48 protein-coding genes and 1 pseudogene are annotated in these 43,242 nt (G+C 28.9%); 2 read left to right on the plus strand and 47 right to left on the minus strand.

Translation table 11 applies throughout. From position 1 onward, the window contains the following. Together K0039_RS19190 and K0039_RS19195 are read right to left on the minus strand one after the other, a co-directional pair. A partial coding sequence (locus tag K0039_RS19190; protein ID WP_265589534.1) for a SulP family inorganic anion transporter occupies positions 1-331 on the minus strand: 331 nt, incomplete at its 3' end. Between the two features lie 114 nt (positions 332-445). Beyond that, on the minus strand, positions 446-1,369 hold the full coding sequence (locus tag K0039_RS19195; RefSeq protein WP_228106658.1) for an exonuclease domain-containing protein: 924 nt from the start codon (positions 1,367-1,369) through the stop codon (positions 446-448). Positions 1,370-1,545: 176 nt separating this feature from the next. On the opposite strand from K0039_RS19195, the gene K0039_RS19200 reads away from it, so the two are divergent. After that, positions 1,546-1,773, plus strand: coding sequence for a hypothetical protein (locus tag K0039_RS19200; RefSeq protein WP_228106659.1), 228 nt, complete (start codon positions 1,546-1,548; stop codon positions 1,771-1,773). 64 nt (positions 1,774-1,837) lie between these two features. Here K0039_RS19200 and K0039_RS19205 read toward each other — a convergent pair whose 3' ends face one another. The 23 genes and pseudogenes from K0039_RS19205 to K0039_RS19310 form a co-directional block, all read right to left on the minus strand. Further along, positions 1,838-3,457: a peptide ABC transporter substrate-binding protein gene (locus K0039_RS19205; RefSeq protein WP_228106660.1), complete on the minus strand. Its 1,620-nt coding sequence runs from the start codon at positions 3,455-3,457 to the stop codon at positions 1,838-1,840. A 60-nt stretch (positions 3,458-3,517) separates the two neighbouring features. Continuing rightward, on the minus strand, positions 3,518-4,486 hold the full coding sequence (locus tag K0039_RS19210) for an ABC transporter ATP-binding protein (RefSeq protein WP_228106661.1): 969 nt from the start codon (positions 4,484-4,486) through the stop codon (positions 3,518-3,520). Between the two features lie 3 nt (positions 4,487-4,489). Beyond that, positions 4,490-5,500, minus strand: a complete 1,011-nt coding sequence (locus K0039_RS19215) for an ABC transporter ATP-binding protein (protein WP_228106662.1) — start codon at positions 5,498-5,500, stop codon at positions 4,490-4,492. 13 nt (positions 5,501-5,513) lie between these two features. Next, positions 5,514-6,524, minus strand: a complete 1,011-nt coding sequence (locus K0039_RS19220; RefSeq protein WP_228106663.1) for an ABC transporter permease — start codon at positions 6,522-6,524, stop codon at positions 5,514-5,516. An 18-nt stretch (positions 6,525-6,542) separates the two neighbouring features. Beyond that, the gene (locus K0039_RS19225; RefSeq protein WP_228106664.1) at positions 6,543-7,469 is read right to left on the minus strand and encodes an ABC transporter permease; all 927 of its coding nucleotides are present in this window, start codon (positions 7,467-7,469) and stop codon (positions 6,543-6,545) included. 413 nt (positions 7,470-7,882) lie between these two features. Continuing rightward, positions 7,883-9,220: an MATE family efflux transporter gene (locus tag K0039_RS19230; RefSeq protein ID WP_228106665.1), complete on the minus strand. Its 1,338-nt coding sequence runs from the start codon at positions 9,218-9,220 to the stop codon at positions 7,883-7,885. Positions 9,221-9,228: 8 nt separating this feature from the next. Then, complete coding sequence (locus K0039_RS19235) at positions 9,229-10,014, minus strand: ABC transporter ATP-binding protein (protein ID WP_228106666.1); 786 nt, start codon at positions 10,012-10,014, stop codon at positions 9,229-9,231. Positions 10,015-10,029: 15 nt separating this feature from the next. Then, a complete protein-coding gene (locus tag K0039_RS19240; RefSeq protein WP_228106667.1) occupies positions 10,030-11,037 on the minus strand; it encodes a FecCD family ABC transporter permease in 1,008 nt (335 codons plus the stop codon). Positions 11,038-11,043: 6 nt separating this feature from the next. After that, positions 11,044-12,054, minus strand: a complete 1,011-nt coding sequence (locus tag K0039_RS19245; protein WP_228106668.1) for a FecCD family ABC transporter permease — start codon at positions 12,052-12,054, stop codon at positions 11,044-11,046. 127 nt (positions 12,055-12,181) lie between these two features. Further along, positions 12,182-13,117, minus strand: a complete 936-nt coding sequence (locus K0039_RS19250) for an iron-hydroxamate ABC transporter substrate-binding protein (protein WP_228106669.1) — start codon at positions 13,115-13,117, stop codon at positions 12,182-12,184. 256 nt (positions 13,118-13,373) lie between these two features. Further along, on the minus strand, positions 13,374-15,356 hold the full coding sequence (locus K0039_RS19255; protein WP_228106670.1) for a sensor histidine kinase: 1,983 nt from the start codon (positions 15,354-15,356) through the stop codon (positions 13,374-13,376). 272 nt (positions 15,357-15,628) lie between these two features. After that, positions 15,629-15,991: an HD-GYP domain-containing protein gene (locus K0039_RS19260; protein ID WP_228106671.1), complete on the minus strand. Its 363-nt coding sequence runs from the start codon at positions 15,989-15,991 to the stop codon at positions 15,629-15,631. Positions 15,992-16,051: 60 nt separating this feature from the next. Continuing rightward, positions 16,052-16,429: pseudogene (locus tag K0039_RS19265) on the minus strand (XdhC family protein). Between the two features lie 9 nt (positions 16,430-16,438). After that, positions 16,439-16,705: a hypothetical protein gene (locus K0039_RS19270; RefSeq protein WP_228106672.1), complete on the minus strand. Its 267-nt coding sequence runs from the start codon at positions 16,703-16,705 to the stop codon at positions 16,439-16,441. 57 nt (positions 16,706-16,762) lie between these two features. After that, complete coding sequence (locus K0039_RS19275) at positions 16,763-17,008, minus strand: XdhC family protein (RefSeq protein ID WP_228106673.1); 246 nt, start codon at positions 17,006-17,008, stop codon at positions 16,763-16,765. Then, a complete protein-coding gene (locus K0039_RS19280; protein WP_265589536.1) occupies positions 16,998-17,156 on the minus strand; it encodes a C-GCAxxG-C-C family protein in 159 nt (52 codons plus the stop codon). The genes K0039_RS19275 and K0039_RS19280 overlap by 11 nt, the downstream gene beginning before the upstream one ends. Before the next feature lie 59 nt (positions 17,157-17,215). After that, positions 17,216-17,848: a DVU_1556 family methyltransferase gene (gene trsM / locus K0039_RS19285; protein ID WP_228106675.1), complete on the minus strand. Its 633-nt coding sequence runs from the start codon at positions 17,846-17,848 to the stop codon at positions 17,216-17,218. Next, entirely contained in the window at positions 17,845-18,066 is a 222-nt protein-coding gene (locus tag K0039_RS19290; RefSeq protein ID WP_228106676.1) for a DVU_1557 family redox protein, read from the minus strand. Before K0039_RS19290 ends, trsM begins: the two co-directional genes overlap by 4 nt. Beyond that, the gene (locus K0039_RS19295; RefSeq protein ID WP_228106677.1) at positions 18,067-18,438 is read right to left on the minus strand and encodes a hypothetical protein; all 372 of its coding nucleotides are present in this window, start codon (positions 18,436-18,438) and stop codon (positions 18,067-18,069) included. 54 nt (positions 18,439-18,492) lie between these two features. Further along, complete coding sequence (locus K0039_RS19300; protein ID WP_228106678.1) at positions 18,493-18,744, minus strand: heterodisulfide reductase-related iron-sulfur binding cluster; 252 nt, start codon at positions 18,742-18,744, stop codon at positions 18,493-18,495. 19 nt (positions 18,745-18,763) lie between these two features. Beyond that, positions 18,764-18,844, minus strand: coding sequence for a hypothetical protein (locus K0039_RS23930; protein WP_369123859.1), 81 nt, complete (start codon positions 18,842-18,844; stop codon positions 18,764-18,766). Beyond that, positions 18,813-19,034, minus strand: coding sequence for a hypothetical protein (locus K0039_RS19305; protein ID WP_228106679.1), 222 nt, complete (start codon positions 19,032-19,034; stop codon positions 18,813-18,815). The genes K0039_RS23930 and K0039_RS19305 overlap by 32 nt, the downstream gene beginning before the upstream one ends. Before the next feature lie 9 nt (positions 19,035-19,043). Then, positions 19,044-19,406, minus strand: a complete 363-nt coding sequence (locus tag K0039_RS19310) for a molybdopterin cofactor-binding domain-containing protein (RefSeq protein WP_331476793.1) — start codon at positions 19,404-19,406, stop codon at positions 19,044-19,046. Between the two features lie 4 nt (positions 19,407-19,410). On the opposite strand from K0039_RS19310, the gene K0039_RS19315 reads away from it, so the two are divergent. Further along, the gene (locus K0039_RS19315; protein ID WP_228106680.1) at positions 19,411-19,689 is read left to right on the plus strand and encodes a hypothetical protein; all 279 of its coding nucleotides are present in this window, start codon (positions 19,411-19,413) and stop codon (positions 19,687-19,689) included. Between the two features lie 323 nt (positions 19,690-20,012). Here the strand turns inward: K0039_RS19315 and K0039_RS19320 are convergent, their stop codons facing one another. The 22 genes from K0039_RS19320 to K0039_RS19425 form a co-directional block, all read right to left on the minus strand. After that, complete coding sequence (locus K0039_RS19320) at positions 20,013-21,527, minus strand: UDP-N-acetylmuramoyl-L-alanyl-D-glutamate--2,6-diaminopimelate ligase (protein ID WP_228106681.1); 1,515 nt, start codon at positions 21,525-21,527, stop codon at positions 20,013-20,015. Between the two features lie 46 nt (positions 21,528-21,573). Beyond that, the gene (gene cuyB / locus K0039_RS19325) at positions 21,574-22,275 is read right to left on the minus strand and encodes a cysteate racemase (protein ID WP_228106682.1); all 702 of its coding nucleotides are present in this window, start codon (positions 22,273-22,275) and stop codon (positions 21,574-21,576) included. A gap of 12 nt (positions 22,276-22,287) precedes the next feature. Beyond that, positions 22,288-23,502, minus strand: coding sequence for a carboxylate--amine ligase (locus tag K0039_RS19330; protein ID WP_228106683.1), 1,215 nt, complete (start codon positions 23,500-23,502; stop codon positions 22,288-22,290). A 323-nt stretch (positions 23,503-23,825) separates the two neighbouring features. After that, complete coding sequence (locus K0039_RS19335; protein ID WP_018589248.1) at positions 23,826-24,179, minus strand: response regulator; 354 nt, start codon at positions 24,177-24,179, stop codon at positions 23,826-23,828. Between the two features lie 75 nt (positions 24,180-24,254). Beyond that, complete coding sequence (locus tag K0039_RS19340) at positions 24,255-25,067, minus strand: CheR family methyltransferase (protein WP_228106684.1); 813 nt, start codon at positions 25,065-25,067, stop codon at positions 24,255-24,257. Further along, positions 25,051-25,533: a chemotaxis protein CheW gene (locus tag K0039_RS19345; protein WP_228106685.1), complete on the minus strand. Its 483-nt coding sequence runs from the start codon at positions 25,531-25,533 to the stop codon at positions 25,051-25,053. The genes K0039_RS19340 and K0039_RS19345 overlap by 17 nt, the downstream gene beginning before the upstream one ends. 21 nt (positions 25,534-25,554) lie before the next feature. Further along, positions 25,555-26,034, minus strand: a complete 480-nt coding sequence (locus tag K0039_RS19350) for a chemotaxis protein CheD (RefSeq protein ID WP_074918538.1) — start codon at positions 26,032-26,034, stop codon at positions 25,555-25,557. 9 nt (positions 26,035-26,043) lie between these two features. Continuing rightward, the gene (locus K0039_RS19355) at positions 26,044-26,658 is read right to left on the minus strand and encodes a chemotaxis protein CheC (protein ID WP_228106686.1); all 615 of its coding nucleotides are present in this window, start codon (positions 26,656-26,658) and stop codon (positions 26,044-26,046) included. A gap of 29 nt (positions 26,659-26,687) precedes the next feature. Continuing rightward, the gene (locus K0039_RS19360) at positions 26,688-27,743 is read right to left on the minus strand and encodes a protein-glutamate methylesterase/protein-glutamine glutaminase (protein WP_228106687.1); all 1,056 of its coding nucleotides are present in this window, start codon (positions 27,741-27,743) and stop codon (positions 26,688-26,690) included. A 30-nt stretch (positions 27,744-27,773) separates the two neighbouring features. Next, a complete protein-coding gene (locus K0039_RS19365; protein WP_228106688.1) occupies positions 27,774-29,921 on the minus strand; it encodes a chemotaxis protein CheA in 2,148 nt (715 codons plus the stop codon). Between the two features lie 216 nt (positions 29,922-30,137). Continuing rightward, positions 30,138-31,910: a methyl-accepting chemotaxis protein gene (locus K0039_RS19370; protein ID WP_228106689.1), complete on the minus strand. Its 1,773-nt coding sequence runs from the start codon at positions 31,908-31,910 to the stop codon at positions 30,138-30,140. A gap of 212 nt (positions 31,911-32,122) precedes the next feature. Continuing rightward, positions 32,123-33,838, minus strand: coding sequence for a methyl-accepting chemotaxis protein (locus tag K0039_RS19375; RefSeq protein ID WP_228106690.1), 1,716 nt, complete (start codon positions 33,836-33,838; stop codon positions 32,123-32,125). A gap of 169 nt (positions 33,839-34,007) precedes the next feature. Beyond that, positions 34,008-35,138, minus strand: coding sequence for a YeeR family protein (locus tag K0039_RS19380; RefSeq protein WP_228106691.1), 1,131 nt, complete (start codon positions 35,136-35,138; stop codon positions 34,008-34,010). A 28-nt stretch (positions 35,139-35,166) separates the two neighbouring features. After that, complete coding sequence (gene fliN, locus K0039_RS19385; protein ID WP_018589238.1) at positions 35,167-35,430, minus strand: flagellar motor switch protein FliN; 264 nt, start codon at positions 35,428-35,430, stop codon at positions 35,167-35,169. A gap of 3 nt (positions 35,431-35,433) precedes the next feature. After that, positions 35,434-36,321 carry a flagellar motor switch protein FliM gene (locus K0039_RS19390; protein ID WP_228106692.1) on the minus strand — a complete coding sequence of 296 codons (888 nt, stop codon included), beginning with the start codon at positions 36,319-36,321 and terminating at the stop codon, positions 35,434-35,436. A gap of 21 nt (positions 36,322-36,342) precedes the next feature. Then, on the minus strand, positions 36,343-37,104 hold the full coding sequence (locus tag K0039_RS19395; protein ID WP_228106693.1) for a flagellar hook-basal body complex protein: 762 nt from the start codon (positions 37,102-37,104) through the stop codon (positions 36,343-36,345). 17 nt (positions 37,105-37,121) lie between these two features. Continuing rightward, positions 37,122-37,892, minus strand: coding sequence for a flagellar hook-basal body complex protein (locus tag K0039_RS19400; RefSeq protein WP_228106694.1), 771 nt, complete (start codon positions 37,890-37,892; stop codon positions 37,122-37,124). Positions 37,893-37,904: 12 nt separating this feature from the next. After that, the gene (locus K0039_RS19405; protein ID WP_228106695.1) at positions 37,905-38,618 is read right to left on the minus strand and encodes a sigma-70 family RNA polymerase sigma factor; all 714 of its coding nucleotides are present in this window, start codon (positions 38,616-38,618) and stop codon (positions 37,905-37,907) included. A gap of 18 nt (positions 38,619-38,636) precedes the next feature. Then, positions 38,637-40,691 carry a flagellar biosynthesis protein FlhA gene (gene flhA / locus K0039_RS19410; RefSeq protein ID WP_228106696.1) on the minus strand — a complete coding sequence of 685 codons (2,055 nt, stop codon included), beginning with the start codon at positions 40,689-40,691 and terminating at the stop codon, positions 38,637-38,639. Between the two features lie 22 nt (positions 40,692-40,713). Beyond that, on the minus strand, positions 40,714-42,546 hold the full coding sequence (locus K0039_RS19415; protein ID WP_228106697.1) for a fused FliR family export protein/FlhB family type III secretion system protein: 1,833 nt from the start codon (positions 42,544-42,546) through the stop codon (positions 40,714-40,716). Positions 42,547-42,549: 3 nt separating this feature from the next. After that, positions 42,550-42,819, minus strand: coding sequence for a flagellar biosynthesis protein FliQ (fliQ, locus tag K0039_RS19420; protein ID WP_228106698.1), 270 nt, complete (start codon positions 42,817-42,819; stop codon positions 42,550-42,552). Between the two features lie 16 nt (positions 42,820-42,835). Continuing rightward, on the minus strand, positions 42,836-43,242 hold a 407-nt coding region (locus K0039_RS19425), incomplete at its 5' end, for a flagellar type III secretion system pore protein FliP (RefSeq protein WP_369123858.1).

Raw genomic sequence — 43,242 nt, forward strand, 5'->3', positions numbered from 1 at the left:
TTCCCATAATGACTAGTATTATTCCAGACATTATTGTTGCAATAATAAGTCCATCAATTCCGTAGGTTTTTACAATTTCATAAACGATTACAACAAAAGCACCTGTGGGTCCTCCTATTTGTACCTTACTACCACCTAAAAAAGATATCATAAATCCAGCAAATATAGCTGTAATAAGGCCTTTCTCTGGTGATACTCCTGATGATATAGCTAAAGCTATAGATAGCGGAAGAGCTATTATTGCTACTATAAAACCAGCTATTATATCATTTTTCATTAGTTCACCACTTATTTCATTATTTCTAAACATTGTGATTAACTTTGGCGACATTCTATTATATTACCTCCTTAAAACTTTGTCCTTTTGTATCATACTCTTAGAATATAATAAAGTCAAAAAAATATATTTAACAATAAATTTTTATTTTTATTGTTAAATATATTTTTACACTTCCAATATCTTTTCAAATTTTTCTTCATTCATTATTATTAAATCTTGTTCTTGATTTATATAGTTAACTGCTGCTCTCAATTTATTACTCATTTGATTCGGACTTAAATCTTCAACATTTTTGACATTAGTAATTAAAATATTAGTTTTTTTAGTAACAGAATTTCTGGTTATACCACCTAAATCATTAATAATCTTTATTGCTTCAGCCCTGCTCATAGAATGTAGTTCTCCTGTAAATACCACTATTTTATCTTTAAAGTAATCAGTTTCTGGTGAGAATATATTATTGTTATACTCATAATCTTCCCACCTTTTTGAAACAACACCTTCTCTTATTTTTTTACATGGTGAATAAGTATTATTACCTACACAACCTAACTTAAATCCTACAGTCTTAGCAATATCATCTATATTATTTAAATTCAATTCTTTAGAAATATTTATAAGAATATTTGCAGCAGCAGTGGCATCTGCACTGGCATGGTGATGATTAAACTTATAACCTAAATGCCTATTTACTGTATTTAACTTATGATTATTTAAATATCCATAAAATAATTTTGAAGCTACTAAAGTACATGCATAATCTAAGTTTGGATATTCTAAATTATAAATATCTAGCGTATTTCTAAGTACAGAAAAATCAAAGGATGCATTATGTGCTATTACCAAATTATTTTCGAAATATGATTTTATCTCAGGCCATAACTCATCAAATTCTTTTTCATTAATTGCATCTTCTTCTCTAATTCCGTGTATAATTATATTTCTTGATTCAAACCTAAATGGTTTTGGCTTAATTAGCCAATATTTTTCTTCTATTATTTTATTATCTTTTACAACAGTAATACCTAAAGAACATGCAGAAGCTCTTTTTTCATTTGCTGTCTCAAAGTCTATAGCGATAAAATTCATACAAACCTCCACAAATTTATATTTTTCCGATACTCATTATATCATAGAGTACTAATTTATAAATAATATGTTTTCAATATAATATTACAATTTCTAATTAATAAAAGGAAACTTATTTACTTTATCGAATAGATTAAATTGTAAAAAGTTGTGTTTTTAATAAAGGAGGTAAACTTATGAAAAAATATGAAGTATCTAGAGAAATCTATAACCCTTGTGCTGGCGTATATATTTTTGATGATAATTTTTTCAAAGAAATAGAAACTGATAATATTGAAAAAACTATTGCGGAGTGGATTGGTGGCAACATGCCAAAATATAAAAAAAATAATTTCCCAGATGGTTCTGTAGAGTACATATTAGATTTACCACGAAAAGTTATATATACGTTTAATATTCTGTAATAAAAAACACTCACTAAGCATTATTTTGCATAGTGAGTGATATTTTTTATTGTTTGTTAAAATGCTATTCAGTCACTTTACAATACATAAAGTATTTAAATCCAAGTGGTGAAGTGTACATGCCTTCTAATTTATCTGATATTAAGTATAAATCAGTGTAGTAATATAGTGGTATTACTGGCATATCCTTAGCTAAGATATCTTCAGCTTCATGCATTTTAGAATATCTTTCTTTTGCATCAGTTGTAGCTTTTATTTCAGATATTAATTTATCATATTTTTTATTAGACCATTGAGCATTATTATTTCCACCACCAGTTACCCACATATCTAAGAAAGATATAGGATCATTGTAGTCACCTAACCAACCATCACGAGCAACTTGGAAGTCTCCTTTTTTTCTTGTTTCTAAGAATACGTTCCAGTCTTGAGATGATATAGTAGCATTTACTCCAAGATTTTCTTTCCACATACTTTGGATTGCTTCCATTATAGCTTCATGTCCTGGATTACACATTAACTCTATACTTGGAAGGCCTTTACCATTCTCATATCCAGCTTCTTTAAGAAGTTTTTTTGCTTTTTCTATATTACCTTTATAATCTTTTACATCATACCATTTTTTAGCATTATCGTGGAATTCTGTTTTTCCATCTGCATCAGTTAGGCCAGTAGCAACAAATGAATCTGCAGGTATTTGACCTCCTTGAACTACTTTCTCAACTATATAATCTCTATCTAATGCTAAAGTTAAAGCTTCTCTTACTTTTACATTATCTAATACTTCTTTTTTAACATTTATAGATACAAAGTAAGTTCCTAATTGTTTTTCTATTACTAGTCCTTTGTCTTTCATTGCATCTATTTCTTCACTTGGTAAATCATCAGTAAATAATATTTCACCATTTTTGAATGCTGATAACATAGTATTTTTATCTTCCATAAGCACAAAGTTTATAGTATCAGGCCCTATTTTATCTAAATCGTAGTAATTTTTATTTTTTACATATGTCATTTTAGATTGATGTTCCCATGATTTTAAAACATAAGGTCCATTTCCTATATAAGTAGATTCCGTTGTAGACCAATCCTCAGGATTTTTCTCAACTATGTCTTTTCTAACTGGGAATGTTGCAGGGAATGCACACACTTCTAAGAAATAAGGTGTAGGAGTTGTTAATGTTACTTCTACAGTTTTTTTGTCTAATGCTTTTATTCCTAATTCTTCTGGTTTTTTCTTTCCTGCCATTATTTCATTAGCATTTTTAACCATATCTATCATGTAGTTATAGTCTGCTCCAGTTTTTGGATTAACTAATCTTTGCCATGCATAAACAAAGTCTTCAGCTTTTACTGGTTCACCATCTGACCATTTTAAACCGTCACGAAGTGTAAAAGTATAAACTGTTTGCTCTTTATTAACTTCATATTTTGCTGCTTGAGCTTCTACTATTTTATTATCCTTATCTTGTTTCATTAAACCTTCAAAAGCATGGTTTATTAATGTAGCTCCATCTACTGCGCTGTTTTTTGCTGGGTCTATAGTTGTTGGCTCTGGTCCAATATTGACACTCAGCTCTGTTCCTCCCGATGATCCACCACTACCTGAGCTACATCCAACTAAAGCTGTAGATACTGCTAAAGCTGATGCTAATAAGACTGCTAATTTCTTCTTAAATTTCATATTGCTCCCCCTTTTTAATTAATTTATATATATACCCTCTGTAATATATATCTTATTTTTTTATATATTATGACATGCTACAAAATGTCCTTTATCGTATTCTTTCAATGCTGGTGCTGAATTTTTACATTCCTCAGTTACATATGGACATCTAGTTCTAAAAGTGCATCCGCTTGGTGGATTTAGAGGACTTGGTATATCACCTTGTAGTACTATACGTTTTCTTTCTCTACTAGATTTAGGGTCTGCGATTGGAATAGCTGATAATAATGTTTTTGTGTAAGGATGCATAGGCTTATTGTATAATTCACTACTTGATGTAAGTTCCACCAAATGTCCCAAATACATAACTCCAATTCTATTGCTTATATGTTTAACTACTGATAAATCATGGGCTATAAATAGATACGTAAATCCTCTTTCTTTTTGTAAATCTTCCAACATGTTTACTATTTGTGCTTGTATAGACACATCTAGCGCTGAAATGGGCTCATCACAAACTATAAATTCTGGTTCCACAGCCAAGGCTCTAGCTATACCTATTCTTTGTCTTTGCCCACCAGAAAACTCATGTGGAAATCTATTTGCATGCTCTTTATTTAATCCAACTGTTTCCAATAAATTATAAATTTTTTCTTGTCTTTCTTGTCTATTTTTATATAATTTATGAATGTCTAGAGGTTCTCCAATTATATCTCCCACTGTCATTCTAGGATCTAGCGAAGCATATGGATCTTGAAATATTATTTGCATTCTTCTTCTGTAAGGATGCATATTTACACCAGTAATATCTTCACCGTCATAAATGATTTTTCCCTCTGTTGGTTCATGAAGTCTAAGTATGGTTCTACCTAGGGTAGTTTTACCACATCCACTTTCTCCAACTAACCCTAAAGTTTCACCCTTTTTTATATGAAGAGTTACATCATCCACAGCTTTTACAAAATTTGTTTTAAGAAATCCTTCTTTAACTGAAAAATATTTTTTTAATCCTGTAATTTCAACTAAATTAACATTTAAATTTTCCACGGTTTACTCCTCCTTTTCCAATTCTTCTTTCACTAATAACCAACAGCTAACTTCATGATTTTCGTCAATTGTGTAAACAGGAGGTACATTTTCCATGCATACTTTCATACAATGCTCACATCTTGGAGCAAAAGAGCATCCCTTAGGTGGATTGATTAAATCTACAGGGTTACCTTCAATAGGTATCAGTCTTTCGTGAGCATCATTATTTATTTTAGGTATAGATTTTAATAACCCATGAGTATAAGGATGTTTTGGATTATAAAAAATATCATCTATACTTCCTCTTTCTATAATATTACCTGCATACATTACAGCAACTTTGTCACATATTTCTGATATAACTCCCAAATCATGAGTTATAAATATAATAGACATATTGATTTTTTCTTTTAATTCTTTTAATAATTCAATTATTTGAGCTTGAATTGTAACATCTAGTGCTGTTGTAGGCTCATCTGCTATTAGTAGTTTGGGATTGCAAGCAAGAGCCATTGCAATCATGGCACGTTGTCTCATTCCTCCAGAAAACTCATAAGGATATTGCTTTAGTCTTTTTTCTGGCTGATTTATACCAACGAGTTCAAACAATTCAATTATTCTTTTTCTTCTACCTTCTTTATCTAACTCTGTATGTTTTTTTAGACTCTCGTCAATTTGACTTCCAACTGTAAATATTGGATTTAAAGATGTCATAGGGTCTTGGAATATCATTCCCACTTCTTTTCCTCTTAGTTTTAACATTTCAGCTTCTGGTAAAGTAGTTACTTCCTTGTCTTGAAAATCAATACTCCCACCAATAATCTTACCTGGGTCTGGAATAATTCCCATAAGAGCATATGATGCTACAGATTTTCCACTTCCACTTTCTCCAACTATTCCCATAGCTTCACCATATTTTAAGTCATAAGATATTTTACGAACTGCTTTTACTTCTCCAGCATGAGTAAAAAAAGATACTTCCAATCCATCAACTTTTAATAATACATCTTTTTTAGTAATTGTATTCTCCATATAACCGTCCCCCCTATTTCTTTAATCTTGGGTCAAGGGCATCTCTTAGACCATCACCAAATAAGTTAAATGCAAGTATAATAATACTTATTGCTATAGCTGGAAACATTAATCTATATGGATAAGATGCTATTCCGTCTAATGCATCTGAAGCCAATGAACCTAGTGATGCAAGAGGCTTACTTACACCTATTCCTAAGAAACTTAAGAAGGCTTCTGTAAATATTGCTGAAGGTATTTGTAACATAGTTGTTACAACTAACTGACCTACACAGTTTGGAAGCAAATGCTTAAATATTAGTCTTTTATTATTAGCACCAAGAGCTCTTGCTGCACTAACATACTCCATTTCTTTAAGTTGCAGAACTTGACCACGAACTATTCTTGCCATACCAACCCAGTAAAGCAAACCATAAACTATAAACATGGCTAAAATACCTGGCCCTAGGGTTTGAAGAGGGCCAAAAACACCACCAGAGTCAAAAGCCTTCGTCAGAGGTTCTTGCAATACTATTCTTAATAAAATAATGATTAGCATATCTGGTAAAGAGTAGATTATCTCAACAATTCTCATCATTACCATATCTACTTTTCCACCAATAAGACCAGAAATAGAACCGTAGATAGATCCTATAACTAATACTATAAGAGCTGAACCTATTCCTATTAATAGTGATATTCTAGCTCCTACCATAGTTCTCACTAATAAATCTCTTCCAAGCTTATCTGTTCCAAAGGGATGCGCAGCACAAGGTGTTAGATTTTCATGCCCCCTTATTTGCTGATCGTATGTATAAGGACTTAAATAAGGTCCTATAAATGCAAATACAATAAATAGTAATATTACTATTAAAGAAATCATTGCTATTTTATTATTCTTTAATCTTCTCCATGCGTCTTTCCAGTAACTTGTATTTTCTCCCATAGTAATTAAGCTTTCTTGATCCTGCTTAGAAACTGGCATAAAGTCTTCTGGAGATAATTTTAATTGACATGTAAAATTCTTACTTTTTTCTAGAATCATAATATTTATCCCCCTTATCTAATCATCCAACTTAATTCTAGGGTCTACCACTTTGTATAAGATATCACAAACCAAGTTCATTATTATAATAAACGCAGCCAAAAACACTGTTGTACCCATTATCAGGTTATAATCCCTTGCATCTATTGCCTTAATAAAATACCTTCCAAGCCCTGGAATATTAAATACTTTTTCTACAACAAATCCTCCTACAAGAGTAAATGCTACTAAAGGTCCTAAATATGTTATAATTGGTATTAATGAGTTTTTAAGAGCATGTTTAAATGTAACTACAAACTCAGACATACCCTTTGCTCTTGCAGTTCTAATATAATCTTGACCTAAAGCATCTAACATGCTTGAACGCATTAACCTAGTTATATAACACATAGGATAAAATCCCAACGTAAAGACAGGCAGTATGTAACTAGAAGGACCACTAATTCCATATGTAGGTAATATTTTTAATTGAATTGAAAACAACAACATTGACGCCGTTGCAATTACGAAGGACGGTACTGCAATGCCTAAAGTTGATATTACACGAATTACACTATCCTCCCATTTTTCTCTTTTTAACGCGGATAAGCATCCTAATGGAATTCCAAATAGTATTGCGAATATAATTGACATTGCACCAATTTTTGCAGATATAGGAAATGATTGCTTGATTATTGTTGTGACTGGTACATTTCTTTGAAGTTTATAACTTACTCCCAAATCTCCATGTATCAATTGTTGAAGATATATCTTGTATTGCTCAAATACTGGTTTATCCAAACCATACTTCTCATTTAGTGCTTGTTGGGCTATTTCATTTGTTTTTTCAGAAGCAAATGGGCTTCCTGGTACTAACTTCATTAAAAAGAATGTAATAGTAGCTGCAACAAAAATAGTAAAAATAGCCATTAAAATACGTTTAAAAATAAACTTTGCTGTGTCCATATTCTCTCCCCTTTCTTTCTTGTTTAATTTATACATTAACAATGTTTTTTTTACATTTGTTTATTTTTTCATATTATTGATATTTTTTATTTACTTAAATATTAATTTAGCCCTAAATCAAAGTCAATATCTGGTGATTTACATTTTTAGATAATTTACTTGCAAAACTTACATAATTCATGTAATTAATATAATATTCATTGTTTTTTTCTGTAAAAAAATGATATATTTTATAATTTCTTGTATTTTTTTGTATGAACATTCTTTTACTAGTTGTTTTTTGTATATATTTTAATGTATACATGATAAAAAATGAATTTCATAATAAGGTTTAAGTTTTCTTTAATTATGAATAAAAAAGACAAAGTTAATATTATTAACTTTGTCTTTTTTTATTCATAATTTAGCTAAATTTACTTTATCTTTTTAAATTCTTTGTATAGGAATATTGTCACCATAAACATAGCTAGAAAATCCGATATTGGCTGAGATGCCCATACTCCTTTTAATCCATACATCTTTGGAACTATTATTATAACTGGTATCAATATAATTACCTGTCTGAGTAAACTTAGAAACATAGACTTTTTAACTTCTCCTATAGATTGAAAATAAACAGAACCAAGTATTGAAATTCCGGCTATAGGTAATGTAGCTAAATTTATATTCATTCCTTCAATTGCCATATTCATTAAACTTTCATCTTTTGTAAATATTCCAACAAAAACTTCTGGAAATAATTTAACTAAAATAAATCCGATGATTAAAATTATTGTTCCATATAAAATGCCCAGCAAAAGAGTTTTTCTAGCTCTACCTAATTGTTTTGCTCCATAATTATAAGCAATTATAGTTTGCATGCCTTGACTTAGTCCAAATATAGGCATTAAAAACATTAGTGAAATCGATGTAACTGCTGTCATAGCACCTATAGATAAATCTCCTCCATATATTTTTAATACTTTATTTGTAACTAAGTGTATAGACCCAGAAGCTAACTCCATAAAAAATGGTGTTACTGCTATAACTAATATTATTTTTATTAATTTTTTATCTAGCCTTATATTCTTAACTCTTAATTTTAAGTTTGATTTCCCAAGAGTAAAGTAATAAGTTGACCAAATGAATATAAATAACTGGCAAATTACTGTACCTATAGCTGCTCCTTTTATCCCCATATCTAATCCAAAAATAAATATAGGGTCCAATATTAAGTTAAGAGCACATGAAGTTATCATCATTCTAGCAGCTAATTTTGGATTTCCTTCACCCCTTATACAACTATTTAACGCAAATCCAGGTAGATTAAACCAAGATCCTGCAAATATTACACTCATATAATCTCTAGCATATTTTATTGTATCATCACTTGCTCCAAAAGCATAAAGTATCTTATCTAAAAAAAAGATTCCTACTAATACTATAATAATTCCCACAGCTAACTCTAAAGCCACAGTACTTCCCATGACTCTTTCTGCTTCTTCTTTATTTCCTTCTCCAAGTTTAATAGATATATTGGTACTTCCTCCTACAGCTATAGCAACACAAAACGATCCAAGTATGGTAAATAGCGGCATTGTAATTCCTAGTCCTGATATAGCTAAGGCACCTACATTTTCCATGGAACCTACAAATGCCCTATCAACTGTGTTATATAATGAAGTAACCATCATAGCAAGGATGGCAGGCACTGAATACTTAATCAGTAGTTTGCTTATATTTTCATGTCTTAATGCTCCTTGATTTTTCATTATTGCTCCTATCCTACCATATCATAAGTTATACAAACAGGCTTTTTAGATCTAGGATCTTCCACGATTTCTGCATCAATATTAAATAGTTCTTTAAGATTTTCCTTTGTCATTACTTCATGAGCACTTCCCTCACAAGCTATTTTTCCTTTTTTGATCCCTATCATATGATGAGCAAATCTTGCTGCATTGTTTAATTCATGTATAACCATAACAATTGTTGTATTATGTTTTTCATTTAGTTCTTGTAATAAGTTTAATACTTCTAGCTGATGAGCTAAGTCTAAATAAGTAGTTGGCTCATCTAGCACTAGTATATCGGTTTGTTGAGCTAGAGCCATTGCTATCCAGGCTCTTTGTCTTTGACCTCCAGATAAAGCTTCAATTGGTCTATCTCTAAATTCTTTTATTCCTGTAACTTCCAATGCCCAAGTTACTATATCTTCGTCATCTTCTTTTAATCTTCCAAAACCTTTTTGATGTGGAAATCTTCCGTAAGCTATTAGCTCTTCCACTGTAAGACCCTTTGGTGCTTGAGGACTTTGAGGTAGTACTGCCATAGTTTTTGCTAAATCTTTTGAAGATTGTTCTTTTATATTTTTTTCATTTATAAATATGTCACCACTTTTAGGTGTTAATATTCTTGCAATAGTTTTTAAAATTGTTGATTTACCACAACCATTGGCACCTATTATAGTAGTTATTTTTCCACTTGGTATTTCTAAATTTAATTCTTTAACAATATCCAAATTTCCGTAAGATATATTTAAATTTTTAGTACTTATAGCTGTCATAATTTTTCCCTCTTTCTACTCTGATAACATTAAATAAATAAAGTATGGTACACCTATTATAGCTACAACTATTCCCACTGGAATTTCCATAGGTGCTATTATATTTCTTGATATGGTATCTCCAACTAATAAAAATAAAGTACCTATAAGTGCTGCCGTAGGAATTAATTTACTATGCTTTGGACCTACCAACTTCCTGGCTATATGAGGCGCAACAAGTCCTAAAAATCCTATACTTCCCGCTACAGAAGTGGACACACCTGATAATACAACTGCATACATTATTAATTTTCTTCTTTCTTTTTCTACTTTTATTCCTAACCCCGTAGCTACTTCATCTCCTAGATTTAGAGCATCTAAATATCTAGATTTACAAAGTGTAAGTGACATTAATATTATGATAAATGGTAAAATAGCCATTACATATTTCCAGTTAGAGCCCCAAATACTTCCCGAAGTCCAAGCCATTACTCTGTTGAATTCTTGTGTAGTAAATTTTAGTTGGAAGATTGTAAGTAATGAAGTAAATGCTATATTTATTCCTATACCTATTAACAATAACCTTGAAGAGCTTATTCCCTTATTCCATGCGAGTATATAAATTAAAAAAGCCGCAAATAGTGCTCCTGTTAAAGCTACTATTGGCATAGTGAAGATTGTTAAATTACTTACACCGTCATATACGTTTCCATTCATAAAATAAATATACATTACTACAAATAAGGCTGAACCCGAGTTTATACCAAGTATTCCTGAGTCTGCCAAATCATTTTTAGTAACACCTTGTAAAATTGTACCTGCAGTAGCTAAAGCACTTCCTACTAATATGGCAATTACAATTCTAGGTAATCTCAATTTGAATATAGCAATCTCATGTGACTTAGATCCTTGTCCTAAAAAAGTTTTTATTACCTCAAAAGGTTCTATTGATAGTGATCCCATATTTAAACTAACTAAAAATGTGATTAATATTAAACTTAATAATACTCCTGTAACTAATAAATATTTCTTGTTCTTTTTCATAAATTATTAACTCTCCTTTCTCACAAGGTAAATAAATATTGGAACTCCAAGCAATGCTGTTAAAGATCCAATTGGTGTCTCATAAGGAGGGTTAATCATTCTTGCTAATATATCACTATATACTAATAAAATTGATCCAAATAACATTGATAATGGAATTATATATTTATAATCTGACCCTATAATTCCTCTTATTATTTGAGGAACTATAAGTCCCACAAATACTATATTTCCAGCTACTGAAACTGATGCCCCTATAAGTGCTATTACAATTATTAAAGATACTAATCTTACTAAGTTAGTTTTTTGCCCTAATCCTATAGCTACTTCTTCACCTAAACTTAATATTGTAATCTTCGGTGCCATTATCATTACTGCAACAAATCCTATTCCACCTACAATTAGAAGTAAATTGACACCTTCCCACTTAGCTGATGTAAGTCCTCCAGATATCCAGAAACTTAACTCTTGTGATAAGTTGAAATACATAGAAATCCCCATGGCCAGTGAAATTAACAAAGTTCCCATTGCAGTTCCTGCTAAAGCTAATTTTACAGGATCAACTTTTCTAATACTTCTTGAACTTATAAAGTAAACTAAAAGCCCACTTATGCTAGCTCCTAAAAATGCAAATATCATTTTGGTAAAACTATTAATAACTAAGTTAGGATAAATTCTTTGTAAAACTAAAGCTACAGCTATCATAAAAGTAGCTCCTTGAGTAATACCCATCACAGATGGTTCAGCTATAGGATTTCTCGTAATACCTTGCATTATAGCTCCAGACACAGCCAAAAAACCACCAACTAATGCGGCTGCTATAGCCCTCGGTATTCTCACATCTCTAATTATTTTTGTATTTATATAATTTTTATCAGAAAAAATACTACTTATTATGGTTCCGATATCTATATTTTTAGCACCCTGTGATATTGAAACTACTATACCACCTAGAAGTAGTATGATTCCAAGTATCATCATTATTAATGCTATTTTTTTCTTTTTACTCTTACCCACTTACTCTCCTCCTTATAAGATTTTCTTAGTTTATAGCTCCAATGATATTCATTGGATTTATCGTTATTTATTGACTAAAATTAAAGAAGGTGAGGAAATTAAATCATATCCCCACCCACTTGATTTATTATTTTATAACAGAGTCTTTAATAGACTCTAGTATTAATTCTCTTCCTATTGGATTGTAAGCTTGAGAGAAGTATGGACTTGCATTTAATATAGTTACATTTCCTTCTTTTACTGCTCTTATTTCAGACCAAACTGAACTAGCTTTTAGATCAGCTTTATCTGACTGAGTTGCTATTACTATTATGTGGTCAGCATCTATTTCTGATAATCCTTCCATAGTAACAGTTGGTAGAGTTATGCTATCTTGCTTAGGCATATTAGTTGGCTGAGGTAATTTCATATCTTCTTTTAAAACTGTTCCGATTCCACCTTCACTAAATACCATAAATGAACCTGAACTTGATAAAACTGTTAAGTATGTAGCATCTTCACCCTTAGCTGATTTTATCTCTTTACCTAATTCTTCAGCTTTTTTATAATAAGCATCTAACCAAGCTTTAGCTTTATCTTCTTGCCCGAATAGCTTAGCTACATCTGTTAATTTTGCTTCCCAATTATTTGATTTATCTTCTAACATAACTGTAGGTGCTATCTCTTTTAGTTGGTCATATATTTCTTCTTGTCTTGGTGCCATTATAATTAAATCTGGTTCTAATGCAAGTATTGCTTCTATATCTGCTGTTTCCATCATGGAATGTCCAACTACTTTCGCATCACCTAATAGGTCTTTCATATATGATGGTACATTTTCTGTATCATAAGAATCCACGTTAGCCGTACCTACTACAGTCTGTCCTAGTAATAATAACTCTTCACTACTTCCTGATATATCTACTATTTTTTTGGGTTTAGTTGGTATCTTTACTTCTCCTTTTACTGTCTCAACTACTCTTGTATCTTTATCTTGTTTTTCTGCTTCATTTGATGAGCAACCTATTAATCCGAATGTTGTAAGTGCTAATGTTAACACTGCTAATACTTTTATTTTTTTCACGTCAATGTCTCCTTGTTGTTTCAGTATTAATTATCATTAATTATTATAAATAATAATCATTATCATTTTGTGATTTTATTATACCATCCATTTTTTTTATGGTCAAGAAAATTATAACTATATTAAAAAACAAAAATACAGTTATAATTTTGTCAGATAATAAAATACTTTTATCTCTACTCTTTTCTTCATAAAATACACTTTCTTTGTTATCATTTAAGTTTATAGCAATAAAAAATCCCCAATTTGGGGATTTTTATACTAATATTTCATATATATCTGATAGTTCCAATTCAGTGTTGTAATTACTTATATCGTATATTTTGTAATCAATACATTCATCACATCTATTTGGAAGTATTATTTTAAAAGTACTACCTTCTCCAACTTTACTTTCAACACTAATATATCCATCATGAAGGTCAATTATAGATTTTACTATACTTAATCCTATTCCACTACCTTCATTCTCTCTAGTCAATGATTTATCTGCTTGAACAAATCTTTCAAATATAGCAGTCTTATCACTCTTTGATATTCCAATACCTTCATCTTTTATATTTATTTCTGCAAAATCATCATTAACATATACATTTACATAAATATTTTTATTTTCAGGCGTAAATTTTATTGCATTTGAAAGTAAATTTAACAAGGCTCTTTCTATCATAGATGGATCACATTTTGCTATAAATTCTTCTTCGTTAGTATCAAACTGTATATTGATAAATTTTAGTTGAGCATAATTTACAACAGATAAAGTTACATCTTCTACTATGGCAATTAAATTATAATAATCAAACTTACCTTTTAATATTCCCGTTTCTATCTTCGAAATATCAACCACATTATTAATTAATCTTAACATTCTCTTACAATTTACATGTAAAGTTTTCCTATATTTTCTATACATATCCTTAAAATCTTTATCTGATTTTACTAGAGAAATATCAAGAAGTTGAATTGTTGAGTAAAAAATATTTATTGGAGTTCTAAGCTCGTGAGATATGTTAGACATAAATTCAGTCTTCTCTTTATTGTATACCTTCAATTTCTCTAACTCTAATTCTTTACGTATTAATTTTGATACATCCATATAAGTTATAACATACTCTTTGCTGGAATCAAAAGTTTCTATAACTTGTAATGAGCAATCAACGGATCTACTTTCATCTTGGTTTTTAATTATTCCTCTCCATACCCCTTTAGTATTTATGCTTTTTATAATTTCATCCCTATTCTCTAGTTTATTTACTAATATTGCAAAGGATAGCTTTACTCTTTTTGCATCTTCAGGAGAATAAATTTTATAATATTCTTTAAACTTCTTATTACAATATATTATTTCTCCATCTTCTTTACAAATAAACATAAAACTATGCTTATGATTATCAGTTAAATTATAAAAAAGACTTAAATTTTCATTTAGTATTTTTGTTCTATTTATGTATAAATATAACTCAATAAAAGAACCAGCAATAATAATTAAAAATATTATATACGTAATAGACACTGACGTTAACTTAACATAAAATGACGTTGTATTTACCGCATATACTGCATAAATTGCCTTAATAGCTAGCATAAAAATACTAGAAGCTAATACTACAAATATATATTCCTTTTCTTTAATACCTATAGCAAGTAGTCTTGCTGCTGATATGAAATATATTACTGTTAGAAAATAATTGTACATTATAAAAAAATCCGTACTATAAAAATATTGAAGAAAGTTAAGATTTTTTTCTATCACATCAAATATTATAGTAGATAAAATTACAAATATAATTGATATTTTTTTATTATTAATAATTACTGTTTTAATTTTACTTTTAGGAATTATAGCTATTATCAGCAAAAAAATTCTAAGAATAGATGTAGATACAGTAGTATAACTAAATAAATTATATTCTTCATAATAAAAGCTAAGAAAATCTATTTGACCAGATACTATTCCTACAAATAATCCTAGATACATTAAAGATATAACAAAAATACTATCTTTTTTCAACCTATTATAAGAAATCAAACAACTCCCAAAAGCCAATACTGATAGTATCGAGCTAAAACTTCTTATAAAAAATAAAGTGGATTCTAAATAAGATTTTTCTTCCCCTATCTTAGAAAATATATTAAAAATATAAATACAACAAACTAATAATACAAAAAATATTATTTTTTCAAATAGTTTCTTTTCTTTTTCTATTAAACTCCTATCACTTATGATATTGTTAATCATAAATTTAATCCCCCTCTATATATAAAAAACTTTTATTTTGCTATTTTTACTATTTTTGATAATATTATACAAATATATAGTATCAAATTTTCATTAATAAATATAGCATTTATGGAAATATGAGCATTTAAAAATCCTAGCTATTATTCAGCTAGGATTTTTTATTATTTTCAAATTGATTATATGATAACTAATTACAAATCCAATATTTATGAAAGGTGCAATCACTAAAATAAGTTTTGCGTATTTCTTCATCTCACACCCATATTTTTTTATTTATGAAAAAAATCTAGATTACGTTTAAGTATAATTTGAGTAAATACACGGACTATTTGTGGATCAAATTGTGATCCTGAACATCTTTTAAACTCCCCTATAGCCTCTTGTATACTTCTACCTTTGCTATAACATTCGAAGGAATCCACTACATATACTATCCTAGATAATATATGTATTTCATATTTTTGCAATCCTAAAGGATAGCCTAAGCCATCCCATCTTTCATGATGAGTTAAAATTTTTCTAGAGATGCAACTTATTTCTGGTAAAAGACTAGCTAACCTATATCCTTTTTCAGAGTGTGTCTTCATAACTTTATACTCATCATCTGTAAGTTTTCCCGGCTGCAGCAACAATTAATCCACTTATCTTCATTTTTTCAATCTTCTTTCTTTTGCTCCCCTTTTATTTATAAACTAACCTGCTATACTTACTGCTATTTCTACTGGAGTTTTTGCATCTAGCTTTATTCCTATTGGAGCATGAACTCTTTTAAAATCTTCTTATTTAAAACCATCCTTTTTAAGTTCTTCATAGGTCATATTAATCTTTGATTTACTACCTATCATTCCTATATAATACGCATCTGTTTTTAATGCTCAATTAAGTACGTTATAATCATATAAATGACCTCTTGTAATTATTAAAATATAGCTGTCATCATCTATACCTATATCACCTATTTCTTCTAAACTATCTAACACTATAGTCTTAGAGCTTGGAAAACTTTCTTTATTTGCAAATTCACTTCTATCATCTAAAACTACAGTTTCAAATTCTATTATATCTAAAATTGTTACTGTTTATTTAGATACATGGTCAGCTCCAAATATGTAAGCCTTTCCCATAGTATGAACCTTTTGTACAATAAATTTTTCATCATCAATAGCATCTGAGTGAATACTTAATCTTTCAATTCCATTTTCTAATTTATTTTTCATTAATTGACTTACTGAATATTGTCCAGTCAGATTATTTTTATCATCAATGAATAACATTTTTTCTTTTCTTAAAACTGTAACTATCCATCCTTTTTTGTGATTTTTTATAGCTTCAGTTACTTTTTTCATAATTGATAAGTTATTATTGTCGTTACAGCCCATATAATTTATAAGAATTTCTCCATTTCAACCACAAACCATTTCTGATCTATTAGCATCTTTATTATCTAAATTAAACTCATAAATAAAAGATTCTTTATTTTTAATTGAACTTACACTTTTTTCAATACAAGATGCTTCCATTTTGCCCCCTCCTACTGTGGAGAATACGGAACCATATTCTCTTATTATCATTTGAGTCCCTTTTGATCTAGACGTAGAGCCAGTACTACTCACTATGCTAGCTAAAACAAAATTCTTCTTAATCTTCACCCTTTGAAGCAAAGTATCCTAAGATACATACACCTCCTGTAAGAGCTCCACATATTTTTTGATTAAAACCTAAACCTCCTATTAATCCTCCCATGGCTCTAATTAAATCAGGGTTTTCTTTTCCTTCTAAGTCTAAAATAATTTTCATTACAATAATACCTCTTAGATTATAATTCCAGCATTTCCATATATAATGCATCCATAATATCAATCCCTTTTTTTAAGTATCACTAAAAAGTATCCTGTTTCTTTTTTTAAAATATCATTATTTATTTTATTATTTTGATTTCCCCTAAGTAATCCTGATAGCTCTCCATATTCCCAAAGAACCATTCCAAGATAATTTTTCCATTCTTGTGATTTATCTTGAAATATAATAGTTTGAAAATTTAAATCTGCAAACAATTTATTCCAGTAATTAAGAGTATATGTATCATCATGTATATTTGTTTGCTTAAAGAAAAAGTCACTTAGTAGAATTATGCCATTTTTTTTCAAAAGCTTTTTACAACTTTCTAGTATTTTTTCTGGATTTTTCATAACTGATAAGCTGCATTCAAATAAAATTAAATCAAAATAATTTTCTAAAAAATCAAGATTATTTGCATCCATAACTTTAATATTTATATCTTTATATCTTTCCTTCCCTAAATTAATAACTTCTTCTGAGAAGTCGATTCCTGTTACATCGAATCCCTTTTCAGTCAAATAATTAACTGAATATCCACTCCCACAGCCTACATCTAGCACTTTAACTTCCTCTTTTATTTTGTACCCTTCTATTATTTCATTTGCAAGATTTAAACCGCCTAGGCTAAATATATCCCTCTTATTAATCATTTATCTTCCAAAGCCTTTTCTACTCTCAGCATTTTTGAATATACTAGACTCTCGTCTATAAATATATTATTGCATTTTGGACATTTTGGTAGCTCAACAGGAGAGCTACTGCCTAAATACTCTAGAGTTACTTTTTCCCTTTCAAGGGGCACATTACATTTTGCACAAATCATGGACTCACTTGAGTAATTATAAAAGTCATCATTATTTTCTTTCATTTAATTCACCTCTATCTTCATTCTATGACTATATGCGTTATAAACTAAATATTTACCTCCTTCAATGGTATACTCAACCAAAAATGTAACGTTTTTTATTCTATAATAGTCCAAATTATGATTGTTTGATTTGTTAAAGAATTTTACCTTAGTTTCTTCTGCATGTTTTATTGTATCTTCAATATTTTTGTATAAAATCATTTTATCTTCTAGCTCTTCTTTCAAATCACTACTCATAATTAAGTTAATATTATATTTATTAGTCTTATCTTCTTCCTGTGTTAAATCTAATTTTAATTGAACTCTGTTGTACCTTCTTTCAGAAATATTAGGTTTTTTATTTTTACCATCAAAATTGTATATTAATTGCAAAATATGTTTAGCTTCTTTATTTTGGCTTAAAAAACTATCTCTACAATTTATACACTAAGTTAAATAATTTAGTTTATTTTCTTTAATTCTTGATAGAACTATATTTTCCTTTAATTCCTTATTAGAAAAACAAGTAAGTCCACCATATCCACAACAAGTAGTTATTTCTCCGTTATAATCCAACTCTTTTAGATTAAACCCAAGTTTTTTTGCTATTTCTCGCACCTGATTTTGCAACTCATAATCGTATCTAACAGTACATGGATCATCTATAGCTATTTCATCGTTATTTCCAATAAATTTCAATCGTTTATCATTAATATAATCATAAATAATATATATTTTTACCTAATATTTCTTCGCTTTCATATAAATCAACAAAGTAACCCTTGTTTTTTAATTCTATTGCACAACTTAATCCACTTAAACTCGTCCCAAATATTATAACTTTTTCTTTCTTTATTAGGTTTTAATAAAACTCTTGCCTTTACTTCTTTACCATAGTTCATACATGCCAGTTCAAGTTGTCTAATATTTATAGAATTACCTAGATCTTTTCTTTTACATTGACTTTTACATTTTTCCTCACAAGCCATACTTATTATTTAAGCATTTGCTCCAATTTCTAATCCTTCTAATGCTTCTTTAACTACATCTGGAGTAGCTGGTACCTTAGTTATTCTAGCTCCTGTAGCGTTAAATATAGCATTTAATATAGCTGGGTGAGGCGCTGCTAATGGTCCTTCACCAACTCCAGAAGCTCCATAAGGTCCATCTGGTCTTTCAGCTTCTTCATAATATATTTCTAAATCATCTGGTATATCTTCTATTTGTGGTATACCACATTTAACTAATGTAGTATGCTTTTCTAAATTTTCTGTCAATGCAAGACCGATTCCTTGAGCTAATGCTCCATAAACTTGACCATCAACAACAAGTTTGTTGATTATTTTCCCACAGTCAACCATACATATGATTAAAGATAATGTTTTAAATGAAGAAATTTTCAAAGAAATATTTGATAAGTTAGTTTCTATATCTAATGATAAGACCAATGAGGAATTAATTACTTTGAGAGATTGTACTATAGATTATATTTTAGATTACTTCAACAATAATTTAACTCCAAACAATACTCCTTTAGATTTTATTAATTGTAATAAAATTACTGTGGAAGCTAAGGATAAAACTACTAATAGAATTTTCAGAAGAAATCTAGATATTTCTTACATAGAAAACTCTAAGGTTTAAAGTTGACGGGTGAAAATTTGAAAGGAGGACCATCAGAAATTGTATTTTTATCTGACACTGCAATAAATAAAATAATTTATGTAACTGGTCAAGGATTGAATAAATCAAGGTGCCATGACTAATTTTGTTTTCTAATTAATTTAATGATATCATAAGAATTTTCAAAAATTAATTTCACCATAGTATATTTGTGCCTATTTTACTATATAAATAATAATTAATTAAAATCATTCACAAATTAGATGATTTTTAATACCTTTGCATGTAAATAAGGCATTACATAAATGTAATGCCTTTAATATTTTTATATTATAAATTATTCATTAAGCTAATAATTGTTTTTCTTCTATTACTTTTTTTGCTTCATCTTTTGCAATTGCTATTTCATCAAAAGGTAATTTTTCTCCATTTATTAATTGGTATTTTTCATGGCCTTTACCTGCAAGTACTATCATATCTCCTTCTTTTGCATTTCTAATAGTATGTTTTATTGCTTCTTCTCTATTTGCTATTTTTATTACTTCACAAGAAGAACCTTCAAAAGATTCGGCTATATCATTTATAACATTCATCGGATCTTCAAAGTCTGGGTTATCTGCTGTAAGTATTGCTAAATCACATTCACGAGCAGCCACATCTCCCAATTCTTTTCTTCTTATTTCAGTTCTTCCACCTACTGAACCAAATAAGCATATTAATCTTTCATGTTCATAGTTCTTAAGGGTTTGTAATATATTCTCTAAACTAACACCATTGTGAGCATAGTCGACTATTACAGTAGCATAAGGAAGTATTGGTAAAACTTCAACTCTACCACTTACCTTAGCACTTTTTAGTGCATCTATCATAATTTCTCTTTTTACATCTAAATATTTACAAACTGCTATAACTGCTAATGCGTTGTAAATACTAAAAGTTCCTGGAGAGCATATAAAGCATGGGAATGTTTCTTCTTTTGTATTGCAGTCAAAACTCACTCCTAGTGAGTCTATTTCTTTTGAATATCTTATATTATTAGCAGTTAAGCCTGCATTATTTTCTATTCCAAAAGTCTCCACATCGCAAGTTGCTGCATTTATTATATCCTTTGCATAATCATCATCTGTATTAATAATCCCATGTTTAGCCATTTTAAACAATCTTGCCTTACATTGTAAATAATGCTCAAATGTTGGATGCTCTTTTGGTCCTATGTGATCTGGTGATAAATTAGAGAATATAGCCACATCAAAATCTACATCCTCTACTCTATTTTGCATTATTCCACCAGAAGAAACTTCCATAGATACACATGTTACACCATTATCCAACATTTTTCTAAATATTCTATGTAACTCATAACTTTCTGGAGTTGTATTTTCTGTAACTTCATAAGTTCCATTGAAGAAAGTTCCGTTTGTTCCTATTACACCCGTATTAACTCCCGATTCATTTAAAACAGTTGCAATATAATTAGTTATAGTTGTTTTTCCCTTAGTTCCTGTAACACCAATTACTTTTAGTGAGTTAGATGGTTGTCCAAAAAAGTTATGTGATATTCTTGATAAACTTATTCTTGTATCTTCCACAAATAATTTCACTGTATCATTTGGTAGTTCCATAGCATATTTACTAGACTCTATTCCTTTTTGTAGTAAAAATACTCTAGCACCATTGTCATAAGCATTTTTTGCAAATTTATGCCCATCTACAGTTTCACCTACAAGAGCAACAAATATAAATCCTTCTTTACAACTTCTAGAGTTATATGATATATCTTTTATTTCAACTTCATCTATTTTTTCTAAAGGTAAGTTAGATGTAAAACTTACATCTTCCATTAATTTAAATAACTTCATAATATACTTCCTTTCTGATTTTTAAAAATAGAGTAGGTTAACTACTCTATTTTAGTTTTCTTCCGCTTCTTAATATAGTTTCTCTAGCAAGGACTTCCAGGGAATCTATATAAAAATCTCCATCTAATTTATTATCATTTTTTAATATAGATAACTCTGTACATCCAAGAATAACTCCATCACAATTATTTTCCTTTAAATAATCTACTATAGAATTGAACTTATCCATATCAGCTGGTTTTCCACTTTTTATATCATCGTAAATTATTTCCATCACTTTAGACTGTCTATTTTCATCTAATACTAAATATTCTATATCATACTTTTTACACATGTTTTGGTATAAACTAGTTTTAATGTTTCCAGTAGTAGCAAGAATACCTAATTTTTTATGATTAGTAGCTTTAGCATGTTTAATTGTTTCCTCTACAATATTTACTAAAGGTATACTAACTCCATTAACTATTTTTTCATAGAAATAATGTGCTGTATTACATGTTATTACAATAAAGTCTACACCATATTTTTCTAATCTTTTTGCATCGTCTATTAATACCTTTGATGGATCTTCATCAGAGTTTCCTACTATAAAAGCTGTTCTATCCGGTGTAGTTGCTCTATTTGTTATTACCATATCCACATGTTCTTGGTCAGTCTTTGCTTCTGTCATATTTACTACCATTTCATAGAAATACACAGAGGCCATAGGTCCTAGGCCACCTAAAACACCTACAGTTATATTATTCATATTATCACCAATCTACTTACAGTATTTTTTAAATTTTCTAAATTGATTTACATGGTATAAGAATATATACCATCTTCTTTTGAAGTTTCCTTTTAAGTCAGCTTCATATCCAAATGATGTAGCAGATTTTCCTGCAGCATCTAATTCTTTACATTTATTTACTAATTCTTGACTCTTTACATATTTATATACTACTTCTTTTGGTATACATCTCCAGAAGAACGGTTCTTTTTGTATTTTTAAGTCTAGCTCTTTGTTGTTAACTCTATCTTCTACAACGAACTTAGCTATGTTATTTCCTGACGATGTCACATAATAGTTACTTCTACCTTGTCTTAAGTTTATTTCAAATACTTTGTATTTATTGTCTCTTGTATCATATTTTATATCAAAGTTTGAATACCCTGTGTAGTTAATACTTTCTAAGAAGTTTTTGAATTTAGTCATAACTTCTTCATCATACTCTGTTACTATTGCAGCATGATTTCCTATTCCTTTTGGAGTATGTTCTTCTAATAGAACATGTCCTAAACATTGCATTTTGACTTTACCATTTTTATCTGAGTAGCAAGTTAAAACTCTCATGTGTGAGTCATCTCCAGGTATGAAATCCTGAACTATCATAGATTTTTTATAACCATGAGAATATATTTTTTCTATTTCTCTTTTAAATTCTTCTTCATCTTGAATAAGGTATGCTTTATTCATTCCTTCAAAAGCATTTTGGAAGAATGATATACTATCAGATGCTTTTAATATAACTGGATAGTTAAATCCAAAGTCGCCTATCTCATCACCTTTATTGTATATATATGTCTTTGGATAATCTAATCCATATTCTTCACACATATTGTAAAATAATTCTTTTTCTATTAACTTATCTTTAAGCTCAGCACCTATATAAGGTACTATATACTTTTCTGATAATACATCTCTATAATCTATTATTAATTCTGCATACTCATCAGTACATCCGTGAATTATAAGCTTTTTGTTTGGTTCAGCTAGTTCATCTGCAGTTTTTAATAAAACTTTTATAAACTCTTCTTTATTTCCCATATTAGGATCAACTCTAAAATCTATTATATTACTGTCCTTAGTTGCTCCAAGTAACATCTTCCCGAAAGCTATTGACTTTACTCCATAAGCCTCATGATAAGCTCTAGCCACAGAATAACAGTTTATATCTCCACCAACCAATACAGGTTGAATTTTAATCTTATCCACTTTATCCACCTCTTATTCTTTTTAAATACATTGGTTATTATACTTTATTTCTCACAATCTGTCAAAAAAACGACTGTTTTGTAAATCTCACTAAATGTTGAAATCTCAACATGTATGATAATGCAAGGCTTTATCTTAGAATAATATTTTAATTTTAAAATTTTAATATTATTGTTTCCTTATTTATCTACAATTAGTATTTATAACCTTGTTAAAATATTAAATTAATTTAAATCTAAAAATACTATAGATCAACTTATTTTACATAAATCAACCTATAGTATCATATAGTTTTTGCATTATATTTATTTTATATAAATTTCTTATAACTTTGATAATGCACCTAAAAGTATTTCTTCTTTAAAAGGTTTTACTATAAATCCTTTAGCGCCATATATAATAGCCTCTTTCATTTTTGCTTCTTGTCCTAGAGCTGAAACCATAACAACTGATGCTCCGGGATTTAATTTTTTAATCATTCTTAAAGCTTGTATTCCGTCAAGTTCAGGCATAGTTATATCCATTGTAACTATGTCTGGACTTAATTCTTTGTATTTTTCAACAGCTTCTAATCCATTTTCTGCTTCTCCTACTATTTCATACTCATAATTTGAAAGCATATTTTTTATTGTCATACGCATAAAAGCTGCATCATCAACTATTAATACTCTTTTCATAACTTTCCTCCATTGTTTCAAATACATTTTGTAACTTATTCATACTTATATTTTAATTCTTTTAGGATTCAAAAACTATACCTTATTTTTTTTATATACTGATGGTTTTACTCTTTTTAAGTCAGTTTTTAAATTAGATAAACTTTCTGACATTCCAATTATTAAATATCCTCCCGGTTTTAGAGAATCACATAATCTATTAATTAATTTTTGATTTGTAATATTATCAAAATAAATCATTACATTTCTACAAAAAATAACGTCATATTTGGACTTACCCCAGCCTAAATTATTATTCAAATTAAAATATTTAAACTCTACTAACTTTTTTATGTTTGGATTTACCTCATAATTTTTTTCATCTATTTTTTTAAAATAATTTTTTACCCATGCTGATGGTAATTTCTCTATTTTATCATTTGAGTAAATTCCATCTTTAGCTTGTTTTAGTACTTTATTTGATATATCAGATGCTGTTATAGCTATTCTTTGACTTGAATTAACACCTAAAACACTTGATGCTAACATGGAAATACAATAAGCCTCTTCACCTGTTGATGAGGCTGCTGACCAAATTTTTAACCCTCCAAGTGGCGGTCTTTTTAAACTTGGAATTAATACATTTTCTTTTAAAAATTCAAAATGCATTTCTTCACGCATAAAATATGTATAATTCGTAGTTAATTTTTCTACTAATATTGATACTTGTTCACCTGTTTTATCTTTCATCAAATTATCTATATAACTATTATAATCAGAAAATCCTAATCGTTTAACTATCATTAGTAGTCTTGTTTCTATTAATGTCCTTTTGTTTTCAAGATTAATACCATAATTATTATACATGAAATTTCTCAGCCTTGCAAAATCTCTATCTGTCAACTGCATAATTATTTTCCTCGACTATCTTCATTAATGAATCACAATCTAGTATTAATTGCACATCATTATTTATTTCACTAACAGATTTTATAAAGTTACTCTTTCCTTCATCTTGATTAGAATCCATATTCATGTTTTTTTCTGGTGAAATATGAATTACTTCATTTACTGTATCTACTATTAATCCTATTTTGTCATTATTATTTTCAATTATAATTATGCAAGTCCTTTCATCATAATTTATAGGCTCTATATCAAATCTCATTCTAGCATCCATAACTGGAATAATAGTACTTCTTAAGTTTATAATACCTTTCATGTATTTTGGAAGGAATGGTACCTTTGTTATTGGTAACATTTCTATAATTTCTATAATGTATTTGGATGATAGTGCATACTTTTGATTATTCACGACGAAAACCATATACAAATCATCTATTCTATTTTCTGCTTCTACATCATTTGCATACATAGATACTGCCCCCCTTATTAATTAAATTAACTTTTCACCTTTACCAACACTTTTTACGTGCAATTTATTAGTTCTTGTATCAAATACAATTGTTCTTCCACAAGTACCTAATGTATCTTCTGATATAATTGGAATATTTAGTTTGGCTAAAGTCTCTTTGCATGATTTTACATTTTTTTCACCAATAGTGAATACACTACTTGATGAATTATTAAAGTTAAACATATGCGCACCGCCTGCTAACTTTGCTCTAATAAATCTGGAATTTGCTCCTAGTTTTTTCATATCTTCATATAATGCAACTATTCCTGTATCAGCATACTTTGCTTTGTTTACTAGCATTTTTTCATTTTGAGAGTTAGAAAGTAAAATGTGCACTAATCCTGCTATTTTATTTATCTCATCATAAAGAACTACACCACAACATGATCCTAGTCCTATAGTCATAATTTTTTGTGGTTCTCTTACAATCTTATACTCTGCTATTCCTACCATTTCCATTATATAATCCTAAACAGCAAAGCCTAAAGATGACAATAATTTAGTACATGATGATACGTTAGGAATAAAATAATACTTTCCTTCTATATCATAATCTTGAGTAAAAAAGTCTGTTTCAATACATAATATTGAACTAAAATCTAACCCATATAATGAAATTGGTAAGTTCATTATCGCTCTTACCATATCTATACTAAAATGAGGTATAGATGGGGTTATAGTTAAATTTGTCATATCTGATATAGCTGTTAAGTATGTTCCACATAATATATTACATATTTCTCCCATGGCGCTTAATTCTTTGCACATTTCTTCATAATCATTTTTATCATATTTAATTTCTTTACCTGATAATTTTGAAAGTAAATTAAAAGCAGAATCTATTTTCATGATAACCATGATGAAACCTTCCATATCTCCTGAAAGTTGTAAAACTGTCCCTACTACTAATTCCTCTGGGGAGTCGTAACTCTTAGTAATATCATCAAGTTCAATCATATCACTATTTGGGATTCCAATATCCACTAATTCATTTAACATTGTAGCTAATGATGTTGATGCATTACCAGATCCTATATTACTAATTTCACGAAATATATTTAATTTATCACAAGTAATTGTCATATATACCCTCTTTCTATCTAATCTTTAGATTATTTTCTCATTTCATTTCTTTTGAGTTGATTTAGTATTGCGTTTGGAATCATATCTAAAGATGTTTCCTTTATAACCGCACCCATATTCTTTGCTACCATTGGCATACCGTAAACAGTACATGATTGTTTATTTTGACCAATAGTATATCCGCCAGCTTTTTTTATTTCTAATAATCCCCTTGCTCCATCAGATCCCATTCCCGTTAAAATTGCTGCTATGGATTTTTCTTTAGCTTCATTTGCCACAGATTCGAATAAATAATCAACTGATGGACAATGACCACTAACTTTATCGCCTTCTTTAACTTGAATTAAGAATTTATTATTTTTCTTTATGATACCCATTTGCAAGCCACCTGGAGCAATATATGCATTCCCTGGCAATATAACTTCTCCATTTTTTGCCTCTTTTACATTAATTGTGCACTCTCTATTTAAGCGTTCCGCATATCTTTTTGTAAATACTGGAGGCATATGTTGTGTAATAACAATTCCAGGCAGTCCTAGAGGCAATTCTTTTAATACTTTTCCTATTGCCTCTACTCCTCCCATAGATGCTCCTATGGCAATTATCTGATTACTATTGCTTATTATATTAGTTGTTTTTTTAGAATTTATTTTTTGATCTACTGGTTTGCTAACCTTTGTAAAATTACTTTTTATATCTAATTTAGCTACTGATGCTTCCTTTATTTTAGTCGCCAAATCTATTGCAAATTCGTTCATAGTACTTGATGTTGGCTTATCTACAAATCCTACTGCTCCAGCCGATAAAGCCTCAAAACATTTGTCATTAGCACCACTTATAACAATTGTAGGTATTGGACATTGACTCATTAAAATCTTTAAAAATTCAATTCCATTAACACCTGGCATTTCTATATCTAATGTTAATACATCTGGTCTATATTGTAGTACTTTATCCCTTGCATCATAAGAATCCTTAGCTGTTTCTACTACTTCTAATTCTGGATCTTCTTGAAGATACTTAGATATAACACGTCTAAATATAATCGAATCATCAATTACTAATACTTTTATTTTTTTATCCATTTATTCTTTCTCCTTTTGTATTAGTATATCTTATCTATGTATCATAGCATTAACATCAAGTATAAGACTAATCGAGCCATCTTCTAAAATAGAACATCCCGCCAAATAAGATTGTACTCCTCTAAATTGAGTTAGTATTGTAGGTATTGGTTTAATTACAACTTGTTGCTGCCCTAAAATACTGTCTACAATTAAGCATATATTACCCATCTCAGATTCTACCAAAATCATAATTCCATCATCTTTTTTAAAATCACTTAATCCTAAAATTTTCGATAACCTACAAATTTTATAACAATTTCCCCTGATAATACTATGCTCTTCACCATTTGGATTTTCAACAATATCATAAGCTCCATACCTAAATACTTCTTTTATGTTAAGTGAAGGAATAATATATGTTTCATCATCATTTTTTATTTTCATGCCATCTACTATGGCTAATGTTAGTGGAATACGTATTATAAATGTAGTTCCTTTTCCGTATTCACTGTCTATACTAATTGAACCTCTTAACTTGCGTATATTAGTATAGACAACATCCATACCTACACCTCTACCTGAATACTCAGTTACAGCTTCTTTTGTAGAAAATCCTGGTGCTAATATAAAATTGTATGCTTCTTTATCACTAATTTCATTAATGCTCTTACTAGTTACTCCTTTTTCAATTGCTTTTTTCACAATTGCTTCTTTATTTAAACCTCTTCCATCATCTTTTATTATAATTAGAATATCTCCACCAGTATTTTTTGCTTCTAATGTTACTGTTGCTTTCTCTGGTTTTGTTGTATTTTTTCTTTCCTCTGGTGTTTCAATTCCATGGTCCATGCTATTTCTTACCATGTGCATTAAAGGATCTGATATATTTTCTAATATATTTTTATCTACTTCTGTTTGTTCTCCTATTAATACTAAATCAACTTTTTTGCCAGTTTTTTTGCTCATATCTCTTACTACTCTTTGCATTTTAGTAAAAGTTGATGATATAGGCACCATACGAATAGACATCACAACATCTTGTAATTCATTAGTTAACTGGTGTAATCTTCTTGCTTGTTTTTCAAAATTATCTGGATCAAAATTTTCTAATTGAGATTGTTTTTCAACCATCGATTCGGTAGTTACTATTTCTCCTACTAAATTCATAAGGCTATCTATCTTGTCTATATTAACTGTTAAATAACTATTTTTGTTTTCTTTTTTTGTTTGAGTTACTTTGTCTTTTTTATTATCTTCAACTTCTTTAGCATTATCTTTATCACTCTTTAAATCTTCATTAATTTTACTTATTTCTATATTTTTCTCTACTACTTCTATTTCTTTCTCTGTAGTATCAGTAGCGATTTCGGCTTCTTCATCAGGCTTTAAATTAACTTCTTCAATTTCTTCTACTTTATTTGATGCTCTAGAAATTTCAGTAATTTGCAAAGTTTTTAAAAACATTGTTTCTTGAAGGCATTTTTCTAGCGAAGGCTTATCATTTTCTGTTTTCACATACATAGTAAAGCCGTCTTTAATTATTTCTTCATCACAATCTCCCATTAAATCTGCTGGAATGGTTTCATTTATAGTACATAAATCTTCTATTGATGTTGTTACACCAAGAGCTCTTATGCCTTCCATTCCACACCCATCTTCAAATAATACTTTTATACAATATTTTTTTTCGCTGCCTATTAGTTCAATTTCATCATTATCTTCTTTAGTTTGCTGATTCATCTCTTCATCAACTAAGTTAAAATCCATATCTAATGTATTCTCATCATTATCTTCTTCATTATCTTTTAATAAGTTTAAAACTTTATCATGTAGCTCATCTATACTTGATTCTGGAAGCAATCCCTGTTGAATATTTGAAATTTCTTCTTTAAGAAAATCAATACTTAGTAATACAACATCTATTATTTGTTCCCATTTTTCAGCAGAAACCTCAAGTCCTTTGCGTATCTCATCAAAGACATCTTCTATACAATGTGTTAGTGTTGTTAAACTATCATATCCCATCATCGCAGAAGAACCTTTTATTGTATGCATAGCCCTAAAAATTTCTTCTATTTGTTCCTTTGCCAATCCTCCAGTATCTGAATGATCTACAAGTAAAATTTCTTCTAATTGCTCTAATAGCTGCATGTTTTCTTGCACATAAAATTCATTCATAGAATCTATTCCACTCATACCTGTCTCCTTTTATAATAAAAATTTAATAGATTTAATTTTTAATTGTTATTTAATACAACTATTAAATCAAATTAAATGTAATCTTTTCGCATAATTCATTTATATACTATACGGATAAATAATTTTATTCTTTAGTTTTATAAATAAATTACTTTTTCAGCATTTAAATCAACTTAACTCCTAAGTTTTTCATATTAATTATTTAGAATCACCTTAGAAATTTATTACCTTATCATCGTAATTCAAATTATCTTCAAAATTTATAGTGTCTTTCAAGTTAGAATCTCCTTTTAAATCAAATTTATCAATAAGTGATTTTAATAATTGAGCTTGTCCACTTAATTCTTCACTTGCCGCTGCACTTTCCTCACTTGTTGCTGAATTTGTTTGAACTACTTCTGAAATTTGTTCTAATCCTAAAGTTACTTGAGTAATTGCATTTGCTTCTTCATCAGATGCTTTTGCAATATCATCTATTAAAACAATAACTTGATAAATTTTATCTATTATTATTTGTAGTGACTTGGCTGTATTATCAACTATTATGCTTCCATTATCAACTGCTTTTATAGAATTCTCTATTAATGTTGCCGTATTTTTTGCTGCTTCTGCTGATTTTGCTGCCAGGTTTCTAACCTCATCTGCTACTACTGCAAATCCTTTGCCTGCCTCTCCTGCTCTTGCTGCTTCAACAGCTGCATTTAATGCTAATATATTTGTTTGGAATGCTATGTCATCTATTGTTTTTATTATTCTTCCTATTTCATTAGATGTAAATGATATTTTCTCCATAGCATTTACCATTTCATTCATTTTTTCATTTCCTTCTTCTACTTCTTGTCCTGCACTTATTGATAATTCGTTAGCTTCTCCTGAATTTTTTGCAGTATTTTTAATTTTATTAGATATATCAACTATTGTAGCCGATAGTTCTTCTATCGCACCAGCTTGTTCTGTTGTTCCCTGAGATAACATCTGTGCCCCACTTGCTACTTGCTCTGATGCTGTTTCAACTTCTTGAGATGCAGCATTTATTTGTGACATTGTATCACTCAGCTCATTTGTAATTTTCTTTAAAGAATTCTCAATATGACTAAATACTCCAATATATTCTACCTCAGGTTCTATATTAAAGTTACCTTCTGAAACTTTATTTAATGTATTCACAGTATCTTCTATAACTATATTTATCTCTTTACTCATCTTGCGCATACTTTCAGATAAAGCACCCAACTCATCTTCAGATTCATAAGTTATGTCTATATTAAAATCACCTTCAGCCATTTTATTTGCAGCTATTTCTATTTCTTCAATTGGCTCTTTAATTCTCTTTGTAATTCTTATACATACTGCTATGCCTATTCCAATTGCCATTAGCGAAAATAAAATTGCTATTCTTTCTGCTTTTTTTACATTACTTGACACCATGCTATCATATTCTTTAGCAGCCTTTTCAGCATCATCATACACTTCCTCAGAAATTTGAGTACAACTATTAGATAAAGTTCTATATTCACTAAGATCTATGTCAGATAACGATACTTTAAAATTTTCTTTTTGTGCTTCTTTATATATTTTTTCATATTCTTCTTTTAATAAGCTCATTTGTTTTTCTAATTTATTTATATCTTCTTTTATTAAATTACTTGTTGCAGGTATATTATTGATTCTCCCCATCCTTTCATTTATACTTTCAAAGTCATTTAAAATTATTTTTCTTGGTTCTTCATGTTCATTCAACGCAAATGCCAAATTAATTTGTCTTAGTATTGATTCTAAATCTCTACGTATTCCCATAGTTTGATTTGTAACTTGATAAGGACCTGAATAAATATTATGTGACATTTCTCCAGCTTTCTTTAAATTGTTTAAAGTATAAATACATGCTAAAGTCGACATTATAAGTACAATAGCAAATGCCATTCCCAATCTTTTTCCAATTTTCATTTCTTTAAAATCAAATTCTTTTAAATTAAATTGTTTCATAATTTATTCCTCCATAATTTTTTCATATATAATCCTAAACATTTTATAATATACGGAAAAATCATAATTTACTTTATTAAAATAATAAACAACTATATATAAAAAATTTATTGTTTCTCATTCATTAAAAATAAAAAGCCGATTTCTATATTAATTAAGAAATCAGCTTTTTGTTATAAATAAATGTATTTAAGATTCTAATTAATTATAATTTAAAGATTAAAATCTAAAACTACATCATCACCTTTATTTTTTAAATTAAAATCATCTATTAAGGATTTTAGTATTTGAGCTTGTCCACTTAATTCTTCACTTGCTGCTGCACTTTCCTCACTTGTTGCTGAGTTTGTTTGAACTACTGCTGAAATTTGTTCTAATCCTAAAGTAACTTGATTGATTGCATTTGATTCTTCTTCAGACCCTTTTGCTATTTCATCAAGTAAAGAAACTACTTTATTAGTTTTATCCAATATTCTTTGTAAAGATTGAGATGTATTATCAGCTATACTAGTACCATTTTCAACTGCATTTATAGAATTCTCTATTAATGTTGAAGTATTTTTAGCTGCTTCGGCTGATTTTTCTGCTAAATTTCTAACTTCATCTGCCACTACTGCAAATCCCTTACCTGCTTCTCCTGCTCTTGCTGCTTCTACAGCTGCATTTAATGCCAATATATTAGTTTGGAATGCTATATCATCTATTGTTTTTATTATTCTTCCTATTTCATTTGATGTAGATGATATTTCATCCATGGCAACGATCATATTTTTCATCTTTTCATTACCATCTTCTACTTCTCTACCTGCATCTATATATAATGAGTTTGCTTCTTGTGCATTTTTTGCTGTTTCTTTTACTTGATTTGATATTTCAGCTATAGTCGCAGATAGTTCTTCTATTGATCCTGCCTGCTCTGTAGTACCTTGTGATAACATTTGTGATCCACTTGCTACTTGGTCTGATGCTGATTGAACTTGTTCTGATGCTACATTTATTTGTGACATTGTATCACTTAATTCATTAGTAATTTGATTTAAAGATTTTTCAATATTGTTAAATACGCCAATGTATTCTACTTTAGGTTCAACATCAAAATTCCCTGATGCAATCTCTTTTAGTACGTCAACTAAATCATCAATCATAGCCTTTGTTTCATTACTCATTGTCAGCATGCTATTAGATAAACTTCCTAGTTCATCTTCTGATTCGTAGTCTATTTCAATATCAAAATCGCCTAATGCCATTTTATTTGCTACAATTTCTAATTCCTCAATAGGCTGTCTTATTTTTCTTGTAATATATATACCTATTAATATAGTTCCGATAATAATACAAATACACAATAATATACATGTTATCCAAACTTTTCTTACATTTTTGTTAGCATTATCTTTAAATAACTTTCCTTTTTCTACTTCAGTTTTATAAAGAGTTTCTGCATTACCTGCAACATCCATATACGCTAAAAAATAATCGCTCTTTTCATCAACAATCAATTTATTTATTGTTTTTGTATTACCATTATTTATCACTCCCTGTATATTTTCATATTCTTGTTGAAAATTTCCAATTGAAGTTTCTAGCTTTTGAGCTAAATTAATATCTGCATCAGGATTATTTTTTATTTTCTCTATTCTTTCATACATACTATTAAAATTTTCATTAATAGCTGATTCGAAATTTGAAATATCTTTTTCAAATAATGCATAAGCGATATTTTGATCAACAGATGTAATACTTCTTCTAATTCCCATTGCTTCGTTTGTTAATTGATATGGACCGTCAAATAAATCAGTTGTATACCCACCTATTAATCTTAAGTTCCTTAATGATAGTGTAACTATAATTGTAAGGGCTATTAATATTATTCCAAAAACCAAAGCCATTTTTTTCCCAATTTTCAAATTTTTAAATCTTATACCCATTTTTCTTCTCCCCCCATATTTTTTTGTCAAAATTTATTTATCTTCTTATTCTTTTATTAATATTACGGATACTTTTTGATTTCTTTAATGCGAATTTTCAACAAAAAATATTTTTTTACATAAAAAAAGTGCATAAGTTAAATTATATTTTCCTTATACACTTTACTATTTATGTAGTTTTCACAACTTCCTCTTTGCAAAATTTTTCTTTGTATGAAAGCATAAATGTTTCCATACATTTTTTTACTTCAATCTCACTTGGTAGTATAATACTTTTTCTTTCATCTAATACAAATCGTGTTTCATTTTTAACTAATGCATTACATGATAACTTTTTATTTACGCTACCTTTCATTTCTGATAGTAGTTTTGAAACTTCTCCTTTAGTTATATTATGTAAAATAACTTTGCATTCTTTTTCAGTTAATATATTATCATATGTTATTCTTTCTAGCTCTTCATTGAACATTTCCATTATTGTTTGGCCTTTATTTTTAGCATATTGTTCAGTTATGTATTTACTGATCTTTAAATAAAACATTACTAATATACTCATTGCAAATGATATTATAAAAATAGGTAAAAATAAATATAGATTATCTTTAAATGTACCACCATTAGTTATTATCTGTATTATTATAATTGCTAATGTTAATCCTCCAATAAATGATGCGGTTTTTATATTTTTCATTAATTTTTTCTTTGTTTTTAAGTCATCATCTTCACCAATATCATCATCTATCATAACATCTAATGGTTTGTATAAATCCAGATTATTTATTTTTTTCAAATAGTTAATTTTATCACAAAATCTACTACATTCATCTTCACCTATTATATCAGTTAATTCTAACTCCTTTATAAAATCTTCACCATATACTGTAATAGATCTTATTACTGATTTTTTTAATGCACTTTCCCTGCTATCTCCATTCCATGTTGACAAAGCATACTCTATACTCCCAGATACGCCTAGTATATGTTCGCACTCTATACTTTCATCTATAGCAAATACTTCTATTCCTTTTATTTTTCCTTCATATGATATATCTTTTGCTTGATTATATGTTATAGTACCCCTTTTTAAAACTTTACTTGGATCTATATCTGTGTCTACGGTTAGCCCCTCTTTAATTCTTTCCAAGAAATCACTTATAGCTTCTTCATATTTGTCACAAGGTATTTCTATTTTTATAGGCGATCCATCATTATTAACATATCTAAGTTCTCCATAATTTAAACAAGCATCTACACATCGTTCACCTGTACTATTATACTTACTTTTTAACATTTTCGCCATAAACTTTCCATCCTTTGCTATGTAGATATTATTCTAAAGTTTTAACAAGTTCTTCTTCTCCAAGAATACTTGTTATTCTTATTCCAAAATTTTGGTCTACGATCACAGCCTCTCCATAACCAATTTTTCTTCCATTTACAAATATCTCAAGTTCTTGATTTTCTAGTGTGTCTAACTCTATTAAAGATCCTTTTGTAAGTTCAAAAACATCCTTTAATGTCATCTTCGTTCTTCCTAACACTGTACTTATTTCTAATTCTATATCTAAAACTCTATCAAAATTTTCTGCCATATTCTATTCCTCCTTACCAATGCTGTCTACAATTACTACACCTCTTTTATTTTCCATCAGACCTGGTTTACATTTAAAAGATTTTGATCCTGCAATATAAAGTTCTATTTCTTCCTCTATTTTCGAATCAAACTTTATTACATCTCCAACATTTAAGTCTAATAATTCCTGAACTTTAATCTCAGTTTTACCTAATAGGGCAACAATATCTGTACTTGCAGCATAAACATTATTATATATTGCATTTGTAAATTCAAAATCATAATCAATATTTTTACTTTTAAAAAGTTTTTTTGTTTCTAATTGTGGTAATATTGGTTCCATACAGCTATATGGCTTACAAAATCTCATTTTTCCTACTTCTTTATCGTCATGCATCATTTTCATATGAGCAATTAAAACTGACTCACTTACTGGATATTTTTTACTAGAGCCAAGGTTTAAGTGAACTTCTAATACTTCTCTATATTCACAACCTTCAACCACATGAAGTTTCGTTAAAAAATTTTCACTTGCATGGTGAATTAACTGCTTATCAATTTCTGTAAGCTCTCTTGTATAATCATCAAATTTCCCATCTCCACCTAACATGCAATCTATAAAAGTAAGAGCTATACCTTTATCTATTTGATATATAAGACCACTTACTAAAGGCTGTATTGCATGTTCTACTATAACAGAATCAGAAGTCACCATGTTTGTGAATTCTTCATAGTTTGTTTGTTCTATCTTTTCCACCTTACAAACTATATCTTTTTGTTTTAATTCATAATTTAAAAATATATTAATATTTTTACAAAATTCCTCTGCGATTACAGATACGAATCTCATATTGTCGGAAGAATATCTTTGAGGTTTTTTAAAATCATATTTTTTTATATCCTGTACCATAGTATTTTCCTTTTACCTTTCTTATCTTGATTGAAGATTATTAATCATACTCCACATCTCATCTACAGCCTTTATACCTTTACTATTAAATTGAAAGGCTCTTTGTACCGTAATTAAGTCAGTCATTTCACTTGATAAATTCACGTTAGACATTTCTACATGTCCCTGTCTAATATCTGCTTCCTTATATGCATACATGCTAGCTCCTTCTTTCAAAGCAAATAGGCTATCACCAATTGAAATTAAATCATTTGTACCTTCTGTAACATATAAATTAATTCTTCCTACCATTGTATCGTCTAGGTATATTTGACCTTCTTTATTTATATTTAATTTACCATCTGATAAATCAATATTTCCTCTATTGTATCCATTAGCATATGTAATATCTACTCGATTTCCATTTGCATCGACTAAAGTTCCATTTGCATCTAAACTAAAATCACCATTTCTTGTAAGGCAATGACTTCCGTCAGGCCTAATAACACAAAAAAATCCTTCTCCATCTATTGCTAAATTAGTATCTATATCAGTGCTTTTCAAAGGTCCTTGAACCATATTTCTAGTTGCTTCTGCTATTTTTATTCCTGTACCTGTCAAACTACCATTTGAACTATGCGGATTATAATTACTCTCTAAAGATTTCGTATATAAATCTAAAAACCCTACATCTAATTTTTTATAGCCTGTTGTTTGGGAATTCACTATATTATTAGATGCAATATTTATTTTTTCTTGATTTGCAATCATGCCAGATGTGCTAGTACGTAATATATTGTACATATTCTTTCCCCCATATCTTATACTCTTCCTATTTCATTAGCTATTTTATATAGTATAGAATCCATTGCTTGCACTACTTTTTGGTTAGCTTCAAATTCCTTAACAGTTTCCATAAGTAAAGCTGTTGAATTTATAGAATCTACATTTGAGCTTTCTAAGTAACCTTGTTTTACATTAAAGTTTGTGGCATTAGTTGGGTTTTTACCTGTATAAACCCCATTTCCAACTTTTTCTAAGTTATCATAATTTTGAAAATCAACTACTCTAAATCTGTATCTTTCTTGACCATTAACACTAATTCTGTTTTCAGAACTAACAGACATACTATTATTACCTATGTTGATACGCTCTGTAGCACCAGTTGCATTATTAACTCCTAAAACATAATGACCTGAGCTTGTTATTAAGTACCCCTGTGCATCAACACTAAAATCACCATTTCTTGTATAATATCTATTATTTTGATTATCCATAACTTCAAAAAAACCATTACCTTCTATTGCAAAATCCATGTTATTTTCCGTTGAAACATTAGTGCCTTGGCTATAGTTAGTAAACGTATCATCAATTCTCACACCAAAACTCATGTTTCCTAATGTTTGCCTATTTGCTTTTCCATTTTTATAATTATCATTATTTGATAACATAACTTCATCAAAACTCTTACCAATTAAAGTTTCTTCTTTATATCCAGTGGTATTTATATTGGCTAAATTATTAGTAATAATACCTTGCCTAGATTGAAGCGTTAACATTGATGATACTGATGTATATAATCCTCTTAACATATTTTCCCCTTCTTAGTCTATATATTTTATTCTTTTCATCTCTGCTCTTAGATTTGAAATTGCCCTTGTATTTAACTGAGATACCCTTGATTCTGATACTCCTAATACTAGTCCTATTTCTTTTAATGTCATCTCTTCATAATAATAAAGTGACAATACTAATTTATCCTTTTCTTTTAAATTATCTATTGCCTTTGCCATTACTTCTTGAAGTTCTTGCTTTTCAATAATAGAACTGGGAGATTGTTCTTCTTTTTCTTTTATTGTATCTATAAGTTTAACTTCACTTTCATCTTCATATATAACGCCATCCAAAGAGACATTGCTTCTACTCATCATCTTTAATTTTATGTCATTTGCTTCTTTTATAGATATATCCATATATTTTGATACTTCTTCCAAACTTGGTTGCCTATAGTAGGTATTTTGTAAATCCTCCACACATTTATTATATTCTTTTATTTTACTTGTGTAAGTTCTAGAAATAGGGGAATGCCTTCTTATTTCGTCAATTATATATGATGAAATTCTGATAGATGCAAATGTTGAGAATTTTACACCTCTGTTTTTATCGAACTTTGTACTTGCATCAATTAACCCCATTACTCCATAACTTACTAAATCTTCATATTCCATTCCAATTCTATTTGTATAGTATTTTGATGCTATATGCCTCACAAGAGACATATTATTTACAATAAGTTCTTCTTGTTCATGTGTCTCCACTATATATTCCCCCTTTAACTATATACAAACTACTCCTTGAGATTTTATCTGTATATCACTTGGCACTTCATTAAGTGATAATATTACTACGTTTGGAAATACCATTTCTATTAACTTTCTAAATGGCGCTCTTATTTTTGGAGATACCAATAATATAGGTCTATTATTGAAACTTATATCTTCAGTTATATTCTGTATATTTTTAAATATATAATTTGTAGTATCTGGATCAATTGCTGGATAAGTTCCATTTACAGACCTTTGTAAATTATTACTAATCATATTTTCTAGTTCTAAAGATAATGTTGCAACTGTCATAGAATTACTTTCATCTACTAAATCTGAACATATACTTCTACTCATTGCCATCCTTACATATTCTGTTAAAAGCTCTATATCACGAGTATTTCTTGCATGGTCTGCAAGTGTTTCTAGGATTGTAACCCTATCCTTAATAGCTACTTTTTCTCTAAGTAAATTTTGGAATACTTTTTGTACTTCACCTAAAGTCAATAAATCTGGTATTAACTCATCTACAACTGCACTATATCTCTCTTTAGTTACATCTATTATTTCTTTCACTTCTTGTCTTCCCACTAACTCATGAGATTTACTTTTTATTATTTCAAGTAAATGAGTTACTAATATGGTGGTTGGATCAACAATAGTAAATCCACACAATTCTGCTTCTTCTGCCTTTTCCTTTTTTATCCACAATGCATCGATTCCAAATGTTGGTTCTTTAGTTTGTATACCATCAATATCCATTGCCAGTCCCATAGGATTCATACAAAGTAACATATTAGGCATTAGGTCATGTATTGCAACAACATTTCCTTTAATTTTTATGCTATATTGATTTGGATTAAGTTGTAAATTATCTCTTATTCTAATTGGTTGAACTATTATTCCCATATCTATAGCACATTGCTTTCTTACTGATATAATTCTTTGAAGTAAGTCTCCTCCACTAGCTTCATCAACTAGTGGTATTAAACCATATCCAATCTCTACCTCAATTGGTTCAACATTTATATAACTAGATACATCCTCAGCATTTTCTATACTAGGAGGTAAATCATTTTTTTCTAATATTTCATTCTCTAACTCTCTTTGATTTTCTTTTTCACCTTTATTTAATAAAAAGGCAATTAATATTGCTCCTAATCCTAAAGTGAAAAATGATAGTTTAGGAAGTCCTGGAATAAGCCCCATTACGATTAATACTGCCCCTGTCATCCCTATAGCTTTTGGAATAGACATTAACTGTTTTCCAAATAAATTAGCAAAGTTTTCATCACTATCGGCTCTCGTAACTAATATACCTGCCGAAACAGATATCAATAATGCTGGTATTTGACTCACAAGCCCATCACCTATTGTAAGTCTTATATATGTCTGAACCGCATCTGAAAAACTCATATCTAGCATCATAACTCCAATTACCATACCTGCTAGTACATTTATTAAAGTTATAATTATTCCTGCTATTGCATCACCTTTTACGAATTTTGAAGCACCATCCATAGCTCCATAAAATCCTGCTTCTTGTTGTAGTTTTCTTCTTCTTTCTCTTGCTGTATTCTCATCTATCATTCCAGCATTTAAGTCTGCATCTATACTCATTTGTTTACCTGGCATTGCATCCAGTGTAAACCTTGCAGAAACTTCTGATACTCTACTTGATCCACTAGTTATAACTACCATTTGGATAATTACTATAATCAAGAATATAATTACTCCTACTACATAATTTCCCCCAACAACGAAACTACCAAAGGCCTCTATTATATTTCCTGCATAACCTTGCCCTAATATTAACCTTGTTGATGATATATTTAGGGCTATTCTAAATAATGTGGTAACAAGCAATATTGTTGGAAATATTGATAATTGTAATATATCAGTTGATAAAAGAGTTAATAGTAATATTAATACTGCAAATGATATATTTATTGCTAGCATTATATCTAATAAAAATGTCGGTAAAGGTATTATTATCATTAGAACAATACCAATTATTCCAAATCCAACTATTACGTCAAATCGTTTATTAAAATCTAATTTTTCCATCTATATTTAACCTCTTTATTAACTATTTATATTTGTTTTTAATTTTATAAACTGCCACCAATACTTCTGCCACTGCTTGATACATTTCTCCTGGTATTTCCTTATCTATATCAACCTCTTTATATATAAGTCTTGCAAGTGGTTTATTTTCAATAATTGGTATATCATGCTCTTTCGCAACTTCTCTTATCTTAAATGCTACAACATCTGCCCCCTTCGCAACTACTATTGGAGTAGAATCTATCCCCTTTTCATACTTAATTGCTATTGATATATGAGTAGGGTTTGTTACAATAACTGTTGCGCTAGGTACTGCTTGCATCATTCTACGATTAGAGATTTCTCTTTGTTTTTGTTTTATTTTACCTTTTATTTGAGGGTCTCCCTCCATCTGTTTATATTCTTCTTTTACTTCTTGCTTAGTCATTTTCAACTCTTTATTATGAGTAAATCGTTGATATGCATAATCGGCTATTGCTATTAATATAACAGCTAAACATATCTTTCCAAGTAATGATTTTATAAGTTCAATTATCGTATTTAAAAGATATGGAAGATAAATATCTGCACTTTTCATAATTCCTTCAAAATTTTTATTCATAAAAGAATAACCAATGTATAATAATATACTTATAACAGCTATACTTTTAACTAAAGTCCCTAAAGCTTTAAGAGAAAACATATTTTTAAAGCCATTTATTGGGTTCAACTTTGAAAATTGCGGTTTAAGTCCTTCTCCTGTAAATAACATACCCGATTGAATAAGATTTCCTATGACGCCAAATATCATTATAATAAATCCAATTGGTAAAAATATTTTCATAAATGAAAGTAAAATATTACTTCCAAGTGAATCTAATATTACCCCACCTTCAAAATTCATGCTAAAACTACTACTAAGTATGTTAATCATAAAATTTTTAATTTCTAATATTATATAATCAGACATGGTATAAATTATCATTAGCATAGCTAATAAAGTTATAGCCGTTGTTACTTCTTTACTTTTTGCAATATTCCCTTTTTTTCTAGCATCTCTTTTTTTCTTTAATGTGGGTTCTTCTGTTTTGTCACTACCCATTGATAAAACTATACCTACTGGTCCAAGTGAGGTCATCATATCATTATTCATCATACTTAAGGTTCCATCTAAAATATCTGGTATTTTATTTAATAAGTTATGTATTTCTGTTATTATAAATGGAAGTGCTATCATAAAGAAAATTAAACCCACTAGCATTTTTAAAGGCATTCCTATTATCATTACATTTAATTGAGGTACACTTCTTGATATAAGACCCATTATTAAATCTGTAAATATAAGTGATAATATTATAGGAACTGCAATTTTAAATCCTATAGTAAAACACTGTACAAATACATGTACAATATAATAAAAGTTGTTTTGTATTAAATTTTCACCTATTTCTATTAGATGAAAACTTTCCTGTATCCCTATTATTAATTTGTGGTGACCGTTCATACTAAAAAATATAATTATGCCCATCCAATACATAAGATTTTCTATCAAAGTTGCTTGCTCTTTACTATTCGGGTCATATATACTGCTCATTGACAAGCCTAGCTGCTGATCTATTAAACTACCTGCTATTTTCAAACTATTAAAACATAAATTTGTCATATAACCTAAAAGCAATCCATTTACAGTTTCCATAGCTACTAATCTAATTAAGTCAAATGTATTAAGTACATTGACATCAATATTAATACCAGAGGATATTATAATAGACATTAATATTGAAAAGCAGACTTTAAAAGTTTTTGGGGTTCCCGATGGAAATAAAATATTAAGAGAAGAAAAAAATGTTATTACTCTAATAAATACGAATAACATTTTTTATCCCTTTATAACAGCTATCATATTCATGATCTTAGTTGTAAATTTAATAAGCTCATTTAGCATCCAGTTTCCACCTAACGCCAATGTTAGTGCTATTACTATTACTTTTGGAACAAATGTTAATGTTTGTTCCTGAATTTGCGTCGTTGCTTGGAATATACTTACAAGCAAACCAACTAACAATGATAAAATTAAAATAGGTCCCCCAACTAACAAACTTGTATATAATGCTTCTTTTACTATGCTCATTACCATATTTTCTGACATACTATTTTCCTCCTAACTATTTGAAACTCAATAACAAAGATTTAATCAACAAATTCCAACCATCTACCATAATAAATAACAATAATTTAAATGGCAAAGATATCATAGCTGGCGGAAGCATGAACATCCCCATAGACATTAGGGTACTTGAAACTACTAAGTCTATTAGTAAAAATGGTAAATAAACTAAAAATCCTATCTGAAAAGCAGTTTTTAATTCACTTATTGCAAAGGCTGGTACTAACACACTAAGTGGTACATTCTCTCTATTTAAATTAGTTTTATCTATATCAGCACTTTCTATAAATAGTTTTAAATCCTCTTCTCTTGTTTGATTTAGCAAGAATTTTTTAATAGGGACTTGTGCCTTTTCTACTGCTTCCTCAAATTTTATTTCTTCATTCATATATGGCTTAATAGCCT

The sequence above is a fragment of the Terrisporobacter mayombei genome (assembly GCF_020748465.1).
Taxonomy (GTDB): Bacteria; Bacillota; Clostridia; order Peptostreptococcales; family Peptostreptococcaceae; genus Terrisporobacter; species Terrisporobacter mayombei.

What these genes read in the sequence shown, in the direction of transcription:
- K0039_RS19370 (WP_228106689.1), bottom strand. Translation starts at nt 31,910, where the DNA reads ATGAAACAATTTAATTTAAAAGAATTTGATTTTAAAGAAATGAAAATT.
- K0039_RS19340 (WP_228106684.1), bottom strand. Translation starts at nt 25,067, where the DNA reads ATGCAGTTGACAGATAGAGATTTTGCAAGGCTGAGAAATTTCATGTAT.
- K0039_RS19395 (WP_228106693.1), bottom strand. Translation starts at nt 37,104, where the DNA reads ATGTACAATATATTACGTACTAGCACATCTGGCATGATTGCAAATCAA.
- K0039_RS19415 (WP_228106697.1), bottom strand. Translation starts at nt 42,546, where the DNA reads ATGTTATTCGTATTTATTAGAGTAATAACATTTTTTTCTTCTCTTAAT.
- K0039_RS19215 (WP_228106662.1), bottom strand. Translation starts at nt 5,500, where the DNA reads ATGGAGAATACAATTACTAAAAAAGATGTATTATTAAAAGTTGATGGA.
- K0039_RS19290 (WP_228106676.1), bottom strand. Translation starts at nt 18,066, where the DNA reads ATGAAAGAAAATAATGATGACTTTTATAATTACTCAAGTGAGTCCATG.
- K0039_RS19305 (WP_228106679.1), bottom strand. Translation starts at nt 19,034, where the DNA reads ATGGCTTGTGAGGAAAAATGTAAAAGTCAATGTAAAAGAAAAGATCTA.
- K0039_RS19350 (WP_074918538.1), bottom strand. Translation starts at nt 26,034, where the DNA reads ATGGAAATGGTAGGAATAGCAGAGTATAAGATTGTAAGAGAACCACAA.
- K0039_RS19220 (WP_228106663.1), bottom strand. Translation starts at nt 6,524, where the DNA reads ATGATTCTAGAAAAAAGTAAGAATTTTACATGTCAATTAAAATTATCT.
- K0039_RS19360 (WP_228106687.1), bottom strand. Translation starts at nt 27,743, where the DNA reads ATGGATAAAAAAATAAAAGTATTAGTAATTGATGATTCGATTATATTT.
- K0039_RS19335 (WP_018589248.1), bottom strand. Translation starts at nt 24,179, where the DNA reads ATGAAAAGAGTATTAATAGTTGATGATGCAGCTTTTATGCGTATGACA.
- K0039_RS19345 (WP_228106685.1), bottom strand. Translation starts at nt 25,533, where the DNA reads ATGTATGCAAATGATGTAGAAGCAGAAAATAGAATAGATGATTTGTAT.
- K0039_RS19195 (WP_228106658.1), bottom strand. Translation starts at nt 1,369, where the DNA reads ATGAATTTTATCGCTATAGACTTTGAGACAGCAAATGAAAAAAGAGCT.
- K0039_RS19400 (WP_228106694.1), bottom strand. Translation starts at nt 37,892, where the DNA reads ATGTTAAGAGGATTATATACATCAGTATCATCAATGTTAACGCTTCAA.
- K0039_RS19255 (WP_228106670.1), bottom strand. Translation starts at nt 15,356, where the DNA reads ATGATTAACAATATCATAAGTGATAGGAGTTTAATAGAAAAAGAAAAG.
- trsM (WP_228106675.1), bottom strand. Translation starts at nt 17,848, where the DNA reads ATGATTAATAAGAGGGATATATTTAGCCTAGGCGGTTTAAATCTTGCA.
- K0039_RS19365 (WP_228106688.1), bottom strand. Translation starts at nt 29,921, where the DNA reads ATGAGTGGAATAGATTCTATGAATGAATTTTATGTGCAAGAAAACATG.
- K0039_RS19225 (WP_228106664.1), bottom strand. Translation starts at nt 7,469, where the DNA reads ATGGACACAGCAAAGTTTATTTTTAAACGTATTTTAATGGCTATTTTT.
- fliN (WP_018589238.1), bottom strand. Translation starts at nt 35,430, where the DNA reads ATGGCAGAAAATTTTGATAGAGTTTTAGATATAGAATTAGAAATAAGT.
- K0039_RS19235 (WP_228106666.1), bottom strand. Translation starts at nt 10,014, where the DNA reads ATGACAGCTATAAGTACTAAAAATTTAAATATATCTTACGGAAATTTG.
- K0039_RS19280 (WP_265589536.1), bottom strand. Translation starts at nt 17,156, where the DNA reads ATGAAAATTATTTTAGACTTAGAAGGAAAAGAAAACCCTGATTTAATT.
- K0039_RS19310 (WP_331476793.1), bottom strand. Translation starts at nt 19,406, where the DNA reads ATGGTTGACTGTGGGAAAATAATCAACAAACTTGTTGTTGATGGTCAA.
- K0039_RS19200 (WP_228106659.1), top strand. Translation starts at nt 1,546, where the DNA reads ATGAAAAAATATGAAGTATCTAGAGAAATCTATAACCCTTGTGCTGGC.
- K0039_RS19380 (WP_228106691.1), bottom strand. Translation starts at nt 35,138, where the DNA reads ATGGCGAAAATGTTAAAAAGTAAGTATAATAGTACAGGTGAACGATGT.
- flhA (WP_228106696.1), bottom strand. Translation starts at nt 40,691, where the DNA reads ATGGAAAAATTAGATTTTAATAAACGATTTGACGTAATAGTTGGATTT.
- K0039_RS19205 (WP_228106660.1), bottom strand. Translation starts at nt 3,457, where the DNA reads ATGAAATTTAAGAAGAAATTAGCAGTCTTATTAGCATCAGCTTTAGCA.
- K0039_RS19270 (WP_228106672.1), bottom strand. Translation starts at nt 16,705, where the DNA reads ATGAAAAAAGTAACTGAAGCTATAAAAAATCACAAAAAAGGATGGATA.
- K0039_RS19320 (WP_228106681.1), bottom strand. Translation starts at nt 21,527, where the DNA reads ATGAAGTTATTTAAATTAATGGAAGATGTAAGTTTTACATCTAACTTA.
- K0039_RS19315 (WP_228106680.1), top strand. Translation starts at nt 19,411, where the DNA reads ATGATTAAAGATAATGTTTTAAATGAAGAAATTTTCAAAGAAATATTT.
- K0039_RS19375 (WP_228106690.1), bottom strand. Translation starts at nt 33,838, where the DNA reads ATGGGTATAAGATTTAAAAATTTGAAAATTGGGAAAAAAATGGCTTTG.
- K0039_RS19390 (WP_228106692.1), bottom strand. Translation starts at nt 36,321, where the DNA reads ATGGTACAGGATATAAAAAAATATGATTTTAAAAAACCTCAAAGATAT.
- K0039_RS19230 (WP_228106665.1), bottom strand. Translation starts at nt 9,220, where the DNA reads ATGAAAAATCAAGGAGCATTAAGACATGAAAATATAAGCAAACTACTG.
- K0039_RS19240 (WP_228106667.1), bottom strand. Translation starts at nt 11,037, where the DNA reads ATGAAAAAGAACAAGAAATATTTATTAGTTACAGGAGTATTATTAAGT.
- cuyB (WP_228106682.1), bottom strand. Translation starts at nt 22,275, where the DNA reads ATGAATAATATAACTGTAGGTGTTTTAGGTGGCCTAGGACCTATGGCC.
- fliQ (WP_228106698.1), bottom strand. Translation starts at nt 42,819, where the DNA reads ATGTCAGAAAATATGGTAATGAGCATAGTAAAAGAAGCATTATATACA.
- K0039_RS19355 (WP_228106686.1), bottom strand. Translation starts at nt 26,658, where the DNA reads ATGACAATTACTTGTGATAAATTAAATATATTTCGTGAAATTAGTAAT.